Source organism: Burkholderia cepacia, assembly GCF_001039005.1.
GTDB classification, from domain to species: domain Bacteria; phylum Pseudomonadota; class Gammaproteobacteria; order Burkholderiales; family Burkholderiaceae; genus Burkholderia; species Burkholderia theae.
On sequence record NZ_LDWR01000005.1, the window covers coordinates 1 to 57,671 of the forward strand.

The 57,671-nt window shown below is 67.3% G+C and carries 50 protein-coding genes (1 of these 50 running past the window's edge); 23 read left to right on the forward strand and 27 right to left on the reverse strand.

The window, feature by feature from the left end; all coding sequences use genetic code 11:
* Positions 1 to 560 (reverse strand): ESPR-type extended signal peptide-containing protein (locus tag VL15_RS01880; RefSeq protein ID WP_048242808.1); only part of this gene is annotated, 560 nt, incomplete at its 3' end.
* 688 nt (positions 561 to 1,248) lie between these two features.
* Positions 1,249 to 1,557 carry an H-NS family nucleoid-associated regulatory protein gene (locus tag VL15_RS01885; protein WP_230684300.1) on the reverse strand — a complete coding sequence of 103 codons (309 nt, stop codon included), beginning with the start codon at positions 1,555 to 1,557 and terminating at the stop codon, positions 1,249 to 1,251.
* 478 nt (positions 1,558 to 2,035) lie between these two features.
* On the opposite strand from VL15_RS01885, the gene VL15_RS01890 reads away from it, so the two are divergent.
* Complete coding sequence (locus VL15_RS01890; protein WP_048242943.1) at positions 2,036 to 2,746, forward strand: response regulator transcription factor; 711 nt, start codon at positions 2,036 to 2,038, stop codon at positions 2,744 to 2,746.
* A gap of 90 nt (positions 2,747 to 2,836) precedes the next feature.
* Here the strand turns inward: VL15_RS01890 and VL15_RS41660 are convergent, their stop codons facing one another.
* Both VL15_RS41660 and VL15_RS01895 read right to left on the reverse strand, forming a co-directional pair.
* Positions 2,837 to 3,007: a hypothetical protein gene (locus tag VL15_RS41660; protein WP_155420096.1), complete on the reverse strand. Its 171-nt coding sequence runs from the start codon at positions 3,005 to 3,007 to the stop codon at positions 2,837 to 2,839.
* Positions 3,008 to 3,945: 938 nt separating this feature from the next.
* On the reverse strand, positions 3,946 to 5,508 hold the full coding sequence (locus VL15_RS01895) for a tetratricopeptide repeat protein (RefSeq protein ID WP_048242809.1): 1,563 nt from the start codon (positions 5,506 to 5,508) through the stop codon (positions 3,946 to 3,948).
* A 1,025-nt stretch (positions 5,509 to 6,533) separates the two neighbouring features.
* Here VL15_RS01895 and VL15_RS01900 point away from each other — a divergent pair.
* The 6 genes from VL15_RS01900 to VL15_RS01925 all read left to right on the forward strand — a co-directional run bounded on the left by VL15_RS01900 (position 6,534) and on the right by VL15_RS01925 (position 14,306).
* Entirely contained in the window at positions 6,534 to 8,000 is a 1,467-nt protein-coding gene (locus VL15_RS01900; RefSeq protein WP_048242810.1) for a carbohydrate porin, read from the forward strand.
* A 67-nt stretch (positions 8,001 to 8,067) separates the two neighbouring features.
* Positions 8,068 to 9,201, forward strand: a complete 1,134-nt coding sequence (locus VL15_RS01905) for a hypothetical protein (RefSeq protein WP_048242811.1) — start codon at positions 8,068 to 8,070, stop codon at positions 9,199 to 9,201.
* An 11-nt stretch (positions 9,202 to 9,212) separates the two neighbouring features.
* A complete protein-coding gene (efeB, locus tag VL15_RS01910; RefSeq protein WP_048242812.1) occupies positions 9,213 to 10,520 on the forward strand; it encodes an iron uptake transporter deferrochelatase/peroxidase subunit in 1,308 nt (435 codons plus the stop codon).
* A gap of 72 nt (positions 10,521 to 10,592) precedes the next feature.
* Positions 10,593 to 11,627, forward strand: a complete 1,035-nt coding sequence (locus tag VL15_RS01915; protein WP_048242813.1) for an iron ABC transporter substrate-binding protein — start codon at positions 10,593 to 10,595, stop codon at positions 11,625 to 11,627.
* A gap of 2 nt (positions 11,628 to 11,629) precedes the next feature.
* Positions 11,630 to 13,228: an ABC transporter permease gene (locus tag VL15_RS01920; RefSeq protein WP_155420097.1), complete on the forward strand. Its 1,599-nt coding sequence runs from the start codon at positions 11,630 to 11,632 to the stop codon at positions 13,226 to 13,228.
* A 28-nt stretch (positions 13,229 to 13,256) separates the two neighbouring features.
* The gene (locus VL15_RS01925; protein ID WP_048242815.1) at positions 13,257 to 14,306 is read left to right on the forward strand and encodes an ABC transporter ATP-binding protein; all 1,050 of its coding nucleotides are present in this window, start codon (positions 13,257 to 13,259) and stop codon (positions 14,304 to 14,306) included.
* 36 nt (positions 14,307 to 14,342) lie between these two features.
* Here the strand turns inward: VL15_RS01925 and VL15_RS01930 are convergent, their stop codons facing one another.
* The 9 genes from VL15_RS01930 to VL15_RS01970 form a co-directional block, all read right to left on the reverse strand.
* Positions 14,343 to 14,858 (reverse strand): SRPBCC family protein, encoded by a 516-nt coding sequence (locus tag VL15_RS01930; RefSeq protein ID WP_048242817.1) that lies wholly within the window; start codon positions 14,856 to 14,858, stop codon positions 14,343 to 14,345.
* 44 nt (positions 14,859 to 14,902) lie between these two features.
* The gene (locus VL15_RS01935; RefSeq protein WP_048242818.1) at positions 14,903 to 15,535 is read right to left on the reverse strand and encodes a LolA family protein; all 633 of its coding nucleotides are present in this window, start codon (positions 15,533 to 15,535) and stop codon (positions 14,903 to 14,905) included.
* Positions 15,532 to 15,951: a quinol oxidase gene (locus VL15_RS01940; RefSeq protein WP_048242819.1), complete on the reverse strand. Its 420-nt coding sequence runs from the start codon at positions 15,949 to 15,951 to the stop codon at positions 15,532 to 15,534. The genes VL15_RS01935 and VL15_RS01940 overlap by 4 nt, the downstream gene beginning before the upstream one ends.
* A 28-nt stretch (positions 15,952 to 15,979) precedes the next feature.
* Positions 15,980 to 16,762: an anti-sigma factor family protein gene (locus tag VL15_RS01945; protein ID WP_048242821.1), complete on the reverse strand. Its 783-nt coding sequence runs from the start codon at positions 16,760 to 16,762 to the stop codon at positions 15,980 to 15,982.
* Positions 16,759 to 17,274 (reverse strand): sigma-70 family RNA polymerase sigma factor, encoded by a 516-nt coding sequence (locus VL15_RS01950; protein WP_048242823.1) that lies wholly within the window; start codon positions 17,272 to 17,274, stop codon positions 16,759 to 16,761. Before VL15_RS01950 ends, VL15_RS01945 begins: the two co-directional genes overlap by 4 nt.
* Before the next feature lie 43 nt (positions 17,275 to 17,317).
* Entirely contained in the window at positions 17,318 to 17,677 is a 360-nt protein-coding gene (locus VL15_RS01955) for a hypothetical protein (protein ID WP_048242825.1), read from the reverse strand.
* A gap of 282 nt (positions 17,678 to 17,959) precedes the next feature.
* Positions 17,960 to 20,125, reverse strand: coding sequence for a beta strand repeat-containing protein (locus VL15_RS01960; RefSeq protein ID WP_048242826.1), 2,166 nt, complete (start codon positions 20,123 to 20,125; stop codon positions 17,960 to 17,962).
* Between the two features lie 536 nt (positions 20,126 to 20,661).
* Positions 20,662 to 21,906 carry an NAD(P)/FAD-dependent oxidoreductase gene (locus tag VL15_RS01965; protein ID WP_048242828.1) on the reverse strand — a complete coding sequence of 415 codons (1,245 nt, stop codon included), beginning with the start codon at positions 21,904 to 21,906 and terminating at the stop codon, positions 20,662 to 20,664.
* 67 nt (positions 21,907 to 21,973) lie between these two features.
* A complete protein-coding gene (locus VL15_RS01970) occupies positions 21,974 to 22,753 on the reverse strand; it encodes an ABC transporter substrate-binding protein (RefSeq protein ID WP_048242829.1) in 780 nt (259 codons plus the stop codon).
* Between the two features lie 381 nt (positions 22,754 to 23,134).
* On the opposite strand from VL15_RS01970, the gene VL15_RS01975 reads away from it, so the two are divergent.
* The 5 genes from VL15_RS01975 (at position 23,135) to VL15_RS01995 (ending at position 28,471) form a co-directional block, all read left to right on the forward strand.
* Entirely contained in the window at positions 23,135 to 24,097 is a 963-nt protein-coding gene (locus VL15_RS01975; protein WP_048242830.1) for an ornithine cyclodeaminase family protein, read from the forward strand.
* Complete coding sequence (locus VL15_RS01980; RefSeq protein ID WP_048242831.1) at positions 24,094 to 24,888, forward strand: helix-turn-helix transcriptional regulator; 795 nt, start codon at positions 24,094 to 24,096, stop codon at positions 24,886 to 24,888. Before VL15_RS01975 ends, VL15_RS01980 begins: the two co-directional genes overlap by 4 nt.
* 210 nt (positions 24,889 to 25,098) lie before the next feature.
* On the forward strand, positions 25,099 to 25,830 hold the full coding sequence (locus tag VL15_RS01985; protein WP_048242832.1) for a DsbA family oxidoreductase: 732 nt from the start codon (positions 25,099 to 25,101) through the stop codon (positions 25,828 to 25,830).
* Positions 25,831 to 25,948: 118 nt separating this feature from the next.
* Positions 25,949 to 27,388 (forward strand): DHA2 family efflux MFS transporter permease subunit, encoded by a 1,440-nt coding sequence (locus tag VL15_RS01990; RefSeq protein WP_048242834.1) that lies wholly within the window; start codon positions 25,949 to 25,951, stop codon positions 27,386 to 27,388.
* Between the two features lie 294 nt (positions 27,389 to 27,682).
* Positions 27,683 to 28,471: a sulfite exporter TauE/SafE family protein gene (locus tag VL15_RS01995; RefSeq protein ID WP_048242836.1), complete on the forward strand. Its 789-nt coding sequence runs from the start codon at positions 27,683 to 27,685 to the stop codon at positions 28,469 to 28,471.
* A gap of 121 nt (positions 28,472 to 28,592) precedes the next feature.
* Here VL15_RS01995 and VL15_RS02000 read toward each other — a convergent pair whose 3' ends face one another.
* The 5 genes from VL15_RS02000 to VL15_RS02020 form a co-directional block, all read right to left on the reverse strand.
* Complete coding sequence (locus VL15_RS02000; protein ID WP_048242837.1) at positions 28,593 to 29,030, reverse strand: hypothetical protein; 438 nt, start codon at positions 29,028 to 29,030, stop codon at positions 28,593 to 28,595.
* On the reverse strand, positions 29,030 to 29,587 hold the full coding sequence (locus VL15_RS02005) for a nucleotidyltransferase domain-containing protein (protein WP_048242945.1): 558 nt from the start codon (positions 29,585 to 29,587) through the stop codon (positions 29,030 to 29,032). The genes VL15_RS02000 and VL15_RS02005 overlap by 1 nt, the downstream gene beginning before the upstream one ends.
* 263 nt (positions 29,588 to 29,850) lie before the next feature.
* On the reverse strand, positions 29,851 to 31,689 hold the full coding sequence (locus VL15_RS02010) for a S10 family peptidase (RefSeq protein WP_048242839.1): 1,839 nt from the start codon (positions 31,687 to 31,689) through the stop codon (positions 29,851 to 29,853).
* A 613-nt stretch (positions 31,690 to 32,302) separates the two neighbouring features.
* A complete protein-coding gene (locus VL15_RS02015) occupies positions 32,303 to 34,393 on the reverse strand; it encodes a D-(-)-3-hydroxybutyrate oligomer hydrolase (RefSeq protein ID WP_048242841.1) in 2,091 nt (696 codons plus the stop codon).
* A gap of 138 nt (positions 34,394 to 34,531) precedes the next feature.
* A complete protein-coding gene (locus VL15_RS02020; RefSeq protein ID WP_048242843.1) occupies positions 34,532 to 34,897 on the reverse strand; it encodes a BON domain-containing protein in 366 nt (121 codons plus the stop codon).
* A gap of 430 nt (positions 34,898 to 35,327) precedes the next feature.
* On the opposite strand from VL15_RS02020, the gene VL15_RS02025 reads away from it, so the two are divergent.
* The 3 genes from VL15_RS02025 to VL15_RS02035 all read left to right on the forward strand — a co-directional run bounded on the left by VL15_RS02025 (position 35,328) and on the right by VL15_RS02035 (position 38,510).
* The gene (locus VL15_RS02025) at positions 35,328 to 36,770 is read left to right on the forward strand and encodes a TAXI family TRAP transporter solute-binding subunit (RefSeq protein WP_048242844.1); all 1,443 of its coding nucleotides are present in this window, start codon (positions 35,328 to 35,330) and stop codon (positions 36,768 to 36,770) included.
* A gap of 84 nt (positions 36,771 to 36,854) precedes the next feature.
* On the forward strand, positions 36,855 to 37,493 hold the full coding sequence (locus VL15_RS02030) for a 2-hydroxychromene-2-carboxylate isomerase (protein ID WP_048242845.1): 639 nt from the start codon (positions 36,855 to 36,857) through the stop codon (positions 37,491 to 37,493).
* Positions 37,494 to 37,562: 69 nt separating this feature from the next.
* Entirely contained in the window at positions 37,563 to 38,510 is a 948-nt protein-coding gene (locus tag VL15_RS02035; protein WP_048242847.1) for a LysR family transcriptional regulator, read from the forward strand.
* Positions 38,511 to 38,526: 16 nt separating this feature from the next.
* Here VL15_RS02035 and VL15_RS02040 read toward each other — a convergent pair whose 3' ends face one another.
* The 4 genes from VL15_RS02040 to xdhA form a co-directional block, all read right to left on the reverse strand.
* Complete coding sequence (locus VL15_RS02040; protein WP_048242849.1) at positions 38,527 to 38,928, reverse strand: nuclear transport factor 2 family protein; 402 nt, start codon at positions 38,926 to 38,928, stop codon at positions 38,527 to 38,529.
* Between the two features lie 121 nt (positions 38,929 to 39,049).
* Positions 39,050 to 39,667: a xanthine dehydrogenase accessory protein XdhC gene (xdhC, locus tag VL15_RS02045; protein ID WP_048242851.1), complete on the reverse strand. Its 618-nt coding sequence runs from the start codon at positions 39,665 to 39,667 to the stop codon at positions 39,050 to 39,052.
* An 84-nt stretch (positions 39,668 to 39,751) separates the two neighbouring features.
* A complete protein-coding gene (gene xdhB / locus VL15_RS02050; RefSeq protein WP_048242852.1) occupies positions 39,752 to 42,115 on the reverse strand; it encodes a xanthine dehydrogenase molybdopterin binding subunit in 2,364 nt (787 codons plus the stop codon).
* 18 nt (positions 42,116 to 42,133) lie between these two features.
* A complete protein-coding gene (xdhA, locus tag VL15_RS02055; RefSeq protein WP_048242853.1) occupies positions 42,134 to 43,684 on the reverse strand; it encodes a xanthine dehydrogenase small subunit in 1,551 nt (516 codons plus the stop codon).
* A gap of 348 nt (positions 43,685 to 44,032) precedes the next feature.
* Between xdhA and VL15_RS02060 the strand changes: the two genes are divergently transcribed.
* Entirely contained in the window at positions 44,033 to 45,247 is a 1,215-nt protein-coding gene (locus VL15_RS02060; protein WP_048242854.1) for an MFS transporter, read from the forward strand.
* Positions 45,248 to 45,359: 112 nt separating this feature from the next.
* On the opposite strand, the gene VL15_RS02065 is transcribed toward VL15_RS02060, so the two are convergent.
* On the reverse strand, positions 45,360 to 46,250 hold the full coding sequence (locus tag VL15_RS02065; RefSeq protein ID WP_048242855.1) for a DMT family transporter: 891 nt from the start codon (positions 46,248 to 46,250) through the stop codon (positions 45,360 to 45,362).
* 136 nt (positions 46,251 to 46,386) lie between these two features.
* On the opposite strand from VL15_RS02065, the gene VL15_RS02070 reads away from it, so the two are divergent.
* Complete coding sequence (locus VL15_RS02070) at positions 46,387 to 47,322, forward strand: AraC family transcriptional regulator (protein WP_048242857.1); 936 nt, start codon at positions 46,387 to 46,389, stop codon at positions 47,320 to 47,322.
* Between the two features lie 18 nt (positions 47,323 to 47,340).
* Here VL15_RS02070 and VL15_RS02075 read toward each other — a convergent pair whose 3' ends face one another.
* Positions 47,341 to 48,552, reverse strand: coding sequence for a pyridoxal-phosphate-dependent aminotransferase family protein (locus VL15_RS02075; RefSeq protein WP_048242859.1), 1,212 nt, complete (start codon positions 48,550 to 48,552; stop codon positions 47,341 to 47,343).
* Between the two features lie 33 nt (positions 48,553 to 48,585).
* Between VL15_RS02075 and VL15_RS42580 the strand changes: the two genes are divergently transcribed.
* The 6 genes from VL15_RS42580 to VL15_RS02100 all read left to right on the forward strand — a co-directional run bounded on the left by VL15_RS42580 (position 48,586) and on the right by VL15_RS02100 (position 54,899).
* Positions 48,586 to 48,762: a hypothetical protein gene (locus tag VL15_RS42580; protein ID WP_193097724.1), complete on the forward strand. Its 177-nt coding sequence runs from the start codon at positions 48,586 to 48,588 to the stop codon at positions 48,760 to 48,762.
* A gap of 531 nt (positions 48,763 to 49,293) precedes the next feature.
* Positions 49,294 to 50,277: a LysR family transcriptional regulator gene (locus VL15_RS02080; protein ID WP_048242861.1), complete on the forward strand. Its 984-nt coding sequence runs from the start codon at positions 49,294 to 49,296 to the stop codon at positions 50,275 to 50,277.
* 30 nt (positions 50,278 to 50,307) lie between these two features.
* Entirely contained in the window at positions 50,308 to 51,306 is a 999-nt protein-coding gene (locus tag VL15_RS02085; RefSeq protein WP_048242863.1) for a 2-hydroxyacid dehydrogenase, read from the forward strand.
* A 179-nt stretch (positions 51,307 to 51,485) separates the two neighbouring features.
* Entirely contained in the window at positions 51,486 to 52,235 is a 750-nt protein-coding gene (bluB, locus tag VL15_RS02090) for a 5,6-dimethylbenzimidazole synthase (RefSeq protein WP_048242865.1), read from the forward strand.
* Between the two features lie 241 nt (positions 52,236 to 52,476).
* Entirely contained in the window at positions 52,477 to 53,646 is a 1,170-nt protein-coding gene (locus VL15_RS02095; protein WP_048242867.1) for an MFS transporter, read from the forward strand.
* Between the two features lie 92 nt (positions 53,647 to 53,738).
* A complete protein-coding gene (locus VL15_RS02100; protein WP_048242868.1) occupies positions 53,739 to 54,899 on the forward strand; it encodes an MFS transporter in 1,161 nt (386 codons plus the stop codon).
* Between the two features lie 78 nt (positions 54,900 to 54,977).
* Here the strand turns inward: VL15_RS02100 and fahA are convergent, their stop codons facing one another.
* The 3 genes in view from fahA to VL15_RS02115 are tightly spaced (at most 15 nt apart) and all read right to left on the reverse strand, a layout consistent with a single transcriptional unit that may run on beyond the window.
* Positions 54,978 to 56,282 carry a fumarylacetoacetase gene (fahA, locus tag VL15_RS02105; RefSeq protein ID WP_048242869.1) on the reverse strand — a complete coding sequence of 435 codons (1,305 nt, stop codon included), beginning with the start codon at positions 56,280 to 56,282 and terminating at the stop codon, positions 54,978 to 54,980.
* Positions 56,279 to 57,613, reverse strand: a complete 1,335-nt coding sequence (gene hmgA / locus VL15_RS02110) for a homogentisate 1,2-dioxygenase (protein ID WP_048242870.1) — start codon at positions 57,611 to 57,613, stop codon at positions 56,279 to 56,281. Before hmgA ends, fahA begins: the two co-directional genes overlap by 4 nt.
* Positions 57,614 to 57,628: 15 nt before the next feature.
* Positions 57,629 to 57,671, reverse strand: the 3' portion of a protein-coding gene (locus VL15_RS02115; RefSeq protein ID WP_048242871.1) for an MFS transporter. Its footprint extends 1,319 nt past the window's final position; the window shows 43 of its 1,362 coding nt (coding positions 1,320-1,362); its start codon lies beyond the right edge, outside the window — the gene reads right to left on this strand; the stop codon is at positions 57,629 to 57,631.

Sequence of the window (57,671 nt, forward strand, 5' to 3'; positions counted from 1 at the left end):
CCGGTCGACGTCGACGTCGACAGCGAAAACAGTTGGCCGCCGTTGACCGCGTCCCCGCTGCCGGAGGCAACGGTACCGTTCGCAAGGTTGGTGATTTTATTACCGGACACGTTAACGTTGCTGCCACTCAGGATGATGCTGCCCGGGGCATTCAGCTGAATCGACTGCGCCGCCACCGAGCCCATCAAGCTCGGAGTTGCTGTCGTGGCGTTGTTGACAGTGATGTACGCGACCGTCGGGCCGGCTCCCGTACTGGTTGAGGGCCCACCTGACGCGCCGCCCATATAAAGCGCGTCAGTGGTCGAGGTGCAGCCCATGTTGTAGCCGCTGGTGCCCCCTCCAGCGAGGCCGTAGCCGGTTGCGCCTGTGCCGGAACAAGCGACAAATGCAGTGGCAAACGCTACGGTCGGCGCGAAAATTCCGCCCCCCAGCACCACGGCAGCCAGCACCCGAACGGCGGCACTCGACCCTCCAGACTTCTTCCGCCCTGTCGCAATTTCCGACGCGGCCACATAGGTGCCCGTCTTCTCGCACCAGACGCTCTTGTAAACCTTGTTCATTTCGACCCTCTTCTTCTTCTGCTAACCCGTTCAGCACTGCCACCCAAAAACAGCAGCGGCTCTTGTGAAAGAAAAAACCCGGCAGACTGGCGCGCGGGGAAACCCGTCCCCGACGACTTGCGCTCTTCCGCACTCAGCACCCAGACCGCCTTCGTTTTGAACGGCGGCTCGACATTCGTATTGCGTTGCCCTCGCTTGCTGCGGCCGTCATCTGCTCGCGTTTCCTGGATGACTTGTATTAGCGACGCTTGGTCTCTTCCCGCGGACACACCACTTCACCTACTCGAAAATCACGAAATTTGTTTCGATAGCATTCAGCATTGAGCAATCGACTTGACGAGCAATCTCGCAATCGATCGACATTCCAATAGCTCCAGCACATTCGATTTATAAGTTTTTATTGAGCGCGCACGTTTCCCGGCGCTCATATCGACGCACCACCGTTCTTATCAGGTGAGCCACGACAGAAGCACCTCGGATAATCGAAGCCTTTTTAATTACATCAATGCAAATAAAACGAAGCGCCCCAGCTCACGATATCGGCCATGATCACTGCGGCACCAGGATTGCCATGTCGATTGGCATGACAACCCATTTATATTTCGATCCCGCCTCAAGCACCCCAAGCGACGCAACCGCCTGGAGGCGCAGGACATCCGACCGTCACTTCACCGCGAGATCGAACGCCTCAATCTTCACGATCAAAACTGGATATCTCGAACTGCTTGCGATCCTTGTCGCGAATCCACTCGGGCGCACGCCCTACCCCCGACCATGTCGCTCCGCTGACAGGATCGAAGTAGCGCGGCCGTCGTTTGGTCGCCTGCCGCAAGACATCGACAGTAAAAATATCCTCTGGAACAAAACCAAACTCTCGAACGCAATACTTGATTTCGAGCAAAATCGCCTCCATGGCAATTCGTCGCTCCTCAGCAATCCGAGACTCCAGTTTCGATTTTGTATCCAGATATTGTCGATACGAATCCAGCTTGCTCATTGAGATAATTACAAACCGCCATTCGTCGTAAAGAAAAATGTCGATCGAGTCGACAACCCGAAAACATCACGCGACTCGCTCCATTTTTCGTTACTTGTCTCAGCTGAATCGCAACGTCAGCGGCAGCCAATCATTATTCGCTGCCCTGCCCTATGCACAATCCCAGCCACAAAAACATCCGGAGCGGACCCTACACCTGCTTCAACAATCCGTATGTCGCATCGTATATCCGCGACGAGCATCGATTGACAACATTTGTCACACATTAATCGCTCCCCAATTGCTCCAATTCGTTCATAAAAGTTGACAAAAAGACTGTCGAGAAATGCCACTCTATTACGCAAATCAGACCTGCTACTGGCCACGAGGAATCAAATCATATTATTGCAATTTCCTTTCAAAACATTCGAAAAAGTCAATCAGCTCCAATGCAAGCAGGCATGCGCGGATTCGAGCAACACGATGAGAGATGGTGCCAATGAAAATTCTTGCCGTTGACGACGAACCCGCGCAGGCGGCGCTTCTCCGCGACACACTGATCGCCGAGGGGTTCGATGTACGGAGCGCCACCGCGGGCGCGGAGGCCATCCGTTTCCTCGAAACCGACACCGTCGATCTGGTCGTACTTGACTGGAACTTGCCGGATATCTCCGGACTGGAAGTCCTCGCCTGGATTCGCACACGAATCGGCAGAGATCTCCCCGTGCTGTTCCTGACGAATCGCGTGCGCGAGGACCAGCTCGTCGTCGCACTCGAGGCCGGTGCCGACGACTACATGGTCAAGCCCATCCGTCGCCACGAATTGATCGCCCGAGTACGTGCTCTGCTGCGACGGGCCTATCCGGTGAATTCAAAGCCGGCATCGATCAATATTGGTCGTTACCGTCTGGATCTCGTGTCCGAGACCGCGTTCTTGAGCGACGAGCCGATCAAACTGACATCTCGAGAGTTCACGGTTGCCGTTGCGCTATTTCAGAATTGTGGCCGCGCAATGCCGCGAGACGCGCTGATCAAGTCGATCTGGGGACGCCATAGCGACCACATTTCCCGCACGCTCGACACGCACATCTATCGTGTGCGATCCAAGATGCGTATCGGCCCCGAAAACGGTGTTCGGCTTCGCGCTGTCTACAATCACGGTTATCGGCTGGAGTTGCTCGATCCCAACCACACGCACGATGCAGAATAGCGGCTGCCGTCACCCGCGCCAAAGACAACCCTACGTGACCGAGGAACTGTCACGCGTCGTTCCTGCCGGGTGAACACTGAGGGCTTGCAGTCAGGAAATGGCGTCACCCTGACCGCCGCGCAAACCATGTGCTGGTTGCACGATACGGCAGCCGGCATCAGTGATCGACGCGCCGTTGACCATGGTTTCCCTCTCTGCTGGTACCGCCAATTTCCAGGCGAGCGCCGTGACGCTCAGAATCCGATACAGGGAATGTTGCATTTTTCAACCTCACATCGGAACGTCGTTTCCGGCATCGGTACGATCGTGACCGGCACGGGAGACTGCACGAGCCGCCGTTACCGAGCCTGCTCGCGCGGCGGCCTGATGATCGGCTTCGTCGAGCCTTGAATCAGTCGAGACGCAAGTGGCATGGGCTCACCATGTTTGGGGCGATCGGCTAGCCAGGCCACGCAGACGGCCAGCGCAATCGCGCTCCCCCACAATGTCAACAGAACACGCATCCTCACCTCACCTTCACCGGCCTGGCCGCGGCCTGCGTGATTTTCGCCCGCGGTTTCGGTACCGTTTCGAGGACAACCACCAGCGTCACGACAAGCCCGCAGATCAGAAGACCGCAGATCCCGAGCATTGCCTTATTCATTTCTGCCCCTCTGCATCGTTTGACCGAACGCACCAATCGAGCCGCACGGGCGACCATGCATGGACGCTCGAATCACACCCGGAAGACTCGACGCGATTCGATCGCCCGATGACCGGCCACGGAATGCGTCCTGGTGACGGCCGCGTCGCCCTTGATCCCATCGATCGCGATGAAGTTGCCGTTGGCATGACGAGGCGCATCGGTCGTTGACTATCTCGAGTCCCAATGGCGAACCGAGCCTTTCGGTGATCCCTGAACGCATCCGCGGCGATATCACTTGTTGCCCACAAAGAGGTTCGTCGTTGATCTTCGGGGAAGAGGTCAGCTTCAATTTCTCACCATTCAATTAATCAGCAATGCAGAATAATCAGTGAAGAATCCGACTTCACCCAAGATACCGAAGCGTCATCAGATTGGAGCGGACTCTCGACGGTTCACGCGTTTGTGTCGCCCGGCCACAACTGGCCGGCAGTCGCCCGACACGGTAGCCTGAAATGCCCGAAAGCCGCCGGCCGGAATGACCCAGGAGACGGTTCCGCTTGCTCCATTTGGTCGACTAGTCGCGCCGATACGCCCTCTCCGCCGACAAAGCCGCAGCGTTGAGCTCCAGTTCAGACAAAACGCGCTCGATTACCTCGGTCCAGTTTCCGCGCGTGGTCTGGGTAAAGATTCGCATGCCTGGATACCACGGACTATCATCGCGATTGCGCAACCAGCGCCAGCAGCCCGCATACCGGTTCAGTAACCACACGCGCTTCCCCATGGCTGCGGCCAGATGAGCAACCGCGGTGTCAACGGAAATGACGAGATCCAGCGTGTCGATGAGGGCTGCGGTATCGGCAAAATCCGTCACTTCGTGCATCCAGTCGACTACATGTGGATACTTCTCGTGGGATAGCGCTTTCGAAATGTCATCTGCCTTCTGCAGACTGATCCAGTGCGCACCAGGCCACGCGAGCAATGGCGCCATCGTCTCCAGGTTAATACTGCGCCGGCGATCTTCGGCCATGCTCGAATGCCCTCCCGCCCAGACCACCCCGATACGAGGCAAAGTCCCTGGCAGCAACGTTGCCACTTTCGATGACCATTTTCGCGACCGTCGCCGATCAGCGTGCAAATATGGCAAGTCGGCGGGAATGTTGTCTACTCGCGTTCCGAAGGCCATGGGCATCGACAGGAGCGGGCAATACCAGTCCCATCGAAGCGCGTTGAATGGCTTGTCGTCGAGCAGCGTCAGATTGGGCCACCGGGAACAGAGCGAATCGGTCAGCAACCGGCGCAGCGGTTTCGGGCATAAAAATCCAACTGCCGTGAAATGCCCGAGCGCCATTTCGAGATATCGGCAAAATTGCAGCGTATCGCCAAAGCCCTGCTCGGCCAAAACGAGCAGGCGGTTTTCGCCTGACGGCAGCGCTTGTCCCAGCCACCGGCGGATCGGCAAAGCAGGAGGCTTGATCCCGGCAGGCGAATCGCCCGCCCGAATGGTTTCCCATCGATGTTCAAAATATGGCCAGCCTTCCCTATAGTCGCCGGCGCGAAGCAATGCATGTCCGAGATTGGCGTGAGCCACGAGATCGTTTGGATTCAACGCGATTGCTTGACGATACGAATTTATCGCCAGGTCAACTTCCCCCAATTGACCGAGACACACTCCCATATTGCTATAAGCACCCGAATGCGTTGGATATCGCTCGATCGTGCGCCGACAAACATCGACGGCGTCTTCCGGCTTGTTATCCAGTGCCAAGGCCGAAAAAAGGTTATACATCAGCTTCGAAGTGTCCAGACCCGGCTGGCGATCTTCGGCAAACGCCAGACCGCTTCGCGCGCTTGCTGCCGCTTGCGGAAATGCCTTCAGTCGGATTTGCGCCGCGCACAGGCTATTGTAGAAAGTAGCGTCAGGAGCCACATCGATAGCCCGTACGAACCAGTTCTCGGCCTCCTCAACCCTATTCAACGACAAAGCGGTCAGCCCTCTCAGATGCAGGACATCACCGCTTGACGGGTACGCCTTCAGAACCTCTTCGACGAGCTGAAGCGCGAGTTCAAACTGGCCGGTGTTGTAAGCGTCGATGGCCTTTTCATAGCACAACTGGATATCGTCGATATTCGTTTCCATAGGAACCCCGATCAGCAACCCACGGTAGTGAACGTTCCGCAGCGCAGTCCGGAATCGCGATATGGATGATGAATATCCACTATCGCCTCAATACCGATTTTCCAGCGGTGCATGGGTGCGCGTCAGAAACCGCCTATTTCCGGGGGACCCTTCCAACGTCGACGTGTCAGGTTGAAGATGCAAACAGACCTCTATTCATTACCGAATAAACAATATCCAGAGATCGGTCGTGGCCGAACACCGTCCAAGGGAATCCCGCCCCCTGCCCCCCACGATGAGAAAAAAAGCCAAGCGCGAGCTTGGCGAAAATCCGAGGGTTTGCGCTCTAGTGGACAGCGCAATTGCAATGCTACTCGTCGGTATGCGGCGAGATCTGAACGATTGTCACATTTAGGAATATTGATCACATCAGATCTCCTGACCCCACGAAATGACGAGTAGCGCCATGGCCTCAACATCGCTGCCCTGGACACCGCCGCCCCAAAAACGGGTTCAACGAGCGATGCGCCCCCCACCGGAAGGCGTCATATCGGCAACATGACCGGTTCGAAGTTGCATGAGTCACGACAGCGACAACGGTAAAAACGCGCGAAAACAACAAACGCCCCCTTTCAAAGCAAAACTGTGAAGCTCGCTACCCGGCCGGACCGGCCGCCCAACGGCACCCCATCAAAGAACCCGCGCCGGCGTCGATCCGACGCGCGGCAACACCGTCTTCGCGCTTGTCGGGCGCCCCCTTGCGCCCTTTCTCTCGTATCCATCGATTCACACCACACCATTCAATTTCATTACGACGATATTTACGTTTTACATACGTATTAAACGATGCCCGCACACCCCCGTAAGCCATCGGATTACATTCAGTAATTTAGATGCGAATCATTCTCGTTTACATTGACATTCTCATTCGACACTCCTACGATGCGCCGCGTTGCGTTCATCTTTGTGCCCTGGCCAATCGGCGCCGAGCGTTCGGATAGCGCCTTAAAAGCAGGACTCCAGACTAAGAAAACCAGGGGTTTGATATGAAGTTTGTGTCGTTCCACGGAGACCGCATCCGCGTCCGGATGCGCCCCGCCGCCTGTGCGGCCGTCCTCGCTTGCGCGTCGTTCGCGAGCGGCGCCGCGTTCGCCGACACGCCGGTCGACGCGCAACCCGAAGCGCCCGAAGCCGACCTCGCGATCCAGGCAAAGCCGACCAACATGTGGACCGGCATCTGGAGCCGCCAGAGCCTGCTCGGCGACATGGGCGGCATCCGCCCGTGGCTCGGCAGGTACGGCGCGACGCTGCAGATCACCGAAACCAGCGAATATCTCGCGAACCTGCGCGGCGGCCTGAATCGCGGCGGCGCGTACGACGGGCTGACGACGGCGACTTTGACGGTCGATACGCAGAAGGCGATCGGCCTGCCCGGCGGCACGTTCAACGTCAGCGCGCTGCAGATCCACGGCACCAACCTGAGCGCGCGGAATCTCGGCACGCTCAACACCGCGAGCGGCATCGAGGCGCAGGGCACGACGCGCCTGTGGGAGCTGTGGTACCAGCAGTCGTTCCTCGACAAGCGCGTCGACGTGAAGATCGGCCAGCAGAGCCTGGACCAGGAATTCATGGTCAGCACGTATGCGAACACGTTCGTCAACACGATGTTCGGCTGGCCCGCGCTGCCGTCGTACGACCTGCCCAATGGCGGCCCCGCCTATCCGCTCGCCGGCCTCGGCGTGCGTGTGCGCGCGCAGATCACGCCGAAGCTCACCGCGCTCGCGGGCGTATTCGACGGCGATCCGCTCGGCAACAACCCGAACAACCTGAGCGGCACGAACTTCAACCTGCACAACGGCGCGCTCTACATCGGCGAGTTGCAGTACGCGCTGAACCAGCCGTCCGACGGCGAAATGGATACCGGCCGCTCGAACGGGCTGCCGGGCACCTACAAGGTCGGCGTCTGGTATCACAACGGCCGCTTCGCTGACCAGAACGTCGGTACCGACGGACTATCGCTCTCGGATCCCGCGTCGAACGGCAGCGCGCAGCAGCACCACGGCGACTACAGCTTCTACGCAGTGGCCGACCAGATGATCTGGCGCCCGGACCCGACCGGCCCGCGCAGCCTCGGCGTGTTCGCACGCGTGATGGGCGCACCGGGCGACCGCAACCTGGTGAGCTTCTCGGCCAATGCGGGCGTCGTGCTGAAGGCCCCGTTCGAAGGCCGTGACAACGACAGCGTCGGCCTCGGCGTCACGTACATCCAGGTCGGCAACCACGTGACCGACCTCGACCAGACCGCGCGGACGTTCGCGACGGGCCCGTACGGCGTGCGCACCCGCGAGACGACCGTCGAGGCGACCTACCAGTACCAGGTCAACCCGTGGTGGGTGATCCAGGCCGACGCGCAGTACACGTTCAATGCCGGTGCCGGCCAGAACCCGAGCGACGCGACCCAGCCGCTGCGCGGCACGTTCGTGCTCGGCGCGCGCACGACCATCACGTTCTGAGCACCTTGCCCACGCTACCCGTTTTTCGCGCGCCGCCACGGCGGCGCGTCCCCCAGGAGAGACCCAGATGAATCAATCCGCCCCGCTTCGCCGCCTCGCGACGGGCGCACTGGCCGCCGTCGCGCTGACGGCCGCCGCCGGCGCGTTCGCCGAGCCGCAAGGCTTCCTCGAGACACTCCATCGCCACTCGCTGCTCGTCAACACGGTGCCCGACAACGGCGATCAGAACCCGTACGCGATCGCGGTCGCGCCGGTGTCGGCCGGCACGATCCAGGAAGGCGACGTCCTCGTCGACAACTTCAACAACGCGGCGAACCTGCAAGGCACCGGCAGCACGATCGTCAACTACCGCCCGTCGACCAAGCAGATGAGCCTGTTCGCGACGATTCCGCGCGACCTGAAGGCATGCCCGGGCGGCGTCGGCCTGTCGACCGCGATGACGATGCTGAAGTCGGGCTGGGTGATCGTCGGCAGCACGCCGAGCAACGACGGCACGACGTCGACGAAGGGCGCCGGCTGCCTGATCGTGCTCGATCCGCAAGGCAAGGTCGCCTCGACGTGGTCGAGCCCGAACATCAACGACCCGTGGGGCAACATGGCCGTGGTCGACCGCGGCGACAGCGCGACGCTGTTCGTCAGCATGGCCGGCTTCGGCGTCGGCGGCGCGGACGGCAACCCGCCCGTCTACAAGCAGGCAACCGTGCTGCGCCTCGACCTCGACGTGCCGGCCGGCAAGCCCCCCGCGATCAAGCAGGAAACGGTCGTCGCGAGCGGCCTCGGCGCGCAGGCCGACAAGGGCGTGTTCCTGGTCGGCCCGACGGGCCTCGCGCTGTCGGGCGACCAGAAGAAGCTGTATGTGTCGGACGCGATCGGCAACCGGATCGTCGAGATCGACGATCCGCTCACGCGCGACACGAGCGCGGGCGTCGGCCGCCAGGTCACGGCCGACGGCTTCCTGCGCCGCCCGCTCGCGCTCGCGACCGCGCCGAACGGCCATCTGCTCGCGACCAACGCGCTGAACGGCCAGGTCGTCGAGATCGACCCGGTCGCCGGCAAGCAGCTCTATGCACGCTGGATCGACACCGACAAGGCGCAATCGCCGCCCGGCAACGGCGACCTGTTCGGGATCGCGATGACGCCGGCCGGCGACGGTTTCTATTACGTCCAGGACGACGTCAACACGCTGATGCTCGCGAAGTAACGGAGCCGACCATGGCAGACGATCTGAACCCGCCGTCGCGCCCCGCGCGCCGCGGCTTCCTGAAGGCCGGCGGCGCGGCGGTGGCCGCGGGCCTCGCAGCGGGTGCGATGCCGGTCGCGCAAGCAGCCGATGCAGCCAGCCCGGCCGCGCCGGATGCGCACGCGCACGACAACGACCTCGAGCCGTTCTTCGGCAAGCACCAGAGCGGCATCACGACGCCGCAGCAGCGCAACGCGTATTTCGCGGCGCTCGACCTCGCAACCGACAAGCGTGCGGACGTGATCGCACTGCTGAAGACGTGGACCGACGCAGCCGCGCGCCTGACGCGCGGCGACACCGCACAGCCGCTGCCGGCGACCGGCGGCGACGACGTCGCACCGGCCGACTCGGGCGACGCGCTCGGCATCGGCCCGTCGCGGCTGACGATCACGTTCGGCTTCGGGCCCGGCCTGTTCGCCGTTGCGGGCAAGGACCGCTACGGCCTCGCGAAGCAGCGCCCGGCCGCGCTCGTCGACCTGCCGCGCTTCAATGGCGACCAGCTGATTCCGGAGAAGACCGGCGGCGACCTGTTCATCCAGGCGTGCGCGAACGACGCGCAGGTCGCGTTCCACGCGGTGCGCCAGCTCGTGCGCCTCGGCGGCAAGGCCGTGCAGATGCGCTGGGGCCAGGCCGGCTTCACGTCCGGCAAGCCGGGCGAGACGCCGCGCAACCTGATGGGTTTCAAGGACGGCACGATGAACCCGTCGCGCGACGACCCGGCCGCGATGAACGAGTTCGTGTGGGCCGGCAGCGAAGGCCCGGCGTGGATGAACGGCGGCACCTACACGGTCGTGCGCCGCATCCGCATCACGCTCGAACACTGGGACAACACCGAGCTCGGTTTCCAGGAGCAGGTGTTCGGCCGCAAGAAGTACAGCGGCGCGCCGCTCGGCGGCAAGCAGGAATTCGAAGCGCTCGACCTCGACGCGGTCGACAAGGACGGCAATTCGGTGATCCCCGACAACGCGCACGCGCGTCTCGCATCGCCGCAACTGAACAACGGCGCGCAGATCCTGCGTCGCGCGTATTCGTACAACGACAGCGCGAACTTCTACATCGAGCGCTGGCCGCCGTGGCGCCAGCAGACCGAGTACGACGCGGGGCTGATGTTCGTCGCGCACCAGCGCGACCCGCGCAAGGGCTTCATTCCGATCAACGAGAAGCTCGCGAAGCTGGACATCATGAACCAGTTCACGACGCACGTCGGCAGCGCGATCTTCGCGTGTCCGCCGGGCGCGCAACCCGGTTCGTATATCGGCGCCGCACTGTTCGAAGCGTAACGACACGACGACGCAACGACACGCAACGCACTCATTTTTCCGGGCCGCCCGGATGCAACTCACGACGACGACATGAACACTTCACCCGTTAGCCGCCCGCTGCGGCACCTGATCTCCGCGGCCGCCGCCGCGCTCATGCTGACCGGCGCGCTGCACGTCTCGCACGCGCATGCCGCGACGCTCACGCTGTACAACGCGCAGCACGAGCAAGTCGTCAACCAGCTCGTCAAGGACTTCGAAGCGCAGAGCGGCATCACCGTGAAGGTGCGCTCGGGCGAAGGCCCGGCGCTCGCCGCGCAGATCGTCGCGGAAGGCGATCGCACGCCGGCCGACGTGTACTTCACCGAGAATTCGCCCGAGCTCGTGCTGCTCGACCGCAAGGGCCTGCTCGGGAAGACCGACGGCGCCGCGCTGCAAGCGGTGCCCGCGCGCTTCAACCCGGCCGACGGCAACTGGGTCGGCGTGCTCGCGCGCGAGAACGTGCTCGTCTACAACACCGCGAAACTCCAGCCGCAGCAACTGCCCGCGTCGCTGCTCGATCTCGCGAAGCCGGAATGGAAAGGCAAGGTCGGCGTCGCGCCGAGCGATGCGGACTTCCTGCCGCTCGTGAGCGCGGTGCTCGCGCTGCACGGCGAAGCCGCGACGCTGCAATGGCTGAAGGGCCTGAAGACCAACGCGCAGATCTTCGACGACGACGAAGGCGTGACGGCGGCCGTGAACCGCGGCGGCGTGCTGACCGGCATCATCAACAACTACTACTGGGACCGCCTGCACGCCGAACTCGGCGACAAGTCGACGAAGAGCGCGATCCACCACTTCGGCAATCACGACGTCGGCGCGGCCGTAAACGTGTCGGGTGCCGCGGTGCTGAAGGCGTCGAAGCACCAGGCCGACGCGCAGAAGTTCGTCGAGTATCTCGTCAGCGAGCGCGCGCAGAAACTGATGGCGGGCGGTCACATCAGCTTCGAGTATCCGCTGCACCCGGGCGTCGCGCCCGACCCGATCCTGAAGCCGTTCAACGAACTGAGCCCGCCGGCGCTGACGTTCGAACAGCTCGGCGACGATAGCCAGGCCGGCAAGCTGCTGCGCCAGGCCGGCCTGCTCTGACCGTGAGCGACGCCGTGTCCCGCACGGCGCGCGCCGTGCACGACGGCGAACGCACCGCGACGCGGCGGCGCCCGTCGCGCGCGCTCGTCGCCGCGGCCGCGTGCGGGCCGCTGTTGATCCTGCTGCCGCTCGGCTTCACGCTGTACCGCGCGGCAACCTTCGGCCTCGACGATGCGATCGAGCTGCTGTGGCGGCCGCTCGTCGGCGAACTGCTCGTCAACACGCTGTCGATCACGCTCGCCGCGACCCTCGCGTGCACGCTGCTCGGCACCGCGGTCGCGTGGTTCATCGAGCGCACGGACCTGCCGGCCCGGCCGCTGTGGACTGCCCTCGCTGCCGCGCCGCTCGCGGTGCCGCCGTTCATCACGAGCTATGCGTGGGTGTCGCTGAGCCTCGACCTGCAGGATTTCCTCGGCGCGCTGATCGTGCTGACGTCCGCGTACTTCCCGCTCGTCTATCTGCCGGTCGCCGCCGCGCTGCGCGAGCTCGATCCCGCGCTGGAAGAAAGCGCGCGCACGCTCGGCTGCTCGCCGTGGCATACCTTCTTTCGCGTCGTGCTGCCGCAGTTGCGCCCCGCGCTGTGCGGCGGGATGCTGCTCGTCGCGCTCGGCGTGCTGTCCGAATTCGGCGCGTTCCAGCTGCTGCGCTTTCGTACCTTCACCACCGAGATCTACGCGGAATACCGCACCGCATTCGACGGCGGCGGCGCCTCGTTGCTCGGCTGCGTGCTGATCGCGCTGTGCCTGCTGTGCCTCGCGATCGAGGCGCGTGCGCGCGGCCATGCGCGCTATGGCCATACGCACCGCGCCGCACGCCGCGTCGCGATGCGTTATTCGCTCGGATCGCTTCGCGGCCCGGTCGCCGTCGCGTTCGCCGCGCTCGCGGCCGCGACGCTCGGCGTGCCGCTCGCGATGATCGGCTACTGGCTCACGCAACAGGGCGCGGCCGCCGTCACGCCGGCCGACGTGTCGCCCGAACTGCTGTGGCAGACCACGCTCGCGTCGAGCGGCTACGGCCTCGCGGCGGCAGCCGTCACGACGCTGCTCGCGCTGCCGCTCGCGTTCCTGCTGGTCCGTTATCCGGGCCGCGTCGCAACGCTCCTCGAACGCACGGCGATGACCGTGCAGGGCGTGCCGGGCATCGTCGTCGCGCTCGCGATCGTGTCGATCACGGTGCGGCTGCTGCAGCCGCTCTACCAGAGCGCGCCGGCGCTCGTCGGCGCGTACGCGATCCTGTTCCTGCCGCTCGCGGTCGTCAGCGTGCGCGCGGCGCTGTCGCACGTGCAGGTCCGGCTCGAGGAAACCGCACGCTCGCTCGGCCTCGGCTGGCGCGCGACGCTCACGCGCGTGGTGCTGCCGCTCGCGGCGCCCGGCCTCGGCGCGGCCGCGACGATGGTGTTCATTTCGGTCGTGACGGAACTCAATGCGACGCTGCTGCTGTCGCCGATCGGCACCCGCACGCTCGCGACGCAGGTGTGGAGCGATACGGCGACGCTCGCGTTCGCGGCCGCGGCGCCTTATGCGGCGCTGCTTGTCGCGCTGTCGCTGGGCGCTTCGGGACTGCTGTTCCTGCTGCTCGGCCGCGCGTCGGTGCGCGACTGAACGCCGCCCTTTTTCTCCGGAACCGCTCATGAGCGAATTACGCATTCACGGCCTGTCCAAATCGTTCGGATCGCATACCGTCCTGCACGACATCGATCTCACGGTGCGGCGCGGCTCGCGGCTCGCGCTGCTCGGCCCGTCCGGCAGCGGCAAGACGACGCTGCTGCGCGTGCTGTGCGGCTTCGAGCGCGCCGAGCGCGGCACCGTCGAGATCGACGGGCGTCGTGTGGCCGCGCCCGACGTGCACCTGCCGCCTGAACAACGTCGGATCGGTTACGTGCCGCAGGAAGGCGCGCTGTTTCCGCATCTGTCGGTGGCCGACAACATCGCGTTCGGGCTGCCGCGCGCGGCGCGGCGGCGCCATCATCGCGTCGACGAACTGCTCGAGATGGTCGGCCTGCCCGCGTCGTATGCGGGCCGTGCGCCGCAGCAACTGTCCGGCGGGCAGCAGCAGCGCGTTGCACTCGCGCGCGCGCTGGCGCCCGAGCCGTCGCTCGTGATCCTCGACGAACCGTTTTCCGCGCTCGATACGTCGCTGCGCCACGAAACGCGCAGCGCGGTCGCGGACGCGCTCGCCGCGGCGGGCGCGACGTCGGTGCTCGTCACGCACGACCAGCCCGAGGCAATGACGCTCGGCGACGAAGTGGCAGTGATGTGGCAAGGCAGGCTCGTGCAGACGGCCGCGCCCCAGATGCTGTACCGGCAGCCGGTGACGCGCGACGTCGCGTCGTTCGTCGGCCAGGCCGTGCTGCTCGCGGGCCGAGTGCATAACGCGCGCATCGCATGCGCGCTCGGCGAGTTGCCGCTCGTCGCGCCGCTACCCGACGGGCCGGCCGACGCGATGCTGCGCCCGGAGCAGATCGGCATCGTGCCGGTCGCGCAGGTCGACGCGGCGTGCGGCCATACGGCGCGCGTCGAAGCCGCGCAGTTCGCAGGCCAGGACGCGGACGTGCTCGCGCGCCTCGATGCCGATAGCGACGTGCTCGTGCGGGTACGCGTGCCGGGACACCGGTGTCCGGCCGTCGGCGAACGCGTCGCACTGGTGGTGGACGGCGCGGTGATGGCGTACGCGCGCTGAGCGGCGCGGATCGTCGTCACACGCGGTCACGCGTCATCACGCATCGGCGCAGCCCGCGCCCGACAGCGGCCGGAACGTCCGGCCCTCCGTCTCGACCGCCGCGCCCAGCAGCCGCGCGAGACCCTTCGCGCCTTCGCGCATCACGACATCGTGATTCCATCGGAACAGCGGTCGCGCGAGCGGCTCCAGCCAGTTCATCCAGCGCACGTGCGTGCGGATGTGCCAGTCGTAGCGCACAACGGTGCACACGCCGTCGCCGGCAAACGACCAGCATCCGTCGCCTTCGATCGCGCCGCTCGCGCGGCCTTCGAGCGCATGCGGCGGCTCGACGCGCCGCACGCGCATGTCGAAGGTCAGCCGGTACGGCAGCGCGCCCTTCCACGTATATCGGTGCAATGCGCCGACGCCGCGCGCGTCGCCCTCCTCGATCTCGACGGTGCGCACGGCGCCCTTCCACCAGTCGGGCCAGCGGTCGACCTGGTAGATCGCGTCCCAGACCGCCGCGAGCGGCGCGTCCACGCGCCAGGTCGTCGAGAACCGGTATTCCGCCATGCAGCCTCCGGCGTGCCCGTCAGGGGCTTGGATCAGGGCGCCGGTCAGGGCGCGAAGAAGCGCTCGGGAAACGCGACGTCGATCTCGACATCGTCAAGCGTCACGGTTTCGAGCGGCACGTCGTCATCGTCCGCGAAGCTGACGACCTTCAGCGGAAAGCCGTCCTCGGTGTCCAGCCACAACCGGTAGCGATGCACGCCGTCGACCACGTGCGCGGGCGCGCCCGTGACCGACACGCGCAGCGCGGTCCGGCCGCCGACGGCCTCCTCGCCTTCGGTCACGGTCGCGCCGCCTTGCTGCAGCGCATGAACGTTGCGCAGCAGTTCGCCGACGTCCGACCGGTCGACCCGGTGGCCGCTGCGGTCGCGCACGAGCGGATTGGACGGCGACAGCGTCAGCGCGGGCGGCGCATGCGCGCCGAACGGGCGCAGCCGCACCTTGCCGTCGCCGGGATCGTACGCAAGCACCGCGCCGTGATGAGGCGATACGAAATCCATCCGGACGAAACCCGGTTTCAGGTACGCGTAGCGGATTTCGGTGTGCTCGCCGCCCCGCGCCGACGAGCGGATCGTCGCGCGGTACGAGCGGACGTGGTCGAAATGCGTCTGCGCGACGGTCACGGGATCGGCTGTCATGCTCGCTCCTATCAGGCTCGCGGCCAGCAACGCGGCGATCACGGCGCCGCCTCGACGTCGAGCACGCCTTCCATCCCGCGCTCGCGATGGCTCCTGAACAACAGCAGCCGATGCGTGCAATAGTAGGCGAACCGGCCCGCTTGCGTCGGCGTGAAGCGAAAGGTCTTCGGTGTCGTGGTCAGTTCGGTGTGCACCGCAATGCCGGCTTGCGGCGCATCGATTTCGAAGCTGTGCGGCACCAGGCCGCGCTCCGCCGACACGGTCAGCTCGACCGGCACGTGCGCTCGCACGATCACGTGGTTCGGATGGAAGAAATAGCTGCCGCCGACGATCGCCACCCGCTGCACGCCGTCAGCGTCGACCGGCACGCGCACGGACGCGTCGCCGTCGGCCCGTGCAAGCGCGGTGCCCGTCACGAGCGCCGCCAGCACCAGCCCCTTTGCGATCGTCGTCTTCATCGGCTGCTCCCTGCCGGCGCCGCGCGGGTCATCCCTTCCACGCGTCGGTGGAGCCGCCGAGCGCGCCGCACGCTTCGATCGCGAGCTCGCGCAGGCGTCGTTCGTCGCCTCGGCCGGACAATGCGTAGCCCGTGCCGCGATCCGACCAGAAATACGTATAGCGGCCGTCGGCCGACATCGCCCGCGGTGCAAGGTGCCGCGTGTCGTACGCGGTCACGTACAGCGTCACGCGCTCGCCGTCCGCGCGCTGGTACATCAGTTGCGCGGCCGGCCCCGCTTCACCGGGGAGCAACCGGCCGCCCAGCAGCGCGTAGCCGTATTCGTCGAGCGACGGCGCGCGCACGGGCCGGCCGACTCGTGCCGACAGCCAAGCGGCGAGACGTTCGGGATTGCCCGCGCCGACCTCGACCGGATGCTCGCGATCGGATGCGTACACCGCATACGCGACATCCGCGCGCGCGGCGAACGCCGGTTCGCTGCCGAACACCGTCCAGCCCGCGTGCAGCGCGACGCCGATCAGCAGCCCGGCCGCCAGCCCCGCGAATGCGTACGCGAACCCGCGCCGGCGCGACGCGCGGCGCTGCACGAACAGCGCGGACGCGGCGCCCGGCAGCGGAAACAGCGCCTGCAGCGCGTCGCGCTGCGCCCGGTAATGCGCAAATCGTTCGGCCTCCTCGGGATCGGATTGCAGGCGCTCGAGCACCTCGCGGTGCTCGTGCCCGGACAGCTCGCCGTCCAGCAACGCGGACAGCAGTTGTGCCGACGCATCGTCGTCCCGCTCGCTCGAAGGCTTGTGCGAATCGTCCATCATGTTTTCCCGATCACCCGTAACGCGGCCGTGCCGTGCGCCGACGGCTCGTCCGACAGCAGTGCGCGCATCTGCCCGCGCGCCCGCGCGAGCCGCGACATCACGGTTCCCACCGGCACGCCGAGCACCTGCGCGGCGTCGCGATAGCTCAACTCCTCGAGCGCGACCAGCAGCAGCACCTCGCGCTGCTCGACCGGCAGCCGGTACAGCGCGCGCTGCACGTCGCGCAGCACCAGCCCGCCGATCTCGCCGGCCGGCGCGGCCATCGTCTGCCACGGCGCCGTCGCGTCGTCGACCGCGATCTCGTGCCGCGCACGCAACTGGTCGATGAAACGGTGCCGCAGCAGCGTCAGCAGCCACGCGCGCAGGTTGCCGCCATCGCGCGGCGGCCGGTTCAGCGCACGCTCGAGCGTGTCCTGCACGAGATCGTCCGCCCAGGCCCGGTCGCCCGTCAGCGCACGCGCATAGCGCGTGAGATGCGGCAGCCACACCAGCAGATCCGATTCATAGCTCATCAGGATGCCTCGCGCGTCGCCGCGCCATCACACCGTCGCGCCATCATGGACGCGCGACGTGCCACATGCCGCCGATCCCGTCGCCGCCGGTGTCGCCGGCCTTGTGATCCATCTTCCAGCGATACAGCGGGCGCCCGCGATACGCCCATTGCTTCTTGCCATCGTCGCGCGCGACGAGACTCAGCGCGCCCGATGCCTTGTCGTACGGGTCCGCGAGCGCGGGCGGCCAGTTGGCCGCGCACGCGCTGTCGCACGCGCTCTTGCCGGGCGCGTCGCGATCGAACACGTACAACGTCATGTGCGCTTCGTCGACCAGTTTCCCGTCGCCGACCTGTGGCGGTTCCGCGGCCGCCGGCCGCACGATCGCCGCGGTCAGCGCGGCGGCGAGGAGCATCCGTTTCATTGCCGTTCTCCTTGACGTGGCATTGCGGCACGGCGGCACCGGACGAGACGATCGGCTTCCGCGATCATTATCCCGCCGGGCGGCCGTGCCGGGATTCGGTATGTAAACGGACGGAGGCGGCCGGTTATTCCATGCCATCGGCTCGGATCGCGCAGCGGCCATTCGTGCGACGAAAGAAAGCGGGCCATCAAAAGACAACGCGGCATGACATTCCTGTCATGCCGCGTTGCGCGACCCGTGTTACCCGGCGGCCGAGACGGCGCCGCCGGGCAATCGGGCGCGTTACTTCGGCAATGCGCCCGTCAGCGACTGAAGCAGCGACGTCACCGGTGCGAGCGGGTTGCTCGGCGAGCTGCTGCCCGAATGCGGCGTGACCGACAGGCCCGGCGCGGAGCCGAGCGCCGTGCCCACCGTCGTGCCGACCGCGTTGACGACCGTCGCCGTCGCGTTCGCGCCCGTCGTCAGCAGCGAGCCGACCGCGCCCGCCGTACCGCCGGCCGCGTTCGCGCCCGAACCGAGCAGGCTGCCGCCGGCCGCCGCCGTCGAACCGGCCGCGCCCGTCAACGCGCCGGCCGCCTGCCCGAGGGCCGCCGGACCGTTCGCGAGTGCGCCCGTCACCGAACCGAGCGCGCCGGTCAGCGCACCGGCCGGATTGCCGCCGCCCGTCAGGCCGTTCACGAGGTTCGTGATCGGTGCGATCGGGTTGTTGCCCGCCGCGCCCGACAGCGTACCGACGACCTGGTTCACGACACCTTGTACCGGCGCCAGCGGGTTCGACCCGCCGAGGTTGCCGAGCGCGCCCGTCACCGAGTTCAGCGCGCCCGTCAGTGCACCGGCCGGATTGCCGCTGCCGAGCGTGCCCACGACCTGGTTCACGACGCCTTGCACCGGTGCCAGCGGGTTCGTGCCGCCCAGGCCGCCGAGCGCGCCCACCACGGAACCGACCGCGTTGCCCAGTGCGTTCGTGGCCGTGCCGACCGCATTGCTGCTGCCGAGCGTGCCGACGATCTGGTTCACGACGCCCTGCACCGGCGCCAGCGGATTCGACCCGCCGAGGTTGCCGAGTGCGCCTGTCGGCAGCGCGTTCTGCAGGCCGTTGACGAGGTTCGTGATCGGCGTGATCGGGCTGCCGCCGCCGGCGCCGGACAGCGTGCCGACGACCTGGTTCACGACGCCTTGCACCGGCGCCAGCGGGTTCGCGCCGCTGAGCGCGCCCGTCACCGAGTTCAGCGCGTTCGTCAGCGCACCGGCCGGATTGCCGTCGCCGAGCGTGCCCGCGAGCTGCGTGACGACGCCTTGCACCGGCGCGAGCGGGCTTCCTGCGCCGCCGACGTTGCCGAGCGTGCCCGTGATCGTGTTGACCGCGCTGCTCAGCGCGCCGGCCGGGTTGCCACTGCCGAGCGTGCCCGTGACCTGGTCGACGACGCTCTGGATCGGCGCGATCGGGTTCGAGCCGCCGCCGATACCGCCCAGTGCGCCCGTTACCGTGCCGAGTGCGCCGGTCAGCGCGCCGGCGGGGTTGCCGCTGCCGAGGGCGCCCGTGACTTGATTCACCACGCCTTGAACCGGCGCCAGCGGGTTCGAACCGCCACCGATACCGCCCAGTGCGCCCGTTACCGTGCCCAGTGCGCCGGTCAGTGCGCCTGCGGGGTTGCCGCTGCCGAGGGCGCCCGTGACCTGATTCACCACACCTTGCACCGGCGCGAGCGGGTTCGAGCCGCCGCCGATACCGCCCAGTGCGCCCGTTACCGTGCCGAGTGCGCCGGTCAGCGCGCCTGCGGGGTTGCCGCTGCCGAGGGCGCCCGTCACCTGATTCACCACACCTTGAACCGGCGCCAGCGGGTTCGAACCGCCACCGATACCGCCCAGCGCGCCAGTCACCGTGCCGAGTGCGCCAGTCAACGCACCGGCCGGGTTGCCGCCACCGAGCGCGCCCGTCACCTGATTCACCACACCTTGAACCGGCGCCAGCGGGTTCGCGCCGCCACCGACATTGCCCAGTGCGCCCGTTGCGGTACCGAGTGCGTTGCTCAGCGCGCCGGTCGCCGTGTTCAATGCACCAGTCAACGCGCCTGCCGGGTTACCGCTACCGAGCGCACCCGTCACCTGGTTCAGCACACCCTGTACCGGCGCGAGCGGTGTCACCGTGCCGCCGCCACCGCCGAGTGCACCCGTCACCGCCCCCACGGCGCCGGACAGCACCTGGCCGGGATCGCCGAGCGACGTCTGGATCGCGCCTGCCCCGCCCGCCGCCACGGTAACCGAGCCCAGCGGCGACGTGCCCGTCGCGACCAGCCCGACCGACACGCTGTTCGTCGGCGAATTGACGATCACTTGCGGGATCGGCAGCGAATCGAGGGCCCCCGCCATCGCGGAACCCGAAGCCAGTACCCCGAACACCGTCGCGACCGACAGCGCCACACCCGTCAATTTAAGATTTTGTCCCATCCTTATTCACCCCATCTCGGTTGGCACTACGTTGATAAAGCATGGGGACGGATTGCACGAAGCGTGCCAATTCAAAAAATCGGATCCATTCGTCTGTCTATTTCCGCTCAATAACGCTTTTTTATTGATTTCAGGCGAAATCAGCGAGTGGAAGACGGTTGCGGAGTCCGAATCGTCTGACGAAAAAGGCTGATGGAACACGGGTGTAACGTAACGTTTGCGAGCCCCGTGGTAACGTGTTCCGGTACATTCCGCGTAACGCCGGAACGTCCGGTCGCGACGGTGCGGCACCTCGTCAGGGCCGGCTACGCATTGCGCATTTCAGCGATATGAAAATGCATTGAGAAATCGCGAATTTGCTTATTTTCTTTATCTCGCGATTTCTTTCTTGCCGATTACACAGATCATTTCCGATCGCGTGGCATTCGGCAATACGGACAGCCGAACGAAAAACTGTGACAGCCGCATCGCAAGTGGAACGCGCGATGCGGCGAGCGCGGCGGCGGCAACCGGGGCCGCATCGCCGCGCGGCAGATTCAGCCGAAGCGCGCGGGCCGGTACGGATGGGGATCGATATAGGTCGGCGCGCCCGTCATCATTTCGGCAAGCAGGCGCCCGGTCGCGGGGCCGAGCGTCAGCCCGTGATGGCAATGGCCGAACGCGAACCACAGATGCCGATGGCGCGGCGCGGGCCCGATCACCGGACGCATGTCGGGCGTGCACGGCCGCATCCCGAGCCACGGCTCGGGATCGAGCCGCTCGCCGATGCCGAACGCGTCGCGCGCCAGCGGTTCGGCGCGCGCGAGTTGCACGCCGGTCGGCGGCGCACCGCGCAGCGCGATCTCGACGCCGGTCGTGAGCCGCAGGCGGCCGCCCTCCATCGGCGCGACGACGAAACCTTCCTCGGTGTCGCAGACGGGCACGTTCAGCGGCGTGCGCGTCGGCCGGTAATGCATGTGATAGCCGCGCTTCGCGCGCAGCGGAATCCGGTAGCCGAGCGGCGCGAACACATGATCGGACCAGGGCCCGAGCGCGACCACGGCCGAGCGTGCCGAAATCGGCCCGTGCTCGGTATCGACCCGCCAGCCGTCATCCACCTGCACCAGCGTCGTCGCGTCGCCCCGCACGAACGTGCCGCCGTCGCGCTCGAACAGCCGCGCATAGGCCTTCGTCAGCCCGCCCGGGCTCGACACGGTCTTCGGGTCCTGCCAGTGGAATGCGCCGCAGAACGCGTCGCTGACGCCGGGCTCGCGCTCGCGCAGCGCACGCGCGTCGAGCACGGTCATCCGCAGCCCGTGCGCGGCGGCCACACGCTGCTGCGCGCGCGTTTCCGCATCGAACAGCGCGGGCGACCGGAATGCCTCGATCCATCCGCCGTCATGCACGAGCGGCTGCGCGTCGGTGCGCGCGAGCAGCGCGTCGTGCTCGACGACGCTCGCCGCGACGAGCGGCAGCAGGTCGCGTGCGGCGGCCGCGAGCCGCTGCGGTGACGATTCGCGCCAGAAGCGCGCGAGCCATCCCGCATAGGCAGGCAGCGCGCGGTAGTCCCAATAGAGATCGACCGAGCGGTTGCGCGCATAGCGCAGCAACGTACCGAGCCGGCGCGGAAACGCATACGGCACGACCGACGAGCGCTCGATCAGCCCGGCGTTGCCGTGGCTCGTTTCCTCGCCGGGCGCGCGCCGGTCGACGAGCGCGACGCGCAGCCCGCGATCCTGCAGATGCAGCGCCGACGATACGCCGACGATGCCGGCCCCCAGAACGATGACGTCGAAATCCATGGTTCCCCGTACTGCGTCGAGATTGGATGCGACACGCGCCGGCACCGCGGCCGGCGCGCGGCGGTGCTTACTTCGCGACGATGTCGCGCTTGAAGTACTTCTGCGACAGCGCGCCAAGCGTGCCGTCCTTCTTCAGCGCATCGAGCGCGCCGACGATCTTCGCCTGCAGCGCCTTGTCGCCCTTGCGCATCCCGAAGCCCGTGCCTTCGCCGAGCGTCGCCGGATCCTTCAGCGGCTCGCCGACGATCTGGTAGTCGCGGCCGGCCGGCTTGTCGAGGAAACCGTCCTGCGCGGTCTGCGCTTCCTGCACGGCCGCGTCGAGACGCCCCGCGACGAGATCGGCGTAGATCTGGTCCTGGTCCTGATACGACACGACGGACACGCCCGCACTGGCCCAGTGCGCCTTCAGGAAATCCTCCTGCGACGAGCCCTGCAGCACGCCGACGTGCTTGCCGCGCAGGCTCGCGACGTCGGGCCGCAGCGGCGAGCCGCGTTTGGCGACCATCACGATCGGCACCACGTAGATGGCCGGCGTGAAGTCGATGCTTTGCTTGCGCTTCGCGGTGATGTTCATCGCCGAGTTGATCGCATCGAACTTGCGCGCCTGCAGCGCCGGAATCAGGCCATCGAACGAATTCTCGACCCACACGCATTTCATGTTCAGCTTCGCGCACACCGCGTTACCGATGTCGACGTCGAAACCCTGCAGCTGGCCGGCCGGCGTCTTGCTCTCGAACGGCGGATAGGCGGCTTCGATCCCGAAGCGCAACGTGGTCTGTTCCGCATGGGCCGCGACGGCCGAGCATGCAAGCGCCGCGGCGGCGCAGAGGGAAAGCTTCCAGTTCATGACGGTCCTTCTGTTCTGGATTGAGGCGATGAAGATCGGTCGCACGACGCCCTCGACCGGGCGCCGGATCGGCACTCGAGGCAGGCGGCCGCCGCACGGCGACGCGTCGTGTCCTGCACGCGAAATATAGACTCAAAGTCTATATTAGACTATAGGGGATACGAGGATCGCGCGCCGTCGCGTCGCGTCGGAATTTTGTCGACCATCCAAAAACACCGTTGATTTTTCAGTGTTTTCCAGAAATCCCTCGGCAGCACACAGTCTCGAAAAGAAAAATTCTCCCGATTTCATTTGTCTATATTAGACTTTTCGTCCATCACGAACACCGCCGGACGCCGTCTTTCGAGACTGTGCCGTCCAGCCCCGACCGGAGATGTCCCCATGACGCAAACCGTCCCGACCCTGCCGCTGACCGTCGACGAAGCCGCGGTGCGCGCGGCCCTGCCGTCGCTCGACGTGCTCGGCACGCTGCGCCGCATGTTCGCGTCGCTCGCCACGGCGCGCGCGGTTCAGCCGCCGCAGACCCTCACGCTGTTTCCCGAAAATGCCGGCGACTTCATCACGTATCTCGGCGCGCTCGCCGACGAACAGGTGTTCGGCGCGAAGCTGTCGCCATACGTCGTGACCGACGGGAAACCGATCGTCACCGCGTGGACCGCGCTGATGTCGATGCGCACGGGCCAGCCGCTGATGTGGTGCGACGCGGGGCTGCTGACCGTCGAGCGCACGGCCGGCACGACGGCGCTCGCGGTCGACTGTCTCGCGCCGCGCGATGCGCGCCATCTCGCGATCGTCGGCGCGGGCGCGGCCGGCCTCGCGCACCTGCGGCACACGGCGGCGCTGCGCGACTGGGAGACGATCCGCGTGTATTCGCCCGCGCTCGCCGGCGACGCGGCGCTGCAGGCAACGCTCGCACAGCTCGACTCGCGTGTGCGGCCGGCTGCGAGCGTCGAGGCCTGCGTGCGCGACGCGGACGTCGTGATGCTGTGCACGTCGTCGGGCACGCCCGTGCTCGGCGACGGGATGCTCACGCGCCCCGCGCTCGTCACGTCGATCAGCACGAACGTTGCGCGCGCGCACGAAATTCCGCCCGCGTGGCTGCCCGACATGGACGTGTACTGCGACTACCGGCACACGACGCCCGCGAGCGCCGGCGAGATGCAGATCGCGGCGGCCGACCACGGCTGGGACACCGCGCGGATCGTCGGCGACCTGCCCGCGCTCGTCGCCGGCACCTGCGCGGCGCCGTCGCGCACGCGTCACGCATTCTTCCGCTCGATCGGCCTCGGGCTCGAGGACATCGCCATCGCGCACGCGCTGTACACGCACCTGACACGCGCATGAGCGGCACGCGAGCGCGGGGCCGATACAATGGCGCAACCGCCGCGGCGGCCGCGCGCGGGCGCACGGGCATGCCGGCCACCGGCTCGGCGGCACGCCGGCCCGATGCGCCGCCCGGCTCCCGTCCACCCGAGATGGCGACACCGATGCGCAAGAAGAAATCCCCCGTCAAAGACCTGCTGCTCACCCGCTATGCGCCGATCGCCGACGGTATCGCCGCGCTGTTCTTCCCGTACGCGGAAGTCGTGATCCACGACCTGCACGACCAGACCGTGCTGTATCTCGCGAACAACCTGTCGAAGCGCGAGATTGGCGACGATTCCGCGCTCGAGGAAATCGATCATTCCGCGCGCGAGCGTGTGATCGGCCCGTACGAGAAGCTGAACTGGGACGGTCGGCGGATGCGCTGCGTCAGCAACGTGCTGTTCGACGACGAAGGCCGCCCGGCCGGGATGATGTGCATCAACTTCAACATCGCGGTGTTCGACGAGGTGCGCGCGACGCTCGACCTGTTCATCAAGGGCGCGGGCATCGTCGCGCAGCCCGACGAGCTGTTCCGCGACGACTGGCAGGAGCGCATCAACACGTTCCTGCACGGCTGGCTGCACGAGCGACAGGTCGGGCTGAACGGGCTCACGCGCGAACACCGGCGCGAGCTCGTCGAGGCGCTTTACGCGGAAGGTGCGTTCCGCGGCAAGAGCGCGGCGAACTACGTCGCGAACGTGCTCGGGATGGGCCGCGCGACGGTCTACAAGCACCTCAAGCACCTGAAGGAAACGCAAGGCGACGCGTAAGCCGCGTGCCCGGCCGGCCGCTTCGCCTCATCTCTTCGCAGCGCGCGGCAACGGCCGGCATCGCCCATCGCTACCGGGACGCGGCTTCCGTGTCTATGCTTCGTGATACGTCCGGCACCGGCCCGTTCCACGCGGGCCTGGCGACGACGAAGCGTCGAAGCATAAAGTGATATAGTCTCGGTTACATTTTTTTGCCGCCCGGAACCGCCCATGACGACCGCTCCCGCCCCGACTACCCGTCCGACCCTGACCGTCGAAATCTGGTCCGACCTGATCTGCCCGTGGTGCTGGATCGGCAAGCGCCGCTTCGACGAGGCGCTTGCCGCGTTCGCGCACGCCGAGCGCGTCGACGTCGCGCTGCGCGCGTACCGGCTGATGCCCGGCCAGCCCGTCGAGCCGGTCGAGGCGATGCTCGCGGGCAAGTACCGGATGTCGCCCCCGCAGGTCGACCAGATGCTGCGCCAGGTGACCGACGCGGCCGCGAGCGTCGGGCTGCGCTACGACCTGCCCGGCACGCTCGTCGGCGACACGCTCGACGGCCACCGGCTCGTGAAGCTCGCGGAAGCGACCGGCCGCGCGCATGCGCTGACCGAGCGGCTGTACCGCGCGTATTTCTGCGAGCACGGCTCGCTGTTCGATCATGCGGCGCTGACCGAATTCGCGGTCGAAGCCGGGCTCGAGCGCTCGGCCGTCGAAGCCGTGCTGCGCAGCGACGCGTACCGTGACGAAGTCGAAGCCGACATCGCACGCGCCGAGCAGATCGGCGGGCGCGGCGTGCCGCTGTTCGTGTTCGGCGGCCGCTACGCGGTGTCGGGCGCGCAACCGGCCGACGCATTCGCGCAGGCGCTCGACCAGGCATGGCGCGACGGCATCGTCGAACTCGACGGCAGCGACGCAGCCGCGTGCGGCCCCGACGGCTGCGAACTGCCGGCGCGCTCGTAACATCCGTCATGTCCGGACCCGCGACTACGCGACGCTCCTGCCACAAACCGGCAGGAAGCCCGCGCCGTCGGCATCTACAATGCAGCCTTTCAGATAACTATCAGAAGGCGGCAAGCCCATGACTCACGGGATCCACGGCGAGAAGCGCTGGTATGCGCTGATCGTGCTCTGTCTCGGCGTGCTGATGATCGTGCTCGACAGCACGATCGTGAACGTGGCGCTGCCGTCGATCAGCACCGACCTCCATTTCACCGAAACGGCCCTCGTGTGGGTCGTCAACGCGTACCTGCTGACGTTCGGCGGCTGCCTGCTGCTCGGTGGCCGGCTCGGCGACCTGTACGGCCAGCGGCGCATGTTCCTCGCGGGCCTCGTCGTGTTCACGGTCGCGTCGCTCGCGTGCGGCCTCGCGCAATCGCAGACGATGCTGATCGCCGCACGCGCGGTGCAGGGGCTCGGCGGTGCGGTCGTGTCGGCCGTCTCGCTGTCGCTGATCATGAACCTCTTCACCGAGCCGGGCGAACGCGCCCGCGCGATGGGCGTCTACGGCTTCGTCTGCGCGGGCGGCGGCAGCATCGGCGTACTGCTCGGCGGGCTGCTGACGAGTTCGCTGTCGTGGCACTGGATCTTTCTCGTCAACCTGCCGATCGGCATCGCGGTCTATGCGATGTGTGTCGCGCTGCTGCCGCGCATGCGCGCGCCGGCCGCCGCCGCGCGGCTCGACGTCGCGGGCGCGATCACTGTGACCGCATCGCTGATGCTGGCGGTCTACGGGATCGTCGGCGGCAACGAAGCCGGCTGGTTGTCGACGCAAACCGTCGCGCTGCTCGGCGCGGCCATCGCGCTGCTCGTGCTGTTCGTCGCGATCGAGTCGCGCACCGCACATCCGCTGATGCCGCTCACGCTGTTCGCCGCGCGCAACGTCGCGCTCGCGAACGTGATCGCCGTGCTGTGGGCGGCCGCGATGTTCGCGTGGTTCTTCCTGTCCGCGCTCTACATGCAGCGCGTGCTCGGCTACGGGCCGCTGCAGGTCGGCCTCGCGTTCCTGCCGGCGAACCTGATCATGGCCGCGTTCTCGCTCGGGCTGTCCGCGCGGATCGTGATGCGCTTCGGGATCCGCGGCCCGATCGCGGCCGGCCTGCTGGTCGCGGCCTGCGGCCTCGCGCTGTTCTCGCGCGCGCCGGTCGACGGCGGCTTCGTCTGGCACGTGCTGCCCGGCATGACGCTGCTTGGCATCGGCGCGGGCGTCGCGTTCAACCCGCTGCTGCTGGCCGCGATGAACGACGTCGATCCGGCCGATTCCGGGCTCGCGTCGGGGATCGTCAACACCGCGTTCATGATGGGCGGCGCGCTCGGCCTAGCCGTGCTCGCGAGCCTCGCGGCCGCCCGCACCGACGCGCTCGCGGCCGTGCAGGCCGCACCGCTCGCCGCACTGAACGGCGGCTACCACGCGGCGTTTGCATTCGGCGCGGCGTTCGCCGCCGTGGCCGCGCTGATCGGCCTCGCGCTGCGCATCCGGCGGCAAGACGCGGTCGAAGGCGTCGGCCCCGCGATGCATTGATCGGTGGCCGGCGGCGCCCGCCGCCGGCCTCGAACCCGGGCGCGTATCATCGCGCCCTTTTTGGCATGAACCGGGCATCGCACGCACGCCCGGTTTGCGATGCCTTGCAGGCCGATCACCGTCAGCGCCCCCTCTTCCCGTCCGAACGCCCGTTTCACATTCGCCCGGACGCCCACCGCACGGGCCTTCCCGGCCGATTTTTAACGCAGTCGTACACCAACCCGCCACTTTTGCGACAATGGCGGACTTTGACCCACGCGCCGCCGCCGAACGCCGCATAACCGCCTGCTTCCGATGTCGCTCCCCCATATCGATCTGCTGTACTCCCTGTCCGGTCTGTTCGTCGGCATCCTCGTCGGCCTGACGGGCGTCGGCGGCGGTTCGTTGATGACGCCGATCCTCGTGCTGCTGTTCGGCGTCCACCCCGCGACGGCGGTCGGCACCGACCTGCTGTACGCGGCCGCGACCAAGGCCACCGGCACGCTGGTCCACGGCCTGAAAGGGTCGATCGACTGGCGCATCACGGGCCGGCTCGCGGCGGGCAGCGTGCCGGCCGCGGCGCTCACGCTGTGGTGGCTGCACACGCACGGGATGAACACGCCGGGCACCGCGCGGATGATCCAGCTCGTGCTCGGCGTCGCGCTGCTGCTCACGTCGCTCGCGCTGATCTTCCGGCCGCAGCTCACCGCGTTCGCCGCGCGCAACCCACTCGCGCCGAGCCCCGCGCGCACGCTGTGGTCGACCGTGCTGACGGGCGCCGTGCTCGGCGTGCTCGTGTCGATGACGTCGGTCGGCGCCGGCGCGATCGGCGTGACTGTGCTGTTGCTGCTGTATCCGGCGCTCGCGACGACCCGCATCGTCGGTTCCGACATCGCGCATGCGGTGCCGCTCACACTCGTCGCGGGCATGGGCCACTGGCTGCTCGGCTCGGTCGACTGGTCGATGCTGCTGTCGTTGCTGATCGGCTCGCTGCCCGGCATCGTGCTCGGCAGCCTGCTGTCGGCGCGCGCGCCCGAGCGGCTGCTGCGCAACCTGCTCGCCGCGACGCTCGTCGCGGTCGGTGTGCGGCTCGTGCTCGCGTAGGCGGTCCGGCACGACGGCCTGCGCCCGTCGTGCATCGACACACTCCCGTCGCCAACGAAAAGCACCGTCCCTGTTGGCGAACAGCCTTCACCTCATGTCTTGATGGACTCCCGGGCGGGTCTCACGGCGTACCTGTCAGCGCATGCGCAACGGGCAGGTATTTGGCGAGGATGCCCAGCATGGTAGCGGCCTCTGCCTTCGACACCGGGGGAAATGGGGAAACGTACGACGTGCCGTTGCGGCGCTCGTGTGCCTTCGTGATGAACGCAAATTCCTGAGGATTCACACCCAGCGAAGTAGACACGCGCTGGATGGCCAGGTTACGGCCGGCATCCTTGGTTCGCACCTCATGGAACTCCAGGATCGCCTGTACAACCTGAAAATAGCCTTCGTAGGCCAACGTAAACACCTGCAGATGCCGGGCGGGATCCAGTTCATCGGCGGTGGCCTTGTAGTCCGCGGCATTACGCAGGAAGCCCGCGATTGCTCCGGGCGTCGGTGCAACCGGATCGAAGGCTTTCGTCCTGATGAGGTTTTCGTATTCAGCTGGGCGCGGCATCACAGTATCCTCAGCATTGGGCCTTGGGCGATCTGGGCCATGACGGGGTCGGCGTCGACCAGCGCAGCCCATTCCGCAGGCTCGTACAAAGAGAAGTTGACGGGTCGCAGCAGGCTTTGCTCGACCACGTGCAGGGCTTCAGATAGCTCGAGGAGCTGGACGTTCCCGATGACGATCAGGTCGATGTCGCTACGGCCGCTGTCGGAACCCTTGGCCACCGAGCCGAACACGAACGCCGTGGTGATCTGCGCGGCAAACGGCGACAAGGCCTCCTTCAACGGCTCCGCGACGGCAAACGACTTGCGCGCGATGCTGACCAGTTCCGGATAAAGGATGAATTCCGTATTCGCGCGAATGCTCCTTTGTCTGCCTCGTCGGGCGTCTTCCATCAGTACGCCGACCTCGACCAGCCGATCCACCTGTTTTTGGGCGCTACCGCGCCCACTGTCTGCCAGGCGCAGCAGTTCCTGTAACGTAAAGCTGCGGTCAGGTTGCAGCAGCGTCGCACCCAGCACCCGCTGCATGCCCGGTGTGAAGAGAAAGTCCGCGAGACTCACATCAATCCTCAATGCAGGGACAATTGTCCTCATTATGAGGATTTTTCATCAAATCCTCAATAGAGGGCTATTCATCCCTCTTTTGAGGATCACACATCGACGCGTCTACCTCCAGACACGACGATGCCCCGAGAGTCCGTGACTCACGGGGCACCCTGGAGAATGACGGCACCGCCATCGACACACGCCACGTGAAGAACCGAGGCGCGTGACGAGGCGGTGTCCCACATGTCGCTTCGGGCGGCGCGAGCCGCCCGAAGCGCTTACTGCCCCTGCTGCTGCAGTTTCTGCTGCTTGAGCTGCTGCGTGCGCGCCTGCAGCTTCAGCACGCGCTGCAGTGCGGTGCGGTTCGCGAGGATGCCATCGTAGAAGTTGGCGAGATCGCTCTTCAGCGCGGTCCGCGACGCGTCGTTCAGGTAGATCATGTGGCCCGACGGGTAGTTCTTGATCGTCAGGTTCTGCGCCTTGATCGTCGGATCGAGCGGCATCTGCGCGAGCGTCAGCTCCGTCTGGTGGAACGGCGTGACCGCATCGAAATAGCCGTTCGCCGACAGCACCTTCAGGTCCGGGTTCACGCTCATCGTCGACGCCAGGTCGCCGGCCGTGTACAGCGTATTGCCGCCACCCTTGTTCGCGCCGGTCGGGTCCGTGTGGCTGAAGTTCCAGTTGTTGAAGACCTGGTCGTTCAGGTCCACGAACGACGACGTCGACGTGTACTTGAGGTCGGTGTTGATGTAGCTGTTCCACAGCACCGTGTACGCGCCGCCGACGTTCGTGATCGACGGATCGTTGCTGCCCGAGTTCGGCAGGATGTACGGCGCGATGCCCTTGCCCGTGAAGTTCGCGCGACCGTCGTACTGGCCGATCTGCGTGCCCGGCACGAGCGTCAGGAAGAACGTGTACGGCGGGTTGTCGTCCGACGACGGCACGTTGCCGAGCGCGGCCGGGTTGCCGAACGTCTGGATCAGCGACGTCGGGTCCGTGCCGATGTACGAGCCCATCTGCTGCGCGGTCTGCAGGTTCAGGTTCAGACGCACGTTCACGAAGCCGCCGTCCTGCGGGTTCGGCTTCTGCACCAGCGGCGAGAGCGTGTTGTCCGCGTAGTTGCGGGCCTGGACCATGTACGCGTCGAGATCGGTCGGCGTCGGGTTGAGCGTCGTCTTCTTCCAGTAGAACGCGTCGGCCGCGAGCGTCGGGAAGATGCCCGGCGCGGACAGCGCGTTCGCGTAGTCGAGAATCGACGACTGCAGCGTGATCCCGTTCAGGTCGATGCCGTCCTCATGCAGCACCCACGACACGACCGCGCTGCGGGCGGTGCCGTACGACTCCCCGTACAGGAACTTCGGCGAATTCCAGCGCGAGTACTTGGTCAGGTAGCGCTGAATGAAGCGGTCGATCGAACGCGCGTCCTGGTCGGTGCCCCAGAAGTCCTTGTTCTTCGCCGGGGCGATCGCCGCCGAATAACCGGTGCCGACCGGGTTGATGAACACCACGTCGGTGCGGTCGAGCAGGCTGTCCGGGTTGTCGAGCAGCTTGTACGGCGCGGGCGGCGTGAAGTTCGGGAACGACGACTGCAGGCGCTTCGGCCCGTACGAGCCGAGCAGCAGGTAGACCGACGACGAGCCGGGGCCGCCGTTGTAGAAGAACGTGACCGGGCGCGGCTTCGACGGGTCCGGATTGTCCTGCGTGTACGCGACGTAGAACATCTTCGCATTCGGCGCCGACGTGGTCGGGTCGATCGTCGTCAGGTGGCCCGTGGTGGCCGTGTACTTGATCGTCTTGCCGCCGATCGTGACCTGGCGGTGCACGACCGCGGCGCCTTCCGTCGAATCCGTGACCGCGTCGTTCGGCCCGGTGCCGTACACGTCGGTGTCGACGAACGGCTGGTCGGCCGGGGTGGCGGCCGTGGCGTCGGTGCTGGCCGACGTGCTGCCGCCGGACGTCGTCGCGGCCGCGGCGGCGGCCGAAGCGGTCGGGCTCGGCCCGTCGTCGCCGCCGCACCCCGTGACGAGCAGCGCCGCGGCCGCGGCTGCGGCGAGCGGCAGGCTCAGTGTCGTTCCGAATAGCGCGAAACCGTCTTTCAAGGACTTCCGTGTCGTCATTATTGCCTCTCGAACAGAACGATAAATACCGCCGGCCGCAAAGGATCATTTGCGCCGGCGCTCCGCACCGGGAATGCATTCGTTATGCGACGCACTCCGAGTTTTTTACCGGATCAGCGAATACCGACCGGCATGATTTACCCCACCCATATTTTTTGCGACTGCACAATGAAATCAATTCCATTGCAAACGACAATTCAATAATCCGCAGCAATGCGAATTCATTCCACGTATTCGCATGCGCACAAAATCGACGGCAAAACCATACCCGGCAAAGCCCGCCCGACAAGGGCGCTTCGCTTCTGACAGACGAACAATCCCCCTCGGCGAGATACCGATTAATCGCGCAGCAGCGACCAATCGCAACTCGAGCCGATTTAATAAAATCGAAAGGATCGATTAACCAAACGGAAAGGAATATTCTCGTATATGGAATTTATTAAATTAAGTGAAAATACCGGCGCATAATAGGTTCCTGATTAACCGCCGTAAAGTAATAATTTGTTACAGCGCTCGCCATTCGGATAAAAGGCGGCACGGGACCGATTCCACCCGGCCAAAAGAAAAAGCCGGACGACTGTCCGGCTTCGTGATGGCGGCGCGGCGGGTGCCGTCAGAGCGGCACGTCGATCGCGCCGGCGCCGGTCGTGATCGCGTTCGCGCCGGGCGCGGCCGAGATCGGCGGCAGGTTCGCGCCCGTCAGTGCGGGCGCGGCGCCCGGCGTGCCGCCGCGCGGCACCGTGCGGATCACCTGCGACGGCGGCAGCGGCGCGCCGTTCTTCAAGTGCCGCCACATCAGGTTGAGCGCCTGCAGGTTGTAGTAGTGGACGGGCACGAAGCGCGTGTCGAAGCCCGGGACCGGCAGGAACGCGTCGAAGTGCTGGCCGTTCGTCACCTCGTAGAACACGAGCTGGCTGCGCGCACCTTCGCTGATGCCGTTCTGCGCGACGTACGCGCGCGACGCGTGGTTCACGGGCACGAGCGCGTCGCTGCGGCCCTGCACGATGATCGCCGGCTTGCCCTGCAGGTTCGCGTTCACGCGCACCGCGTCGACGTTCGCCGGCATCCCGAGCATCCCGTTCGTCCACAGCTGGCGCAGGCACAGCGCGCCCGCGAAGCTCGCGTCGGGCGTCGCGAGCCGGTGGTCGACGCCCGCCCCCGTGTTGAACACGAGGTCGATGCCGGACGTCGGCGGCACACCGTTGCCGAGGCCGAATACGGCCGGCATCGGCGACGTGGCGGGCGGCGCGACCGCGCCCGTCGCCGGGTTCGTCGTGGCGAAGCTGAAATTGCACAGGTTGTCGGTGACGCGCGAGCGCGTGTACGCGTTCGCATAGGTGACCGCGATCGCCGGAATCGCCTGCGAATCCCACATCGGCGCCTGCAGCAGGTCGGAGTCGGCGAGATAGCCGGCCGCGTGCAGCTGCGCGAGTGCGTCGGCGGCCTGGCTCTGCGTATCGGCGCCCGACACGAGCCCGGCCGCGGCGAGCGTCGCGCAGCGCTGCGTGCGGATCGACTGCGTGGTCGCGGCCGGCAGCGCGCTCAGGTACGGCGCGCCGGCGAGCGACGCCGACGCGGCCGCGCAGGGCTGCAACAGGTTCGCGAGCGTCGCGTAATCGGCCAGCGGCCGGCCGAACGACGGCACCGGCTGGCCGCCCGTGCGCACGATCGCGTTCGGCGCCATCCGCACGTTGATCTGCGGCTCGCCGACCACGACCGCGGTGATCCACCCGCGGCTGTCCTGCTCGGCCGCCGCGAGCGACGCGCCGCCGCCGTTGCTGACGGACGCGGCAATCGTCGTGATGTCGCCCGCGCGATAGCGCACGCCGTGATGCGAGCCGTCGATCAGCGGTCCGAACTGCTCGTTGAGCGCCCAGTACGCGAACTCGACCGACTGCAGCGTCACGCGCCCCCAGTCCTGTTCGGGATTCTGCTGCGAATGCGCGTGCTTGAACGCATAGCGGTTCGGGAAACGGTTGTTGAACGCCGCGAGATCGCCGCTCGTCACGTTCGCGGTAAACAGGCTCGCGGTGCCGGCCAGCACCGCGTTGGCGAGCGTCCCGTCGATCAGCGTGACCGTGTCGGAACCGAGTTCGTGCGCGCCGTTGCCGCCGCCCTTGTCGTTGTAGGCCACCGCGCAGCCGCGCTTGAGCGCCCATTCGCCGGCCGCGGAGATCGCGCCGTACACGCCGCGCGAGCCCGACGACGTCGCGGTGACGATGCACGGTTGCGCGGGATCGAAGCTGGCGGGCACCTGCACGAGCAGCGTCACGTTCTTGCTGCCGCTGCCGTCGTCGGAGTACGCGAGATATTCGGTGCCGGGGATCTTGCCTTCGCCGAGGGTGTCGTTGCCGTTCAGGTCGACGTTCGGCCCCCAGAAACGGCCGTAGCCGCCGTTCGCGCTCATGTCGACGAGCGCGCGGTAGTTCGACCAGATCGCGAGACGGCGCAGCTCGGCGCTCGTCGGCCGGGATGCGTTCGCGAAGCCGGGCGCGGTCGCCGCGCCGAGGCCCGTCTTGCCGAGGCCGGCCGTCAGCAGATCGTCGCTCGCGCCGTCGTAGGCGGTCGTGCGCACGCTGCCGGACACGAAGCCGGGCAACCGGTTGCGCTCGCCCGAGTCGTCGCCGTTGCAGGCGCCGAGCATCGCGACAGCGGCCAGCGCCGCACCGAAAACCATCCGCCTGCCCCACCCGAGCCTCGTCATCGCCGCCCTCTCGATATCGTTATCGGTCCGCCGCCGCGTCGCGCGCGGTTCGCGGCCTCTGAAGCGCAAACGGGCCCCGGCATGCCGGGGCCCGCCTGAAAGCGGGCGCATGCAGCGCTCGCGCGCCGCCGCCCGGCGTTACTGCTGCTGGACCGTCAGCTTGTTCGAGACCGACGTCACGCCCGTTACGCCCTTGGCCGCGGCTTCGGCCTTGTCGATCTGGTCCTGGGCCGGCATCGTGCCTTCCAGCGTGATCGCGCCGCCCTTCGAGCGCACGACGAGGTTCGACACGTTCACGCCGCTTTCCTTCGAAATCGCCTTGCGCACCGTGTAGCCCAACTTGCGGTTCGCCTTCTTCGCGGTTTTCGCGGCGGCCTTCGGCGTGCTCGTCGCGGCCGCCGGTGCTTGCGTTGCCGCCGCATCGCTCGACTGCGCATACACGCTGCCCGACAGACAGGCCGCCACGGCGGCGACGCCCAACGCTCTCAACACGATCGACTTCATGCTATCTCCTTGTAACTCCGGAACGGCCGTGCACAGTACGGCCGGATACCCCCAAAGACAGCCGGCCCGCGCGCGAACGGGCGGGACAGCCGGTGATTTCCACGGCGATGCGAGAGAGGCGAGACGGGCCGGCAGCCGGCGCACGCGAGAGCGGGCCGGCCGGGCCGGGCAGCCGCCGGCCGGACGCGCCCGGTCTCATTGCGTGCCGGGTCGCGCGCGAATCGGGCGCGGCTGCGTCGCACAATGTAATCCAGCGCCCGCGGAAGCGCAAAGCTTTTGACGCGGCGGCCCCCGGCGCTGTCGCCGCGTAGCCGCGCCACGGCGCCCGACTCGCGCACGCGCGGCGAAACCGGGTACCATCGCCGCGAGAATGCGCATCGTCCACGACGACCGTCATCGATGCGTCACGCCAGCGTCATTCGCCGATCCCATGAAGCCAGCCCGCCCTCGCCCGCCTCGCCGCATCCTCGCCCGCTTCGTCGCGGTGTCATGGCGCGACCTCGCGCTGTCGATCGGCCCCACCGTGCTGCTCGCGGGCGCGGCCGTCTGGCTCGCGGTCAGGCTGATCCAGCCGGCGCCGCCGTCCACGCTCGTGATCTCGGCCGGGCCGCCCGGCAGCACGTACTGGAACGCCGCGCAGAAATACAAGACCATCCTCGCGAAGAACGGCGTCACGCTCGACGTCGAATCGTCCGAAGGGTCCGCGCAGAACCTCGCGCGGCTGTCGAACCCGAATGCGGCGGTCGACGTCGGCTTCGTGCAGAGCGGCATCGGCCCGAAGGAGCGAGACGAGCAGCTCGTCTCGCTCGGCAGCATCGGCTACGTGCCGCTCGCGATCATGTACCGCGGCCCGGTCGTCGCGCGCCTGTCCGACTTCAAGGGCAAGCGGCTCGCGCTCGGCGCGGAAGGCAGCGGCGCGCGCGAGCTGAGCCTCGCGCTGCTGAAGATGAACGGCATCGTGCCGGGCGGCTCCACCGAGCTGCTGCCGACCGCCGGCGAGGACGCCGCGACCGCGCTGCTCGACGGCAAGATCGACGCGGCGTTCCTGTCCGGCGACTCGACGCAGATCCCGGTCATGGCGAAACTGTTCCGCGCGCCCGGCGTGCACGTGTATTCGTTCACGCAGGCCGAAGCGTACGCGCGGCGCTTTCCGTACCTGACCGCGATCACGCTGCCGATGGGCGTCTACGATCTCGGCCAGAACCTGCCGCCCAGCGACATCCATACCGTCGCGCCGACGATCGAGCTGGTCGCGCGCGACTCGCTGCACCCCGCGCTGTCCGACCTGCTGATCGAGGCCGCACGCGAAGTGCACGGCCATGCGACGATCCTGCAGCATGCGGGCGAATTCCCGTCGTCGGTGACGCGCGGCTTCCCGCTGTCCGACGATGCCGCGCGCTACTACAAGTCGGGCAAGACCTTCCTGTACCGGCGCCTGCCGTTCTGGGTCGCGAGCCTCGTCGACCGGCTGCTCGTCGTAATCGTGCCGCTGATCGTCGTGCTGATCCCCGGGCTGCGGCTCGTGCCGTCGCTGTACGGCTGGCGCGTGCGCTCGCGCATCTACCGCTGGTACGGCGCGCTGATCGCGCTCGAACGCAGCGCGCTCGGCGAGCACACGGCCGAGGAGCGCGTCCAGTTGCTCGACGAACTCGACGACATCGAGGAAGCCGTGAACCGGATGAAGATGCCGCTGGCGTACGCCGGGCAGTTCTACGTGCTGCGCGAGCACATCGGCTTCGTGCGCGAGCGGCTCACCTCGCACGATCAGGACGCGCCGGCGGGGCCGCCGGGCGCGGGCGGCCCGCCGCACGCAAGCACCGATGCCGCGCTGCCGGCCGGCGATCCCCCCCGGGCGACTCCCGGTTCCGCGTGAGCGGACGATCCGCGATCATTGCTGCAAGCGCGCACCGCCGCGTACCATGGAGGCCGCCGTACGCCCCACCCTCTGGAGATCGTCATGACAACCGGCCTCGACACCGCCCAGCCCGCCTGGTTCTTCGACTTCGTGTCGCCGTTCTCCTATCTGCTGCTCGAACAGCATGACAAGTGGCCGGACGTGCCGTTCGAACCCGTCGCGGTATCGCTCATCGACCTGCAGCGCCACTGGGGGCAACGCCCGAGCGCCGACGTGCCGTCCAAGCGCACGTTCACGTACCGTCACGCGTTGTTTCGCGCGGAACAGCTCGGCATCCGCTTCAAGATGCCGCCCGCGCACCCGTTCGATTCCGACAAGCTGCTGCGCCTCGCGATCGCGCTGCGCGCCGACATCGCGACCGTGCTGGAAATCTTCCGCTTCATCTGGCGCGACGGTAACGATCCGTCGACGCCGGAAGGTTTCGCGGCGCTGTGCGAACGCGTCGGCGTCGGCCACGGCGACGAACTGATCGAGTTCGAGGAGACGCAGGCGCAGCTGGCCCGCAACAACGCGGATGCGATCGCGCTCGGCGTGTTCGGCGTGCCGACCTTCTGGATGAACCAGCAGCTGTTCTGGGGCGAGGATGCGCTGCCGATGGTGCTGTACTGCGCGCGCACGCCGAACTGGCTCGAATCGCGCGAGGTCAAGCGGATCAGCACGCTGCCCAAGGGTCGTGCGTGATGGCCGGTATCACGCACGGCAACGCGCGGCTGCGGTAAGGTTACGCTTCCCCCGAATCGCCTCGCACCGATGGAAGACGACGACCGTACCGCCTCGCTCGACATCTGGCTCGTGCGCGTATTGCGCACGCTGCTGCTCGAGCGCAGCGTCACGCAGGCCGCGCTGCGGCTGAACCAGACCCAGCCCGCGATCAGCACCGCGCTGCGCAAGCTGCGCGAGACGCTGAACGACCCAATCCTCGTGCGCGGCAAATCCGGGATGGTGCCGACCGAATACGGCGCGTCGCTGCTCGAAGCCGCGCAGCGCGCGCTGCGCGAAGTCGACTTCATCGCGACGCCGCACGGCGACTTCGACCCGTCGTCGGCACGGCGCACGTTTCGCGTCGCCGCGCCCGACTACCTGAACGATTTCTTCATGCCGACGCTGATCGAGCGCTTTCGCGACGCGGCGCCGCATGCGCACCTGGAAATCGATTCGCTGAATCCCGCGCTCGACCACGCAGGCGCGCTCGAATCGGGCGCGCTCGATCTCGTGATCGGCAACTGGCCGAAGCCCGACCCGCAGTTCGCGCGCCAGGATTTGTTCTCCGACACGATCGTGTGCCTGATGCGCGAAGCGCACCCGCTCGCACGGGTGCCGCTCACGCGTGAAGCATATGCGTCGGCCGCGCACGTCGCGCCCACGCCGTACACCGGCGACAAGCGCAACGCGATCGAGATCGGCCTGGCACGTGCGCGCCTCACGCGGCGCATCGTGACGACGCTGCCTTACTTCGGGATCGTGCCGCAGGTGCTGCTGCAGTCGGACCTGATCTTCACGACGACGCGCCGCTTCGCGACGCACTATGCGCAGCTGCTGCCGCTTGTCGTCGTCACGCCGCCCGTGCCGTTCCCGCGCATCAAGAGCTATCTGCTCACGCACCCGCAGCCCGACCGCCCGACCGACATCGCGTGGCTGTGCTCGCTGATGCAGAGCGTGTCCGACGAGCTGACGGTCGCCCGCAGCCGCAAGCGCTGACACGCGGCGCGGCCGCTCAGGCCGTGCAGAAGGTTTCCTGCAGATGGGTCCAGCGCACGACGCCCGCCGCGTCGCGTTCAAACACGGCGGTCGCACGACGTGCGGGCAGCTCGCCCGATGCCGCGTGCTGCGCTTCGAGATAGGTGATCACCGCATGCAATGCGTCGGCCGCGAGCACGCGGGTTTCCGACAGCGTGATGCGCAGCCCCGGCTTCGCGCCGGCAAGCTTCGCGAACAGCGCGCGCGTGCCGTCGCGGTCGACTACGCGGCCGTCGGTCAGGATCATCGTGAAATCGGCAGAGAATGGCGCGAGCAGCGCGTCGAGCGCCGCCGGCGCGGTATCGACGCCGGACAGCCAGCGCTCGATGGCGACGAGGCTCGTTTCGAGCGCGTCGAGATAGATCGGGTAATCGGACATGGCACCTGCACGGAAAAGCGCGGCCCGGTGCCGCGCGTTGCCGTGCAGTGTATGCAAAAACGCGCGGCCGTGTGCTGGGGCCGGCTCCCGCTGGTAACGGCCTTGCGCTGGCCGCGCGGCGTTACCGCGCGCAGGACACGTCGTCGCGCGCGCGCCCCGACGCGGCCGCCTTCGCGTCGGCCACCGGCATGCCAGAGCGTGCCTGCAGCAGCTCCGCGCACACGGCCACCGCGATCGCGCCCGGCGCCTTGTCGACGATGCCCGCAACGCCGATCGGGCACACCATCTCCACGAGCCGCGCCGGATCGACACCGCGCGCGGCAAGCCGGCGCTCGAACTTCACGCGCTTGGTGCGCGAGCCGATCATCCCGAAGTACGCGTAGTCGCGCCGCCGCATGATCTGCGCGGCGAGCGAGAAATCGAGCGCGTGGTTGTGCGTCATCACGAGGAAGTACGCGCCGGCCGGCGCCGCGTCGACGACGGCCTCCGGCGTGTCGGTCGGCTCCGGCTGCACGTTCGGCGGACATTCGTCCGGGAACAGCTCGTCGCGCGTGTCGACCCACTGCACGACGCACGGCAGCGCGCCGAGCAGCGTGACGAGCGCGTGACCGACGTGCCCGGCGCCGAACAACACGATGTGCATCGGTGCCGGCGCGCCGGTCGCGCGGTTGCGCTGGCCGGTGCCCTGCGCGAACGTCGGGTTCGGCGCGGCGCGAAGCGAGCGTGCGGGCCCGTTCATGTCAGCCTCCGCCGGGCCGCCCCAAGGAGGCTGACCGCCCCCGCGGGGGGCAGCGAGCGAAGCGAGCGTGGGGGTCGTTTCATCTCAGCCTGCCTGAACCGAACGGGACGCGCGCACCGCACTCACCGCGCGCAGGATCGACTCGCCGGTGGCCGGCGCGTCGAGCGGCGGGTTCACCTGGTAATCGCCGACCGCCGCGACCGCGTCGCGCACCGCGAAGAACACCGAGAACGGCAGCAGCAGCGGCGGTTCGCCGACGGCCTTCGAACGGTGGATGCTGTCCTCGACGTTGCGGTTCTGGAACAGCTTCACGTTGAATTCGGGCGGCGTGTCGTTCACGGTCGGGATCTTGTACGTGGACGGCGCATGCGTCATCAGCTTGCCGCCCTTGTTCCACCAGAGTTCCTCGGTCGTGAGCCAGCCCATCCCCTGGATGAACGCGCCTTCGACCTGGCCAACGTCGAGCGCCGGGTTCAGCGACGCGCCCACGTCGTGCAGCGCATCGACGCGCAGCGTGCGCATCTCGCCCGTCAGCGTGTCGATCACGACTTCCGACACGGCCGCGCCGTACGAGTAGTAGTAGAACGGCCGGCCCTGCAGCTTCGACTGATCCCAGTACAGCTTCGGTGTCGCGTAGAAACCGTCGGACCACAACTGCACGCGCGCGAGGTACGCCTTCGCGATCACTTCGCCGAACGGCACGCCGTTGCCGCCGACCCACACGAAGTCGTTGCCGAACTTCACGTCGGCCGCATCGACCTTGCCGTCGCCGAACTGCTTCGCCGCGAACACCGCGAGCCGCTCGCGCAACTGGCGCGCCGCATCCTGCGCGGCCTTGCCGTTCAGGTCCGAGCCCGTCGACGCGGCCGTCGCGGACGTGTTGGCGACCTTGCTCGTGTCGGTCGCCGTCACGCGGATCCGGCCGAAGCGGATGCCGAGCTCGTGCGCGACGACCTGCGCGACCTTGGTGTTGAGCCCCTGCCCCATCTCCGTGCCGCCGTGGTTCACGAGCACCGAGCCGTCGGTGTAGATGTGCACCAGCGCGCCGGCCTGGTTGAAGTGCGTGACGTTGAACGCGATCCCGAACTTCACCGGCGTGATCGCGATGCCCTTCTTCAGCACCGTGTTGCGCGCGTTGAATTCGCGCACGCCCGCGCGCCGTGCGCGGTAATCGCTCGTCGTCTCGAGTTCGCCGAGCAGCTCCTGCAGCACGTTGTCCTCGACCGTTTGCCCGTACGGCGTCACGTTGCGTTCGGTCTTGCCGTACAGGTTCGCATAGCGGACGTCGAGCGGATCGAGGTCGAGCGAGCGCGCGACGTCGTCGAGGATGTACTCGATCGCGAACGCGCCCTGCGGGCCGCCGAAGCCGCGGAACGCGGTATTCGACTGCGTGTTGGTCTTGCCGCAGTAGCCGGCGATATCGACATCGCCCAGCCAGTACGCGTTGTCGAAGTGGCACACCGCGCGCGTCATCACCGGGCCCGACAGGTCGGCCGAAAAGCCGCAGCGCGACGTCATGTCGAGCGCCACGCCGTCGAGGCGGCCGTCGTCGTCGTAACCGACGTCGAAGCGGTAATGGAAGTCGTGCCGCTTGCCGGTGATCATCATGTCGTCGTCGCGGTCCGGGCGCAGCTTCACCGGGCACAGCAGCTTCCACGCGGCGAGCGCCGCGCAGCACGCGAACAGGCCCGACTGCGATTCCTTGCCGCCGAACCCGCCGCCCATCCGGCGGCATTCGACCAGCACGTTGTGCGACGCGACACCGAGCACGTGCGCGACGAGGTGCTGCATTTCGCTCGGGTGCTGCGTCGAGCAATACACGTGCATCCCGTCGTCGTCCTTCGGCACCGCGTAGGCGATCTGCCCTTCCAGGTAGAACTGCTCCTGGCCGCCGAGCAGCATCTCGCCCGACTCGCGGTGCGGCGCGTCGGCGAGCCGCGCGGCCGCGTCGCCGCGCGCGAGCTTCAGCGGCGGAATCACGTAGGTCTCGGCCTTGCGCGCCTCCTGCGCGGTCAGGATCGCGGGCAACTCCTCGTAGTCGACCTGCGCGCGGCGCGCGGCGAGCCGCGCGGTTTCATGCGACGTCGCGACCACGATGAACATCGGCTGGCCGACGAACTGCACGATGCCCTTCGCGAGCACCGGGTCGTCGTGGATGATCGGGCCGCAATCGTTGACACCCGGGATGTCGTCGGCCGTGAACACGGCGACCACGCCCGGCGTCGCGCGCACCGCGTCGAAGTTCATCGACACGATCCTCGCGTGCGGCTTCGCCGACAATCCGAGCGCCGCGTGCAGCGTGCCCGCAACGACCGGAATGTCGTCGGTATAGGTGGCGCGCCCGCTCACGTGCAGGTGCGCGGATTCGTGAGCGCGCGATACATGCACCTGCGCGGCGTCGGCTTGCGGGTCGAGGGTACTCAGGAACGGTTCTGCTTGCTGGTTCATTTTCGGTGTTCTCCGTCTTCAGACGCGCGCCGCGTCGGCGCCGGCTTCGGCGGCCACTTCACGCACATTCAGGGCTTGCGGCGGCAGCGGGTCGTGCGGGCGCGTCTCCAGCCAGAATCGGTACATCAGGTTCTTCGCGGTATCGAGGCGGTACGTGCTCGTCGCGCGCATGTCGGACAGCGGCTGGTAATCGCGCTCGAGCGCCTGCATCGCGGCCTGCGCGGTGGCTTCGTGCCACACCGCGCCGTCGAGCACGGCTTCGGTATGCGTCGCGCGCTTCGGCGTCGCGGCCATCCCGCCGAACGCGATGCGCGGCTCGCGCACCGTATCGCCGTCCGCGATGAACGCGAACGCCGCGCACACGGCCGAGATGTCGGAGTCGAAGCGCTTCGACAGCTTGTACGTGCGGAACTGCAGCTTCTCGCGCGCGCCGGTGCGGGTCGGCACCTTCACGCCGACGACGAATTCGTGCGGCGCCATGTCCTTCTGCTGGTAGCCCGTGTAGAGCGCCTCGAGCGGCAGCTCGCGCACCGTATCGCCGCCGCGCAGCACGACCCGCGCGCCGAGCGCGATCAGGCCGGGCATCGAATCGCCGATCGGCGAGCCGTTCGCAACGTTGCCGCCGATCGTGCCCGCGTTGCGGATCGGCAGCGACGCGAAGCGCTTCCACATCTCGGTCAGTTCCGGGTACGTGCCGGCCAGCGCCGCATACGCCTTCTCGACCGTCACGCCCGCGCCGATCTCGATCCAGTCGCCGCGCTCCACGAGGCGCTGCAGTTCGGCGATCTGGCCGACGTAGATCAGGTCGTCGAGCCGGCGCATCTGCTTCGTGACCCACAGGCCGATGTCGGTGCTGCCCGCGAGGATCCGCGCGTCGGGCCGCTCGGCCTTCAGTGCGGCCAGCGCGTCGAGCGTGCGCGGCGCCGCGAAGCGAGCGCCGTTGATCGTCGTGTAGTCGAAGGTGTCGTCGCGCTTGAGCGATGCGAGCGTGCGAGCGAGCGCGGCCGTGTCGACCGGTGCCGACGGTGCCGGCGCGTCGAACATCTGCACCGCCGCGTCGACGATCGGGCGATAGCCGGTGCAGCGGCACAGGTTGCCCGTCAGCGCATCGGCGATCTCGGTGCGCGTCGGCACGTCCTTCGCCTTCGCGCACGTGCTGGCGCTCGCGCAGCCTTCGTGGCCGTGCTTCTCGTACAGCGCCCACATCGACATCACGAAGCCGGGCGTGCAGAACCCGCATTGCGAACCGTGGCAGTCGACCATCGCCTGCTGTACCGGATGCAGCGCGCCGTCCGGCTGGCGCAGGTCCTCGACCGTCAGCAGCGCCTTGCCGTCGAGCGTCGGCAGGAACTGGATGCACGCGTTGACGGCCTTGAACTCGACCGCGCCGGCGTCGGTCAGCTCGCCGACGACGACCGTGCACGCGCCGCAGTCGCCTTCCGCGCAGCCTTCCTTGGTGCCGGTGCAATGCGCGTCCTCGCGCAGGTATTGCAGCACGGTGCGGGTGACGTCCGCGCCGCTGACTTCGCGGATCGCGTGACGATGGTAGAAGCGAATCGGCTCACTCATGTCTCTATGATTCTTCAAATGGGGGGCAAAGCGGCCTGCGCGGGGCGCTCGACCGACGTTTTTCTGACAGTTTGAACGCTATCACCATCAAATTCCGCAACCCATAGCCCATCACGCATGGGGCCCATATAACTGCCGCGATATGAGCGCCGGGGCCGCCCGGCGCCCCTTCGCACGGGGCTCTGCGCGCCGTCCCGACATGCTCTCGCCGGTCCGTGAGCGATGAAATCGGGTCGTGATTAACTAAATGGTACCTGCGTGAAAACCGGTTCCATGGGAAAATCCCGATTCCGCTTTTCGCCGTCTTCCGTTCCGTCACGCTCCGTTTCGCTCAATCGTTCCGACCCCATGTCAACCGACTCCGCCACACCACCGCGCAGCGGGTTCGCGGTCACGCTGCAAATCGTGTCCGTCGTCTGCTTCACGTTCATCTGCTACCTGACCATCGGCCTGCCGCTCGCGGTGCTGCCGGGTTTCGTCCATGACGACCTCGGTTTTTCCGCGATCGTCGCGGGCGGCGCGATCAGCGTCCAGTATTTCGCGACGCTCGCATCGCGGCCGCTCGCCGGGCGTTTCGCCGATACGCTCGGCCCGAAGCAGACGGTGTTGCGCGGGCTGATCGGCTGCGGCGTGTCGGGTGTGCTGCTGCTCATCGCGCTGCTGCTCGCGCACTGGCCGGTCGCGAGCCTCGTGCTGCTGGTCGCGAGCCGGCTCGTGCTCGGCGTCGGCGAGAGCCTGTGCGGCACCGGCGCGATCCTGTGGGGCATCGGCCGGGTCGGCGTCACGCACAACGCGAAGGTGATCTCGTGGAACGGCATCGCGACCTACGGCGCGCTCGCGCTCGGCGCGCCGGTCGGCGTCGCGATCGCGCATACGCTGAATCCGGCGCTGATCGGCGTGATCGTGATCGCGCTGGCCGCGACCGGCTTCTACCTTGCGCGCCTGATCGCCGCCGTGCCGCTCGTGCATGGCGAACGGATGTCGTATGCAAGCGTGTTCACGCGCGTGCTGCCGCACGGCCTCGGCCTCGCGCTCGGCTCGGCCGGCTTCGGCTCGATCGCAACCTTCGTCACGCTGTACTACGCGGCACGCCACTGGCCGAATGCCGCGCTGTCGCTGACCGTGTTCGGCACGCTGTTCATCGGCGCGCGCCTGCTGTTCGCGAACACGATCAAAACTTACGGCGGCTTCCGCGTCGCGATCGTGTCGTTCGCGTTCGAATGCGCGGGCCTCGTGCTGCTGTGGCTCGCGCCCGTGCCGCACGTCGCGCTGGTCGGCGCCGCGCTGACGGGTTTCGGTTTCGCGCTGATCTTCCCCGCGCTCGGCGTCGAGGCCGTCGCGCTCGTGCCGCCCGCGAGCCGCGGCGCGGCGCTGTCCGCGTACTCGGTGTTCCTCGACCTGTCGCTCGGCATCACGGGCCCGCTCGCCGGCTATATCGCGGGCGCGTTCGGTTATCCGCAGGTGTTCCTGTTCGCGGCGGCGGCCGCCGCGGCGGGCGTCGCGCTGTCGATGGTCCTGTACCAGCGGCAGGCGCGCGTTGAGGGGAGCGGCGCTGCGGCGTGACCACGCGGCTCGCCGCACGGCGGCCGATTGAGGCGGTCGCGGCATCGGCGCTAGCGCCCCAAAAGAAAACGCCCGCATCGCGCGGGCGTTTTTTCATTCAGGGGCCGAGCGGTCAGGCCGTCCGGAGAAACAACCGGCGCGTCAGGTCGAACGCGACGAGATTGCCGGCCACGACGAGCAGCAGCCCGATCACCGCGAGCGGCGACCACTGGTAGCCCTCGAACACCGTCGACACGGCCAGCGCGACGATCGGGAACAGTACCGTGCAATACGCGGCGCGCTCCGGCCCGATTCGGCCGACGAGCGTCAGGTACGCGGTAAAGCCGATCACCGAGCCCGGCACGGCCAGGTAGACGAGCGCGCCGAGATAACGCGGGCTCAGGTCGAGCGTAAACGGCATTCCGGCCACCGCGCTGCCGACGGTCAGGATCGCCGCGCCGATCAGCATCGCCCAGCCGTTGGTCGCAAGCGGATGCAGCCCCATCGACTGCATCCGGCTCGACAGCAGGTTGCCGGCCGAGAAGCACATCGTGCCGGCGAACGCGATCGCGAGCCCCATCCAGGTCGCGTGATCGTCGAGATGGCCGGCCATCTGCTGCCAGAACAGGCACGCGATGCCAACCAGGCCGAGCAACGCGCCGGCGATCGCCGACGGCCGCAGCGGCCGGCCCATGAACAGCCGGCCGTTGATCGAATTCAACAGCGGCGCGGTCGAGAAAATCACCGCGACGAGGCCGCTCGGCACGACCTGCTCCGCGTAGTAGAAGCACAGGAAGTTCAGGCAGAACAGCGCGAAGCCCTGCGCGACGAGGAAGCGCCACGCCTCGCGCGGCGGCCGGACCGGCCGGCGCATCACGCGCAGCAGCGCGAACAGCACGGCGGCCGCGAGCCAGAAGCGCCACGCGATCGACACGGGCGGCGGCACGGCGCCGAGCTGCCACTTGATCGCGATCCAGGTGGTGCCCCAGATCAGCACGGTGACGAAATAAAGCGACAGGTTCATGGCGGTGGCGGTCCGAAAAGCGGGTGAAACGGGATCCCGACTATGCCGCCGCAGGGCGCGCGCCGATTGTCCGGAATTGCGGTCTTTTGCGGGCCGCCGCACCCGCTGCCGCGCGCCCGCTTATACTCGTCGCATCATGAGCGTCTCCCTCTCCGCCCCGCCCGTCGACCGCGCCGCCGCCCTGGCTGGCGGCGATCTGCCGTTCGGCCTGCAGTCGGTCTGCCGCACGCTCGCCGACGCGAACGCGACGCTCGAGCGCTTCGCGTGGCTCGGCGACCATCTCGCGATCGCCGAATGGACGCGCGTCACCGACGAAAGCGAGACGGTCTACGAGCAGCCCGGCCACCACACGCTGTCGTGCTACCTCGACGGCGGCTACCGGACCGAGCGCCAGCGCGTGCCGCGCTACGGCGCGCCGAGCCTGCTGTGCGCGCTGCCAGGCGACCATGAATCGCGCTGGTGGGTGCGCGGCGAGATGCACTTCATCCACCTGTATTTCCTGCCCGAGCACTTCACGCAGCGCGCGATCCGCGAACTCGACCGCGAGCCGCGCGAGCTGAAGCTCGCCGACCGCACCTATTTCGAGGATGCGCGCGTCGCCGCGCTGCTGCGCTCGCTCGCGCTGGACGGCTGGGACGATGCCGACGAGCGGCTGCGCGTGAACGAAACCGCGCACGAGGTGCTGAGCCTGCTGCTGCGCGGGCAGAGCACGACGCGCACCGACGGATCGTTTCGCGGCGGGCTCGCGCCGGCCGTGCGCCGCCGCGTGCGCGACTACATCGACACGTATCTGACGCAACCACTGACGCTCGGCGAGCTCGCCGACGTCGCCGCGCTGTCCGAATACCACTTCTCGCGGATGTTCCGGCTGTCGTTCGGCCGCGCGCCGCATGCGTGGGTTGCCGAGCAGCGGCTCGCGCGGGCGCGCGAGCTGCTGCGCACGACGGCGCTGCCGCTCGCGCAGATCGCGGCCGACTGCGGCTACGCAAACGCCGGCCACTTCAGCCATCGCTTTCGCGACGCGCACGGCACGACGCCGAATACGTACCGGCGCGCGATGCAGGGCCGCTGAACGCGGCCCGCCGCGGCGTTACGCGCCGCGTTGCGACAGTTCCTGTTCGAGCGCCGCGACACCGGCCGGCAGATCAACCGGCACCTTCAGGTCGACCATCGTGCGGCCGAACGCATGCAGCGTGCGGAACAGGTTGTGTTCGCGGCACTGCTCGCCCATCTGCCCGATCCGCACGATCGGCAACCCGAACGAGCCCGAGATCTCGACCTGGTACTGCTTCGAGATATGGCCGCACACCATGCCGGGCGTCAGCCCTTCCGGCGTCTCGATCCCGACCACCGAATTGAGCCGGCAGTCTTTCGGCGCATAGAGCTTGAGCCCCATCGACTCGACGCCCGCCTGCAGCGCGAGCGAGCAGCGCAGATGGCGCGCGAAGCGGCTTTCGAGCGTCTCCGCGCAGACGAGCCGCAGCGCCTCGTGCAGCGCGAGCACGCCCGACACGGGCGCCGTGTAGTGATAACCCGCGTTGTGCCAGAAGTTCTCCGCGAGCGCCATGTCGAGGCACCAGTGCGTGTTCGGTTCGGCGCGATGCTTCATCCGCTCCCACGCGGCGTCGGAGAACGCGATCAGCGACACGCCCGGGATCGACGACAAGCCCTTCTGACCGCCGGTGATCACCGCGTCGATGCCCCACGCGTCCATCTCGAGCGGCATCGTCGACAGCGTGCACACCGCGTCGACGACGACCAGCGCGCCGGCCGCCTTCGCGAGCGCCGCGATGTCGCGCAGGTCGCGGTTCCACACCGTGTTCGACGTCTCGCCCTGCACGATCGTGACGATCTCGGGCCGCTCGCGCGCGATCGCGTCCGCGATCTCGTCGAGGCTCGCGACCGCGCGGTCGGCCACTTCGAGCGTCACGACGTCGGCACCGACGCGCGTGGCCATCTCGGCCATCCGCGCGCTGAAGAAGCCGTTGCGGATCGACAGCACGCGCGTGCCGCGCCATGCGAGGTTCGAGATTGCCATTTCCATCGCGGCCGAGCCGGGGCCCGCGACGCCGAGCACCCACTTCGTGCGGGTCTGGAACACGTAACGCGCCATCTCCTTCACCTGCTCGATGATCTTCGCCATCGTCGCGCCGAGGTGGTTGATCACGATCGTATTCGCCTTCGCGACGGCGGCCGGGATCGGAACCGGACCGGCCCCCATCATCAGCAGCGGTTCTTCGGGCAGGATCGCGTCGAGCGGCACGACGACGGGACAGGGAATCGGCGAGTAATCGATGGACATGGCTGGTAAAGGATGAGGAAAGGAAATGCACGGATGCTCGCCGCGCTGCATGGCGAACTGATCGATCATTCCGCGTTCCGCGGCCTCGCGCAAGAGGCACGCGCCGCCGGACAGCGCGCCGGTGGCCCGGTCGCCGGACCGGGCCAGCCGGCAGGACACTTATCTCGCGACGAGATTCCGGATTGGAAAAGGATTGCCGGCCGGTTGTGAAACGGTTCCATGCACGCGATTTTCTCGGGCAGTATCGCTGCGATTGGCCGAGGCCGACGGTTCAGCACGACTTGTGCATCGAACAAAATAGACCGGATGCCGGATAAAAATCCGCCGCGCGGAATACGATACGCAAAATTCGCGTGTGGAAAAAACATCTATTACGGTTGCATGTATTGGGGAACGATTCCCCTATTTATCCGATCCCGGCTGTCCGAATCACACACAACCGATTGATTAACATAAGAAATATTCGCACCTTCGGCACATACTCAAATACCGATCCGGTTTTCCAGGCAGGCGCTTGCGCGCTCTACCACGTTTAACCGGTACTCGCGATTTAGATTTTCCGCAACCCGCCCATTTTCTCAGGTTGACGGATATCGCTTCTGTATTTAACAATCGTCTACAGAATCGAAAAACGATTTTTTCGATGCGATGGAGAACTGGGGGCCGCGCGATGCGCTTTCGAGGTTGCGCGGCGAAAATCCACAACCATAATCAATCAACCGGGCCAGAAATACGCCAGCCATGAACCAGATTCAGACCATGCGTGTCTTCGTCTGCGTCGCCGAGCAGCAAAGCTTCCGGCGCGCGGCGCACCATCTCGGCGTGTCCAATGCGCTCGTCACGCGTTCGATCGCGATGCTCGAGGGCCACCTGAACACACGGCTGATCCACCGCACCACGCGCAACCTGTCGCTCACCGAGGCCGGCGTACGCTACCTCGACGGTTGCCGTGCGCTGCTCGAGGAGTTCGATCACCTCGAATCGTCCGTCGCGCATGCCGTGCGCGAACCGGCCGGCACGCTGCGCGTCGTCGCGTCGGGCCTGCTGTCGCCGCTTGCGCTGACGCCGCTCGTCAGCAGCTTCCGGCACCGCTACCCCGAGCTGCGCGTGCAGCTGACCGTCTCCGAGGGGCCGCTCGACGTGCTCGATTCGGGCTACGACGTCGGCATCATCACGGGCAACCGGCTCGACGGCAATCCGACGCTGATCGGCCATGCGCTCGCGCCGAACCCGTTCGTCGCGTGCGCGGCGCCGGCCTATCTCGAGCGACGCGGCGAGCCGCGCGTGCCCGACGACCTGCCGGGCCACGACTGGGTCACGCTCGCGCCGCACCAGCACGCGCCCGCGTGGCAACTGATCGGTCACGACGGCGTCGCGCATTCCGTCACGGTGCGCCCGGCCTGCACGGTCAACCAGCTCGCGCTCGTCCAGGCGGCCGCCGTTGCCGGGGCCGGCATCGCGGTGCTGCCCGAGCCGTGCGTCGCCGACGCGCTCGCCACCGGCACGCTCGTGCGGCTGCTGGCCGGCTACCGGATCGACGATCCCGACACGCAGTTGTCGCTCGTCTATCCGAACCGCCAGTACGTGCCGGCCCGCACGCGCAGCTTCGTCGAGCACGCGCTCGATCATTTCAGCGCGCAGACGGCCCGCGAGCGGGTGGACTACAGCTTCCTGCGTCCGCCGCGCGGGCCCGAACGCTCCGACATCGTCACGGGCCTGCAGTAAACTGCGCGCGATAGCCATCGGAGGTGCAGCGTGCGCGTGATCCTGTTCAGCAGCCGGCAGTACGACAACGATTCGTTTACTGCCGTCAACCGGCAGTTCGGCTATCGGCTGCACTTCCAGCCGTCGCACCTCGACGCGGAAACCGCGATCCTCGCGCATGGTTATGAAGTCGTCTGCCCGTTCGTCAACGACACCGTCGACGCGGCCGTGCTCGCACGGCTCGCCGACGGCGGCACGCGCCTGATCGCGCTGCGCTCGGCGGGCTTCAACCACGTCGACCTCGCGGCGGCCGAGCGGCTCGGCATCACGGTCGTGCGCGTGCCCGCCTATTCGCCGCATGCGGTCGCCGAGCACGCGGTCGCGCTGATCCTCGCGCTCAACCGCCGCCTGCCGCGCGCCGTCGCGCGCACCCGCGAAGGCGACTTCTCGCTGAACGGGCTGCTCGGCTTCGACCTGCACGGCAAGACCGTCGGCGTGATCGGCACCGGCATCATCGGCAGCGTGTTCGCGAAGATCATGATGGGCTTCGGGATGCATGTGCTCGCGCATTCGGTGCCGCCGTACAACGACGAGCTGATCGCGTTCGGCGCGCGCTATGTCGAGCTCGACGAGCTGCTGCACCACGCCGACGTCGTCAGCCTGCACTGCCCGCTGCTGCCGTCGACACACCATCTGATCAACGAACGCACGCTCACGCGGATGAAGCACGGCGCGATGCTGATCAACACCGGCCGCGGCGGCCTCGTGGACGCGCAGGCGCTGATCGACGCGCTCAAGAGCGGCCAGCTCGGCCATCTCGGGCTCGACGTGTACGAGGAGGAAAGCGGGCTCTTCTTCGAGGATCACTCTGACCAGCCGCTGCAGGACGACGTGCTCGCGCGCCTGCTGACGTTCCCGAACGTGATCGTCACGTCGCACCAGGCGTTCTTCACGCGCGAGGCGCTGGCGGAGATCGCGCAGACGACGCTGCGCAACATCGAGGCCTGGCATGCGGGCACGCCGCAGAACGTCGTGACGGCGATTCGCTGACAAATCGACGAATTGGCTCATTTGATGGTTGCCGGCGCCACCGCAATCGTTTGCTTGTGCCCGCTGCTGCGCAACCGGCCTTTTTCATGAACAATTTCGCGCTTTGTTTCGACTGATGTAACGATTCCCGTGCGCCGTCTGCTATCGTTGCGCCGACGTTACCCCGCCTCCTCCCGCTCATGCGTTTCGACGACTCCGCCATTGCCGCGGTCTACCGCGCCATCTTCGAACGGCGCGACATGCGCCATTTCACGCCGGCGCCCGTCGATCCGGCCGTACTCGCGCGGCTGCTGCGCGCGGCGCACCATGCGCCGAGCGTCGGTTTCATGCAGCCGTGGCGCTTCATCCGCATCACCGATCCCGCGCTGCGCACCGCGATCCACGCGCTGGTCGACGCCGAGCGCCGCGCGACCGCCGATGCGCTCGGCGAGCGCCAGGACGAATTCATGCGGCTGAAGGTCGAAGGCGTGCGCGAATGCGGCGAGCTGCTGGTCGTCGCGCTCGCCGACGGCCGCGAGCGCCATGTGTTCGGCCGCCGCACGCTGCCGGAGATGGATCTCGCGTCCGCCGCGTGCGCGATCCAGAACATGTGGCTCGCGGCCCGCGCGGAAGGGCTCGGGATGGGCTGGGTGTCGCTGTTCGACGTCGATGCGCTGCGCACGCTGCTCCGGATGCCCGACGGCGCGAAGCCGATTGCCGTGCTGTGTGTCGGGCATGTCGACGCGTTTTATGCGAAGCCGATGCTCGAAGAGGAACGCTGGGCCGCGCGGATGCCGATCGAAGCGTGCCTGTTCGAGAACGGCTGGGACGATCCGGCCACGCTCGACGCGGCCGGCTCGCCTGCGTCGCCCGCGAACCCGGCGCCGGATGCCGACGCGGCCGACGCATCGAACCCCAGCACCGATGGATCACCCGAACGAATCGCCTGAAACGCGGCCCAGCCGCCACCCTCGTTCCGACCCCGACGCCTTCACCCGCCGCAAACCGTTGCCGAATCCCACACTGTGAGCGTCGCGCGCGCTGCCCCGTCGCACGCCGGCAACATCCGTTTTGGCCCCGAGCATAGGGGTTTTCACTGAAGTAGAATCGCGCTGTCGTTCGCCTTACCGTCCGCCCGTCCCGCGCATCCTGCGCCTGGCTCGAGCGGCGGCTTTTCCCGAGCCTACCGCGATGCCCTTACCTCTTTTCGCCCTTGCCGTCGCCGCTTTTGGAATCGGTACCACTGAATTCGTGATCATGGGGCTGCTGCCCAATGTCGCACGCGATCTCGGCGTGTCGATTCCGGCCGCCGGGATGCTCGTGTCGGGTTACGCGCTCGGCGTGACGATCGGCGCGCCGATCCTCGCGATCGTCACCGCGAAGATGCCGCGCAAGCGCGCGCTGATGGGGCTGATCGGGCTGTTCATCGCGGGCAACCTGTTCTGCGCGATCGCCCCCGGCTATGCGGTGCTGATGGCCGCGCGCGTCGTCACCGCGTTCTGCCACGGCGCGTTCTTCGGGATCGGCTCGGTGGTCGCGAGCAACCTCGTCGCGCCGAACCGCCGCGCGCAGGCCATCGCGCTGATGTTCACCGGCCTCACGCTCGCGAACGTGCTCGGCGTGCCGCTCGGCACCGCGCTCGGCCAGGCGTTCGGCTGGCGCGCGACGTTCTGGGCCGTCACCGGCATCGGCATCGTCGCGGCCGCCGCGCTCGCGGTCTGCCTGCCGAAAAATCTCGCGATGCCCGACACCAGCATCACGCGCGAATTCAGCGTGCTGAAGCACCCGCAGGTGCTGATGGTGCTTGGCATCAGCGTGCTCGCATCCGCGAGCCTGTTCAGCGTGTTCACGTACATCACGCCGATCCTCGAGGATGTGACCGGCTTCTCGCCGCGCCAGGTCACCTACGTGCTGCTGCTGTTCGGCCTCGGCCTGACGGTCGGCGGCACGCTCGGCGGCAAACTCGCCGACTGGCGCCGGATGCCGTCGCTGATCGCGACGCTCGCGCTGATCGGCATCGTCCTCGCGCTGTTCGCGGGCACGATGCACCTGCCGTTCGCCGCGCTCGCGACGATCTTCGTGTGGGGCATCCTCGCGTTCGCGATCGTGCCGCCGCTGCAGATCATGATCGTCGATCGCGCGAGCGACGCGCCGAACCTCGCGTCGACGCTGAACCAGGGCGCGTTCAACCTCGGCAATGCGACCGGCGCGTGGCTCGGCGGGATGGCGATCGGTTCCGGCGTGTCGCTCGTGAACCTGCCGTGGGTCGGGGTCGCAATGGCCGTCGCGGCGCTCGCGCTCACGCTGTGGTCGGCGTCGCTCGAACGCCGTCCGGTGGCCGTACCGACCGAATACGTGTAACGCAACGGCGCGCATTCGTTGCGCGCGCAACCCCATTCGATGCTGACGGCCTTCATGGACCTTTCAAGGTCCGCGGTGTAGCATCCCCGCCGATGAAAGCCATTCTCAATCGTGATTTCCTCGCGTTGATCCTGAGCGTCGCGGTCGTCGGCCTCGGAACCGGCGCCACGCTGCCGCTCACCGCGCTCGCGCTGACCGAAGCCGGACACGGCACCAACGTCGTCGGCATGCTGACGGCCGCGCAGGCGCTCGGCGGCCTCGCGATCGTCCCGTTCGTCACCGCGCTCGCACGGCGCATCGGCTCGCGCCGCGCGATCGTCGTGTCGGTCGTGCTGCTCGCCGCGGCCACCGCGCTGATGCAGTTCACGTCGAACCTGATCCTGTGGGGCGTGCTGCGCGTGCTGTGCGGCGCCGCGCTGATGCTGCTGTTCACGATCGGCGAGGCGTGGGTCAACCAGCTTGCCGACGATTCGACGCGCGGCCGCGTCGTCGCGATCTACGCAACCAATTTCACGCTGTTCCAGATGGCGGGCCCGGTGCTCGTGAGCCAGATCGCGGGCGCGACAAGCATCCGCTTCGCGCTGTGCGGCGCGCTGTTCCTGCTCGCGCTGCCGACGCTCGCGACGATCCGGCGCGCGCCGCTCGCCGGCGACGATGCGCGTCACGCGGAACACGACCACTGGCTCGCGGTGCTGCCGCGCATGCCCGCGCTGATCATCGGCACCGGGTTCTTCGCGCTGTTCGATACGCTCGCGCTGTCGCTGCTGCCGCTCTACGCGATGGATCACGGCGTCGCGAGCGCCACCGCCGTGCTGCTCGCGTCGATCATGCTGTTCGGCGATACCGCGATGCAGTTCCCGATCGGCTGGCTCGCGGACAAGCTCGGCCGCGAACGCGTGCACCTCGGCGCGGGCTGGATCGTGCTGGCCGGCCTGCCGCTGCTGCCGTTCGTCATCGCGAATCCGTGGCTGTGCTGGCCACTGCTGTTCGTGCTCGGCGCGGCGGCCGGCAGCATCTACACGCTGTCGCTCGTCGCGTGCGGCGAACGCTTCCGCGGCGCGGCGCTCGTCACCGCGAGCTCGCTCGTGTCGGCATCGTGGAGCGCCGCGAGCTTCGGCGGCCCGCTGGTCGCGGGCGCGTTGATGGAGCAAGTAGGCAGCAACGCGCTGGTCGGCGTGCTGGTCGTCTGCGTCGCGGCGTTCGTCGCGGCCGCGCTGTGGGAGCGCCGCGTCGCGTTGCAACGCGCGGTCTGACACCGGCCCGCAAAATAGCGACGGCCCGCGCAACGCGAGCCGTCCGGACCTTCCGTATCGCGCGCGACGTCTGCCGCGTTATGCGCTCCGCGCCGGCAGGATCTTGCCGGCGCACGTGCCGAAGCCGACGCGATAACCGTCGCCCTGGCACCATCCGGCGAGCGTCAGCTCATCGCCATCCTCGATGAACGCGCGGCTGCCGCCGCCGTTCAGCCCGATCGGTTCCTTGCCGTTCCACGTCAGTTCGAGCAGGCTGCCGAACGAATCCTTCGTCGGCCCGCTGATCGTGCCCGAACCCATCAGGTCGCCGACCCGCGTGTTGCAGCCCGCGACCGTGTGATGCGCAAGCTGCTGCGCCATCGTCCAGTACATGTGCTTGAAGTTGGTGCGGCAGATCGACGTGGCTTCGGCGTCGCCTTCGGCGCGCAGCGTCACTTCGAGCGCGATGTCGAACGCATGCTTGCCCGCGTGCTGCAGATACGCAAGCGGCTGCGGCGCCTGCTCGGGCTGCGCGGTGCGGAACGGTTCGAGCGCGTCGAGCGTGACGATCCACGGCGAGATCGTCGTCGCGAAGGTCTTCGCGTTGAACGGGCCGAGCGGCACGTATTCCCACTGCTGAATGTCGCGCGCGCTCCAGTCGTTCAGCAGCACCATCCCGAAGATATGCGCTTCCGCGTCCTCACATGCGATCGGCTCGCCGAGCGCGTTACCCCGGCCGACGATGAAGCCCGTCTCCAGTTCGATGTCGAGCTTGCGGCACGCGCCGAACACCGGGCGCTCCTGGTCGGGCAGCTTCAGTTGCCCGTTCGGGCGCCGCACCGGCGTGCCGCTCACGACCACCGACGACGCGCGGCCGTTGTAGCCGATCGGCATCTCCGACCAGTTCGGCAGCAGCGCATTCTTCGGATCGCGGAACATCGAGCCGACGTTGGTCGCGTGCTCCTTCGACGAATAGAAATCGGTGTAGCCGGGAATCTCGACCGGCAGATGCAGCGTCGCGTCGCGCTGTGCGACCAGCACTTGCGCGCGCAGCGCCGCGACATCGCGCAGCCGTGAGTTATCGCGCGAGAACAGGTCTGACAGTTGCACGCGCACGCTGCGCCATGCATCGCGGCCGAGCGCGATGAACGCGTTGAGCGTCGGCGCGGCGAACGCATCGGTGCCGGCCGGCAACGTCACGAGGCCCGCGCGCGCGAGCGCCGCGAGATCGACGATCTGGTCGCCGAGCGCGACGCCCGCACGGCGCGCCGCCTGCTTCGTATCGCTGAAGATCCCGAACGGCAGGTTCTGGATCGGGAAATCGCAGGCGGGATCGTTCGCCGTGTCGACCCAGCTCTTGCGGGCCGGGTCGAGCGTCGCGCGCCAGTCTTGGGTATCGCTCATCGTTGCTCCGGGTTGAAGTGTTTCTTGATGCCTTGCCAGCATTCGAAGTAATCCGCCTGCAGCTGCGCGGTGTCGAGCGCGTAACGCGTCGGCCGGATCAGCGTGCGGGTCTCGAACATGAACGCCATCGTCGCGTCGACCTTGTGCGGCTTCGTCGTGTCACTCGCGGACGCCTTCTCGAACGTGTCCGCGTCGGGCCCGTGGCCCGACATGCAGTTGTGCAGGCTCGCGCCGCCCGGCACGAAGCCTTCGGCCTTCGCGTCGTATGCGCCGTGCACGAGCCCCATGAACTCGCTCGCGACGTTGCGGTGGAACCAGGGCGGGCGGAACGTATCCTCGGCCGCGAGCCAGCGCGGCGGGAAGATCACGAAGTCGATCGTGTCGACGCCCGGCGTGTCGCTCTGCGACTGCAGCACCAGGAAGATCGACGGATCGGGATGGTCGAAGCTGATCGAGCCGATCGTGTTGAACAGGCGCAGGTCGTATTTGTACGGCGCGTAGTTGCCGTGCCACGCGACGACGTCGAGCGGCGAATGGCCGATGTCCGCGCGCCACAGGCGCCCGTTCAGCTTCGCGATCAGCTCGAACGCGCCTTCGCGGTCCTCGTATGCGGCCTGCGGCGTCAGGAAGTCGCGCGGGTTCGCGAGACCGTTCGAGCCGATCGGGCCGAGATCCGGCAGGCGCAGCTGCGCGCCGAAGTTTTCGCAGATGTAGCCGCGCGCGTCGCCGTCCGGCAGCGCGACGGAAAAGCGCACGCCGCGCGGGATCACCGCGATCTCGAACGGCTCGACGTCGAGCCGGCCGAATTCGGTCGCGATGAACAGGCGCCCTTGCTGCGGAACGATCAGCAGTTCGCCGTCCGCGCTGTAGAAGAAGCGGTCCTGCATCGAGCGGTTCGCCGCGTACAGGTGAATCGCGCAGCCGTTCATCGCGGCCGCCGAGCCGTTGCCGGCCATCGTCACCAGCCCCTCGACGAAATCGGTCGGCTCGACCGGCATCGGCAGCGGATCCCAGCGCAACTGGTTCGGCGGCGTCGGCGGCACGTCGGCCGAGTCGCCGAATTCCGACACGAGCCGCTGCGGGCCCGCGAACGGTTCGAACGGCCGGTGCACCGCCGCCGGGCGGATGCGGTACAGCCACGAGCGGCGGTTGTGGCCGCGCGGCGCGGTAAACGCAGAGCCCGACAGCTGCTCCGCATACAGCCCGTACGGCGCGCGCTGCGGCGAGTTGCGGCCGTGCGGCAGCGCGCCGGGCAGTGCCTCGGTCGCGAATTCGTTCGCGAAACCGCTCAGGTAGCCGGCGGTTGCCGGTTTCGACAGGTCAAGCGTCATCGTTTCCTTTCTCCATCAATTCATGGCGGCGTTCGGCGCCTGCACGCCGTTGCGCCGC

Coding starts and splice junctions, on each gene's coding strand:
- VL15_RS01885 (WP_230684300.1), bottom strand. CDS start 1,557: ATGAGCAAGCTGGATTCGTATCGACAATATCTGGATACAAAATCGAAA.
- VL15_RS01890 (WP_048242943.1), top strand. CDS start 2,036: ATGAAAATTCTTGCCGTTGACGACGAACCCGCGCAGGCGGCGCTTCTC.
- VL15_RS41660 (WP_155420096.1), bottom strand. CDS start 3,007: ATGCAACATTCCCTGTATCGGATTCTGAGCGTCACGGCGCTCGCCTGG.
- VL15_RS01895 (WP_048242809.1), bottom strand. CDS start 5,508: ATGGAAACGAATATCGACGATATCCAGTTGTGCTATGAAAAGGCCATC.
- VL15_RS01900 (WP_048242810.1), top strand. CDS start 6,534: ATGAAGTTTGTGTCGTTCCACGGAGACCGCATCCGCGTCCGGATGCGC.
- VL15_RS01905 (WP_048242811.1), top strand. CDS start 8,068: ATGAATCAATCCGCCCCGCTTCGCCGCCTCGCGACGGGCGCACTGGCC.
- efeB (WP_048242812.1), top strand. CDS start 9,213: ATGGCAGACGATCTGAACCCGCCGTCGCGCCCCGCGCGCCGCGGCTTC.
- VL15_RS01915 (WP_048242813.1), top strand. CDS start 10,593: ATGAACACTTCACCCGTTAGCCGCCCGCTGCGGCACCTGATCTCCGCG.
- VL15_RS01925 (WP_048242815.1), top strand. CDS start 13,257: ATGAGCGAATTACGCATTCACGGCCTGTCCAAATCGTTCGGATCGCAT.
- VL15_RS01930 (WP_048242817.1), bottom strand. CDS start 14,858: ATGGCGGAATACCGGTTCTCGACGACCTGGCGCGTGGACGCGCCGCTC.
- VL15_RS01940 (WP_048242819.1), bottom strand. CDS start 15,951: ATGAAGACGACGATCGCAAAGGGGCTGGTGCTGGCGGCGCTCGTGACG.
- VL15_RS01945 (WP_048242821.1), bottom strand. CDS start 16,762: ATGATGGACGATTCGCACAAGCCTTCGAGCGAGCGGGACGACGATGCG.
- VL15_RS01950 (WP_048242823.1), bottom strand. CDS start 17,274: ATGAGCTATGAATCGGATCTGCTGGTGTGGCTGCCGCATCTCACGCGC.
- VL15_RS01955 (WP_048242825.1), bottom strand. CDS start 17,677: ATGAAACGGATGCTCCTCGCCGCCGCGCTGACCGCGGCGATCGTGCGG.
- VL15_RS01960 (WP_048242826.1), bottom strand. CDS start 20,125: ATGGGACAAAATCTTAAATTGACGGGTGTGGCGCTGTCGGTCGCGACG.
- VL15_RS01965 (WP_048242828.1), bottom strand. CDS start 21,906: ATGGATTTCGACGTCATCGTTCTGGGGGCCGGCATCGTCGGCGTATCG.
- VL15_RS01970 (WP_048242829.1), bottom strand. CDS start 22,753: ATGAACTGGAAGCTTTCCCTCTGCGCCGCCGCGGCGCTTGCATGCTCG.
- VL15_RS01975 (WP_048242830.1), top strand. CDS start 23,135: ATGACGCAAACCGTCCCGACCCTGCCGCTGACCGTCGACGAAGCCGCG.
- VL15_RS01980 (WP_048242831.1), top strand. CDS start 24,094: ATGAGCGGCACGCGAGCGCGGGGCCGATACAATGGCGCAACCGCCGCG.
- VL15_RS01985 (WP_048242832.1), top strand. CDS start 25,099: ATGACGACCGCTCCCGCCCCGACTACCCGTCCGACCCTGACCGTCGAA.
- VL15_RS01990 (WP_048242834.1), top strand. CDS start 25,949: ATGACTCACGGGATCCACGGCGAGAAGCGCTGGTATGCGCTGATCGTG.
- VL15_RS01995 (WP_048242836.1), top strand. CDS start 27,683: ATGTCGCTCCCCCATATCGATCTGCTGTACTCCCTGTCCGGTCTGTTC.
- VL15_RS02000 (WP_048242837.1), bottom strand. CDS start 29,030: ATGCCGCGCCCAGCTGAATACGAAAACCTCATCAGGACGAAAGCCTTC.
- VL15_RS02010 (WP_048242839.1), bottom strand. CDS start 31,689: ATGACGACACGGAAGTCCTTGAAAGACGGTTTCGCGCTATTCGGAACG.
- VL15_RS02015 (WP_048242841.1), bottom strand. CDS start 34,393: ATGACGAGGCTCGGGTGGGGCAGGCGGATGGTTTTCGGTGCGGCGCTG.
- VL15_RS02020 (WP_048242843.1), bottom strand. CDS start 34,897: ATGAAGTCGATCGTGTTGAGAGCGTTGGGCGTCGCCGCCGTGGCGGCC.
- VL15_RS02025 (WP_048242844.1), top strand. CDS start 35,328: ATGAAGCCAGCCCGCCCTCGCCCGCCTCGCCGCATCCTCGCCCGCTTC.
- VL15_RS02030 (WP_048242845.1), top strand. CDS start 36,855: ATGACAACCGGCCTCGACACCGCCCAGCCCGCCTGGTTCTTCGACTTC.
- VL15_RS02035 (WP_048242847.1), top strand. CDS start 37,563: ATGGAAGACGACGACCGTACCGCCTCGCTCGACATCTGGCTCGTGCGC.
- VL15_RS02040 (WP_048242849.1), bottom strand. CDS start 38,928: ATGTCCGATTACCCGATCTATCTCGACGCGCTCGAAACGAGCCTCGTC.
- xdhC (WP_048242851.1), bottom strand. CDS start 39,667: ATGAACGGGCCCGCACGCTCGCTTCGCGCCGCGCCGAACCCGACGTTC.
- xdhB (WP_048242852.1), bottom strand. CDS start 42,115: ATGAACCAGCAAGCAGAACCGTTCCTGAGTACCCTCGACCCGCAAGCC.
- xdhA (WP_048242853.1), bottom strand. CDS start 43,684: ATGAGTGAGCCGATTCGCTTCTACCATCGTCACGCGATCCGCGAAGTC.
- VL15_RS02060 (WP_048242854.1), top strand. CDS start 44,033: ATGTCAACCGACTCCGCCACACCACCGCGCAGCGGGTTCGCGGTCACG.
- VL15_RS02065 (WP_048242855.1), bottom strand. CDS start 46,250: ATGAACCTGTCGCTTTATTTCGTCACCGTGCTGATCTGGGGCACCACC.
- VL15_RS02070 (WP_048242857.1), top strand. CDS start 46,387: ATGAGCGTCTCCCTCTCCGCCCCGCCCGTCGACCGCGCCGCCGCCCTG.
- VL15_RS02075 (WP_048242859.1), bottom strand. CDS start 48,552: ATGTCCATCGATTACTCGCCGATTCCCTGTCCCGTCGTCGTGCCGCTC.
- VL15_RS42580 (WP_193097724.1), top strand. CDS start 48,586: ATGCTCGCCGCGCTGCATGGCGAACTGATCGATCATTCCGCGTTCCGC.
- VL15_RS02080 (WP_048242861.1), top strand. CDS start 49,294: ATGAACCAGATTCAGACCATGCGTGTCTTCGTCTGCGTCGCCGAGCAG.
- bluB (WP_048242865.1), top strand. CDS start 51,486: ATGCGTTTCGACGACTCCGCCATTGCCGCGGTCTACCGCGCCATCTTC.
- VL15_RS02095 (WP_048242867.1), top strand. CDS start 52,477: ATGCCCTTACCTCTTTTCGCCCTTGCCGTCGCCGCTTTTGGAATCGGT.
- VL15_RS02100 (WP_048242868.1), top strand. CDS start 53,739: ATGAAAGCCATTCTCAATCGTGATTTCCTCGCGTTGATCCTGAGCGTC.
- fahA (WP_048242869.1), bottom strand. CDS start 56,282: ATGAGCGATACCCAAGACTGGCGCGCGACGCTCGACCCGGCCCGCAAG.
- hmgA (WP_048242870.1), bottom strand. CDS start 57,613: ATGACGCTTGACCTGTCGAAACCGGCAACCGCCGGCTACCTGAGCGGT.